Origin of the sequence: Azonexus hydrophilus (assembly GCF_905120355.1) — a bacterium.
Classification (GTDB): Bacteria; Pseudomonadota; Gammaproteobacteria; order Burkholderiales; family Rhodocyclaceae; genus Azonexus.
On record NZ_CAJHOB010000007.1, the window covers coordinates 1 to 53,798 of the forward strand.

At 61.9% G+C, this 53,798-nt stretch carries 62 protein-coding genes (1 of these 62 running past the window's edge); 26 read left to right on the forward strand and 36 right to left on the reverse strand.

Annotated features, from left to right (window positions below; genetic code table 11):
• Positions 1–11 precede the first annotated feature (11 nt).
• Entirely contained in the window at positions 12–365 is a 354-nt protein-coding gene (locus tag JYJ39_RS06700) for a hypothetical protein (protein ID WP_205203100.1), read from the reverse strand.
• Entirely contained in the window at positions 362–571 is a 210-nt protein-coding gene (locus JYJ39_RS06705; RefSeq protein ID WP_205203101.1) for a hypothetical protein, read from the reverse strand. The genes JYJ39_RS06700 and JYJ39_RS06705 overlap by 4 nt, the downstream gene beginning before the upstream one ends.
• Before the next feature lie 365 nt (positions 572–936).
• Between JYJ39_RS06705 and JYJ39_RS06710 the strand changes: the two genes are divergently transcribed.
• From JYJ39_RS06710 to JYJ39_RS06735, 6 genes are read left to right on the forward strand one after another with little or no spacing between them, the layout of a single operon-like run.
• Complete coding sequence (locus tag JYJ39_RS06710) at positions 937–1,236, forward strand: hypothetical protein (protein WP_205203102.1); 300 nt, start codon at positions 937–939, stop codon at positions 1,234–1,236.
• 1 nt (position 1,237) lies between these two features.
• On the forward strand, positions 1,238–1,534 hold the full coding sequence (locus JYJ39_RS06715; RefSeq protein ID WP_205203103.1) for a hypothetical protein: 297 nt from the start codon (positions 1,238–1,240) through the stop codon (positions 1,532–1,534).
• Positions 1,531–1,845 carry a hypothetical protein gene (locus tag JYJ39_RS06720; RefSeq protein ID WP_205203104.1) on the forward strand — a complete coding sequence of 105 codons (315 nt, stop codon included), beginning with the start codon at positions 1,531–1,533 and terminating at the stop codon, positions 1,843–1,845. Before JYJ39_RS06715 ends, JYJ39_RS06720 begins: the two co-directional genes overlap by 4 nt.
• On the forward strand, positions 1,842–2,123 hold the full coding sequence (locus JYJ39_RS06725) for a hypothetical protein (RefSeq protein ID WP_205203105.1): 282 nt from the start codon (positions 1,842–1,844) through the stop codon (positions 2,121–2,123). Before JYJ39_RS06720 ends, JYJ39_RS06725 begins: the two co-directional genes overlap by 4 nt.
• The gene (locus JYJ39_RS06730; protein WP_205203106.1) at positions 2,110–2,517 is read left to right on the forward strand and encodes a hypothetical protein; all 408 of its coding nucleotides are present in this window, start codon (positions 2,110–2,112) and stop codon (positions 2,515–2,517) included. The genes JYJ39_RS06725 and JYJ39_RS06730 overlap by 14 nt, the downstream gene beginning before the upstream one ends.
• On the forward strand, positions 2,514–2,990 hold the full coding sequence (locus JYJ39_RS06735; RefSeq protein WP_205203108.1) for a hypothetical protein: 477 nt from the start codon (positions 2,514–2,516) through the stop codon (positions 2,988–2,990). Before JYJ39_RS06730 ends, JYJ39_RS06735 begins: the two co-directional genes overlap by 4 nt.
• A gap of 135 nt (positions 2,991–3,125) precedes the next feature.
• On the opposite strand, the gene JYJ39_RS06740 is transcribed toward JYJ39_RS06735, so the two are convergent.
• The 19 genes from JYJ39_RS06740 to JYJ39_RS06830 all read right to left on the reverse strand — a co-directional run bounded on the left by JYJ39_RS06740 (position 3,126) and on the right by JYJ39_RS06830 (position 18,283).
• Complete coding sequence (locus JYJ39_RS06740; protein ID WP_205203110.1) at positions 3,126–3,467, reverse strand: FaeA/PapI family transcriptional regulator; 342 nt, start codon at positions 3,465–3,467, stop codon at positions 3,126–3,128.
• A gap of 57 nt (positions 3,468–3,524) precedes the next feature.
• Positions 3,525–3,752 (reverse strand): hypothetical protein, encoded by a 228-nt coding sequence (locus JYJ39_RS06745; RefSeq protein ID WP_205203111.1) that lies wholly within the window; start codon positions 3,750–3,752, stop codon positions 3,525–3,527.
• A complete protein-coding gene (locus JYJ39_RS06750) occupies positions 3,749–4,129 on the reverse strand; it encodes a hypothetical protein (protein WP_205203112.1) in 381 nt (126 codons plus the stop codon). The genes JYJ39_RS06745 and JYJ39_RS06750 overlap by 4 nt, the downstream gene beginning before the upstream one ends.
• The gene (locus JYJ39_RS06755; protein ID WP_205203113.1) at positions 4,126–4,560 is read right to left on the reverse strand and encodes a DUF5681 domain-containing protein; all 435 of its coding nucleotides are present in this window, start codon (positions 4,558–4,560) and stop codon (positions 4,126–4,128) included. Before JYJ39_RS06755 ends, JYJ39_RS06750 begins: the two co-directional genes overlap by 4 nt.
• A gap of 21 nt (positions 4,561–4,581) precedes the next feature.
• A complete protein-coding gene (locus tag JYJ39_RS06760; protein WP_205203114.1) occupies positions 4,582–5,037 on the reverse strand; it encodes a hypothetical protein in 456 nt (151 codons plus the stop codon).
• 23 nt (positions 5,038–5,060) lie between these two features.
• On the reverse strand, positions 5,061–7,145 hold the full coding sequence (locus tag JYJ39_RS06765) for a hypothetical protein (RefSeq protein WP_205203115.1): 2,085 nt from the start codon (positions 7,143–7,145) through the stop codon (positions 5,061–5,063).
• Complete coding sequence (locus tag JYJ39_RS06770) at positions 7,142–8,629, reverse strand: hypothetical protein (protein WP_205203116.1); 1,488 nt, start codon at positions 8,627–8,629, stop codon at positions 7,142–7,144. The genes JYJ39_RS06765 and JYJ39_RS06770 overlap by 4 nt, the downstream gene beginning before the upstream one ends.
• Before the next feature lie 339 nt (positions 8,630–8,968).
• Positions 8,969–9,334: a hypothetical protein gene (locus tag JYJ39_RS06775; RefSeq protein ID WP_205203118.1), complete on the reverse strand. Its 366-nt coding sequence runs from the start codon at positions 9,332–9,334 to the stop codon at positions 8,969–8,971.
• The gene (locus tag JYJ39_RS06780; RefSeq protein ID WP_205203120.1) at positions 9,331–10,263 is read right to left on the reverse strand and encodes a DUF7146 domain-containing protein; all 933 of its coding nucleotides are present in this window, start codon (positions 10,261–10,263) and stop codon (positions 9,331–9,333) included. Before JYJ39_RS06780 ends, JYJ39_RS06775 begins: the two co-directional genes overlap by 4 nt.
• A complete protein-coding gene (locus JYJ39_RS06785) occupies positions 10,250–11,776 on the reverse strand; it encodes a DEAD/DEAH box helicase (RefSeq protein WP_205203122.1) in 1,527 nt (508 codons plus the stop codon). The genes JYJ39_RS06780 and JYJ39_RS06785 overlap by 14 nt, the downstream gene beginning before the upstream one ends.
• Complete coding sequence (locus tag JYJ39_RS06790) at positions 11,766–12,287, reverse strand: hypothetical protein (protein WP_205203123.1); 522 nt, start codon at positions 12,285–12,287, stop codon at positions 11,766–11,768. The genes JYJ39_RS06785 and JYJ39_RS06790 overlap by 11 nt, the downstream gene beginning before the upstream one ends.
• Positions 12,288–12,396: 109 nt before the next feature.
• On the reverse strand, positions 12,397–12,747 hold the full coding sequence (locus JYJ39_RS06795) for a helix-turn-helix domain-containing protein (RefSeq protein WP_205203124.1): 351 nt from the start codon (positions 12,745–12,747) through the stop codon (positions 12,397–12,399).
• A gap of 2 nt (positions 12,748–12,749) precedes the next feature.
• Entirely contained in the window at positions 12,750–12,959 is a 210-nt protein-coding gene (locus JYJ39_RS06800; protein WP_205203125.1) for a DNA-binding protein, read from the reverse strand.
• A 95-nt stretch (positions 12,960–13,054) separates the two neighbouring features.
• Positions 13,055–13,663 carry a hypothetical protein gene (locus JYJ39_RS06805; RefSeq protein WP_205203126.1) on the reverse strand — a complete coding sequence of 203 codons (609 nt, stop codon included), beginning with the start codon at positions 13,661–13,663 and terminating at the stop codon, positions 13,055–13,057.
• A 95-nt stretch (positions 13,664–13,758) separates the two neighbouring features.
• Positions 13,759–14,073, reverse strand: coding sequence for a helix-turn-helix domain-containing protein (locus JYJ39_RS06810; RefSeq protein WP_205203127.1), 315 nt, complete (start codon positions 14,071–14,073; stop codon positions 13,759–13,761).
• The gene (locus tag JYJ39_RS06815) at positions 14,070–14,396 is read right to left on the reverse strand and encodes a type II toxin-antitoxin system RelE/ParE family toxin (RefSeq protein WP_205203128.1); all 327 of its coding nucleotides are present in this window, start codon (positions 14,394–14,396) and stop codon (positions 14,070–14,072) included. The genes JYJ39_RS06810 and JYJ39_RS06815 overlap by 4 nt, the downstream gene beginning before the upstream one ends.
• A 30-nt stretch (positions 14,397–14,426) precedes the next feature.
• Positions 14,427–15,830 carry a tyrosine-type recombinase/integrase gene (locus JYJ39_RS06820; protein WP_240189574.1) on the reverse strand — a complete coding sequence of 468 codons (1,404 nt, stop codon included), beginning with the start codon at positions 15,828–15,830 and terminating at the stop codon, positions 14,427–14,429.
• Positions 15,831–16,101: 271 nt separating this feature from the next.
• Positions 16,102–17,202, reverse strand: coding sequence for an alanine racemase (alr, locus tag JYJ39_RS06825; protein ID WP_205203129.1), 1,101 nt, complete (start codon positions 17,200–17,202; stop codon positions 16,102–16,104).
• Between the two features lie 178 nt (positions 17,203–17,380).
• The gene (locus tag JYJ39_RS06830; RefSeq protein WP_205203131.1) at positions 17,381–18,283 is read right to left on the reverse strand and encodes a LysR family transcriptional regulator; all 903 of its coding nucleotides are present in this window, start codon (positions 18,281–18,283) and stop codon (positions 17,381–17,383) included.
• A gap of 170 nt (positions 18,284–18,453) precedes the next feature.
• Between JYJ39_RS06830 and lplT the strand changes: the two genes are divergently transcribed.
• The 5 genes from lplT to JYJ39_RS06855 all read left to right on the forward strand — a co-directional run bounded on the left by lplT (position 18,454) and on the right by JYJ39_RS06855 (position 23,235).
• Positions 18,454–19,704 carry a lysophospholipid transporter LplT gene (gene lplT, locus JYJ39_RS06835; RefSeq protein WP_205203133.1) on the forward strand — a complete coding sequence of 417 codons (1,251 nt, stop codon included), beginning with the start codon at positions 18,454–18,456 and terminating at the stop codon, positions 19,702–19,704.
• A 26-nt stretch (positions 19,705–19,730) separates the two neighbouring features.
• Entirely contained in the window at positions 19,731–20,033 is a 303-nt protein-coding gene (locus JYJ39_RS06840; RefSeq protein ID WP_205203134.1) for a monooxygenase, read from the forward strand.
• Between the two features lie 72 nt (positions 20,034–20,105).
• Entirely contained in the window at positions 20,106–21,311 is a 1,206-nt protein-coding gene (locus tag JYJ39_RS06845) for an efflux RND transporter periplasmic adaptor subunit (RefSeq protein ID WP_240189575.1), read from the forward strand.
• Positions 21,312–21,320: 9 nt separating this feature from the next.
• The gene (locus JYJ39_RS06850) at positions 21,321–22,544 is read left to right on the forward strand and encodes an ABC transporter permease (RefSeq protein ID WP_240189576.1); all 1,224 of its coding nucleotides are present in this window, start codon (positions 21,321–21,323) and stop codon (positions 22,542–22,544) included.
• Positions 22,537–23,235, forward strand: a complete 699-nt coding sequence (locus JYJ39_RS06855; RefSeq protein ID WP_205203135.1) for an ABC transporter ATP-binding protein — start codon at positions 22,537–22,539, stop codon at positions 23,233–23,235. The genes JYJ39_RS06850 and JYJ39_RS06855 overlap by 8 nt, the downstream gene beginning before the upstream one ends.
• Here the strand turns inward: JYJ39_RS06855 and nagZ are convergent.
• The 5 genes from nagZ to ispD are packed head-to-tail and all read right to left on the reverse strand — an operon-like array spanning position 23,204 to position 26,589.
• Entirely contained in the window at positions 23,204–24,244 is a 1,041-nt protein-coding gene (gene nagZ, locus JYJ39_RS06860) for a beta-N-acetylhexosaminidase (protein WP_205203136.1), read from the reverse strand. The genes JYJ39_RS06855 and nagZ overlap by 32 nt on opposite strands.
• Positions 24,241–24,618, reverse strand: coding sequence for a holo-ACP synthase (acpS, locus tag JYJ39_RS06865; RefSeq protein ID WP_205203137.1), 378 nt, complete (start codon positions 24,616–24,618; stop codon positions 24,241–24,243). The genes nagZ and acpS overlap by 4 nt, the downstream gene beginning before the upstream one ends.
• The gene (locus tag JYJ39_RS06870) at positions 24,615–25,388 is read right to left on the reverse strand and encodes a pyridoxine 5'-phosphate synthase (protein WP_205203138.1); all 774 of its coding nucleotides are present in this window, start codon (positions 25,386–25,388) and stop codon (positions 24,615–24,617) included. The genes acpS and JYJ39_RS06870 overlap by 4 nt, the downstream gene beginning before the upstream one ends.
• Positions 25,389–25,408: 20 nt before the next feature.
• Positions 25,409–25,900, reverse strand: coding sequence for a 2-C-methyl-D-erythritol 2,4-cyclodiphosphate synthase (gene ispF / locus JYJ39_RS06875; protein ID WP_205203139.1), 492 nt, complete (start codon positions 25,898–25,900; stop codon positions 25,409–25,411).
• Entirely contained in the window at positions 25,897–26,589 is a 693-nt protein-coding gene (ispD, locus tag JYJ39_RS06880) for a 2-C-methyl-D-erythritol 4-phosphate cytidylyltransferase (protein ID WP_205203141.1), read from the reverse strand. Before ispD ends, ispF begins: the two co-directional genes overlap by 4 nt.
• A 72-nt stretch (positions 26,590–26,661) precedes the next feature.
• Here ispD and JYJ39_RS06885 point away from each other — a divergent pair, with 72 nt between their 5' ends.
• Positions 26,662–27,918, forward strand: coding sequence for an MgtC/SapB family protein (locus tag JYJ39_RS06885; RefSeq protein WP_205203143.1), 1,257 nt, complete (start codon positions 26,662–26,664; stop codon positions 27,916–27,918).
• A 16-nt stretch (positions 27,919–27,934) separates the two neighbouring features.
• Entirely contained in the window at positions 27,935–28,567 is a 633-nt protein-coding gene (locus JYJ39_RS06890) for a hypothetical protein (RefSeq protein WP_205203145.1), read from the forward strand.
• On the opposite strand, the gene JYJ39_RS06895 is transcribed toward JYJ39_RS06890, so the two are convergent.
• Positions 28,521–28,835 (reverse strand): hypothetical protein, encoded by a 315-nt coding sequence (locus tag JYJ39_RS06895; RefSeq protein ID WP_205203147.1) that lies wholly within the window; start codon positions 28,833–28,835, stop codon positions 28,521–28,523. The two genes, JYJ39_RS06890 and JYJ39_RS06895, sit on opposite strands and share 47 nt — an antisense overlap.
• Before the next feature lie 48 nt (positions 28,836–28,883).
• Here JYJ39_RS06895 and JYJ39_RS06900 point away from each other — a divergent pair, with 48 nt between their 5' ends.
• The 5 genes from JYJ39_RS06900 to JYJ39_RS06920 all read left to right on the forward strand — a co-directional run bounded on the left by JYJ39_RS06900 (position 28,884) and on the right by JYJ39_RS06920 (position 35,190).
• Positions 28,884–29,399, forward strand: a complete 516-nt coding sequence (locus JYJ39_RS06900) for a phasin family protein (RefSeq protein ID WP_205203149.1) — start codon at positions 28,884–28,886, stop codon at positions 29,397–29,399.
• 133 nt (positions 29,400–29,532) lie between these two features.
• Positions 29,533–30,846 carry a guanine deaminase gene (guaD, locus tag JYJ39_RS06905; RefSeq protein ID WP_205203151.1) on the forward strand — a complete coding sequence of 438 codons (1,314 nt, stop codon included), beginning with the start codon at positions 29,533–29,535 and terminating at the stop codon, positions 30,844–30,846.
• Positions 30,847–30,855: 9 nt separating this feature from the next.
• Entirely contained in the window at positions 30,856–31,698 is an 843-nt protein-coding gene (queF, locus tag JYJ39_RS06910) for an NADPH-dependent 7-cyano-7-deazaguanine reductase QueF (RefSeq protein ID WP_205203152.1), read from the forward strand.
• A gap of 98 nt (positions 31,699–31,796) precedes the next feature.
• On the forward strand, positions 31,797–32,909 hold the full coding sequence (locus JYJ39_RS06915; RefSeq protein WP_205203153.1) for an ABC transporter substrate-binding protein: 1,113 nt from the start codon (positions 31,797–31,799) through the stop codon (positions 32,907–32,909).
• Positions 32,910–32,919: 10 nt separating this feature from the next.
• Positions 32,920–35,190, forward strand: a complete 2,271-nt coding sequence (locus JYJ39_RS06920) for a hybrid sensor histidine kinase/response regulator (RefSeq protein ID WP_205203154.1) — start codon at positions 32,920–32,922, stop codon at positions 35,188–35,190.
• Between the two features lie 43 nt (positions 35,191–35,233).
• On the opposite strand, the gene rmuC is transcribed toward JYJ39_RS06920, so the two are convergent.
• The 3 genes from rmuC to JYJ39_RS06935 form a co-directional block, all read right to left on the reverse strand.
• Positions 35,234–36,874 (reverse strand): DNA recombination protein RmuC, encoded by a 1,641-nt coding sequence (rmuC, locus tag JYJ39_RS06925; protein ID WP_240189577.1) that lies wholly within the window; start codon positions 36,872–36,874, stop codon positions 35,234–35,236.
• Between the two features lie 118 nt (positions 36,875–36,992).
• Positions 36,993–37,355, reverse strand: coding sequence for a hypothetical protein (locus JYJ39_RS06930; RefSeq protein WP_205203155.1), 363 nt, complete (start codon positions 37,353–37,355; stop codon positions 36,993–36,995).
• A gap of 107 nt (positions 37,356–37,462) precedes the next feature.
• Positions 37,463–38,218 (reverse strand): c-type cytochrome, encoded by a 756-nt coding sequence (locus tag JYJ39_RS06935; protein WP_205203156.1) that lies wholly within the window; start codon positions 38,216–38,218, stop codon positions 37,463–37,465.
• A gap of 131 nt (positions 38,219–38,349) precedes the next feature.
• Here JYJ39_RS06935 and JYJ39_RS06940 point away from each other — a divergent pair, with 131 nt between their 5' ends.
• The 8 genes from JYJ39_RS06940 (at position 38,350) to JYJ39_RS06980 (ending at position 45,802) form a co-directional block, all read left to right on the forward strand.
• Positions 38,350–38,949, forward strand: a complete 600-nt coding sequence (locus JYJ39_RS06940; protein ID WP_205203157.1) for a thermostable hemolysin — start codon at positions 38,350–38,352, stop codon at positions 38,947–38,949.
• Complete coding sequence (locus tag JYJ39_RS06945) at positions 38,942–41,065, forward strand: AMP-binding protein (RefSeq protein WP_240189578.1); 2,124 nt, start codon at positions 38,942–38,944, stop codon at positions 41,063–41,065. The genes JYJ39_RS06940 and JYJ39_RS06945 overlap by 8 nt, the downstream gene beginning before the upstream one ends.
• Positions 41,056–41,841, forward strand: a complete 786-nt coding sequence (locus JYJ39_RS06955) for an SDR family oxidoreductase (protein ID WP_205203158.1) — start codon at positions 41,056–41,058, stop codon at positions 41,839–41,841. The genes JYJ39_RS06945 and JYJ39_RS06955 overlap by 10 nt, the downstream gene beginning before the upstream one ends.
• 34 nt (positions 41,842–41,875) lie before the next feature.
• Positions 41,876–42,520, forward strand: coding sequence for a TRAP transporter TatT component family protein (locus JYJ39_RS06960; RefSeq protein ID WP_205203160.1), 645 nt, complete (start codon positions 41,876–41,878; stop codon positions 42,518–42,520).
• On the forward strand, positions 42,521–43,186 hold the full coding sequence (locus JYJ39_RS06965; RefSeq protein WP_205203161.1) for a response regulator transcription factor: 666 nt from the start codon (positions 42,521–42,523) through the stop codon (positions 43,184–43,186). It abuts the gene before it with no gap.
• Complete coding sequence (locus JYJ39_RS06970; RefSeq protein WP_205203162.1) at positions 43,183–44,559, forward strand: ATP-binding protein; 1,377 nt, start codon at positions 43,183–43,185, stop codon at positions 44,557–44,559. Before JYJ39_RS06965 ends, JYJ39_RS06970 begins: the two co-directional genes overlap by 4 nt.
• Positions 44,560–44,814: 255 nt before the next feature.
• Positions 44,815–45,243: a hypothetical protein gene (locus JYJ39_RS06975; RefSeq protein WP_205203163.1), complete on the forward strand. Its 429-nt coding sequence runs from the start codon at positions 44,815–44,817 to the stop codon at positions 45,241–45,243.
• Positions 45,244–45,355: 112 nt separating this feature from the next.
• Complete coding sequence (locus tag JYJ39_RS06980) at positions 45,356–45,802, forward strand: hypothetical protein (RefSeq protein ID WP_205203164.1); 447 nt, start codon at positions 45,356–45,358, stop codon at positions 45,800–45,802.
• Here JYJ39_RS06980 and JYJ39_RS06985 read toward each other — a convergent pair.
• The 6 genes in view from JYJ39_RS06985 to JYJ39_RS07010 are tightly spaced (at most 10 nt apart) and all read right to left on the reverse strand, a layout consistent with a single transcriptional unit that may run on beyond the window.
• Positions 45,799–47,601, reverse strand: coding sequence for a hypothetical protein (locus tag JYJ39_RS06985; RefSeq protein WP_205203165.1), 1,803 nt, complete (start codon positions 47,599–47,601; stop codon positions 45,799–45,801). The genes JYJ39_RS06980 and JYJ39_RS06985 overlap by 4 nt on opposite strands.
• On the reverse strand, positions 47,598–48,071 hold the full coding sequence (locus JYJ39_RS06990; protein ID WP_205203166.1) for a hypothetical protein: 474 nt from the start codon (positions 48,069–48,071) through the stop codon (positions 47,598–47,600). Before JYJ39_RS06990 ends, JYJ39_RS06985 begins: the two co-directional genes overlap by 4 nt.
• Positions 48,068–48,337: a hypothetical protein gene (locus JYJ39_RS06995; protein ID WP_205203167.1), complete on the reverse strand. Its 270-nt coding sequence runs from the start codon at positions 48,335–48,337 to the stop codon at positions 48,068–48,070. Before JYJ39_RS06995 ends, JYJ39_RS06990 begins: the two co-directional genes overlap by 4 nt.
• Positions 48,338–48,347: 10 nt before the next feature.
• Positions 48,348–50,798: a hypothetical protein gene (locus JYJ39_RS07000; protein ID WP_205203168.1), complete on the reverse strand. Its 2,451-nt coding sequence runs from the start codon at positions 50,796–50,798 to the stop codon at positions 48,348–48,350.
• Positions 50,795–52,210 carry a hypothetical protein gene (locus tag JYJ39_RS07005; protein WP_205203170.1) on the reverse strand — a complete coding sequence of 472 codons (1,416 nt, stop codon included), beginning with the start codon at positions 52,208–52,210 and terminating at the stop codon, positions 50,795–50,797. Before JYJ39_RS07005 ends, JYJ39_RS07000 begins: the two co-directional genes overlap by 4 nt.
• On the reverse strand, positions 52,210–53,798 hold the 3' portion of the coding sequence (locus tag JYJ39_RS07010) for a hypothetical protein (protein WP_205203171.1). The gene runs 985 nt beyond the window's last position; only the last 1,589 of its 2,574 coding nucleotides appear in the window; its start codon lies off the right edge, out of view — the gene reads right to left on this strand; its stop codon occupies positions 52,210–52,212. Before JYJ39_RS07010 ends, JYJ39_RS07005 begins: the two co-directional genes overlap by 1 nt.

The following is a 53,798-nucleotide window of genomic DNA, read 5'->3' on the forward strand; positions in this document are numbered from 1 at the left end:
ACAATCTTCAGCTATTGAAACTTCGGCGAAAAGACGGTGGTGGCCGGACGGTTACTCATCACCGCCTGGCCAGTGGAAATGCACTCCCTCAACCACAACACGGCATCAATCTCGCCGTCGCCGGTCACCTTCTGCTGCTGCGGCAGCGTCGGCGCCGCCGGCAGGGTTTCGGCGCTGACACGGATCGGCGGCAGCGAACACATCGCCCGCAATCGCTCGTTGTCCCGAAACGCGCCGGACCTGCTGCAGATGGTTTTAACGGTACCCACTGGCAGGCCTGTCTGGTCGGCAACCTCACGAATCGAGTAGCGCCGCCGGAGATCCAGCACCTTGGCTTTCGCCTCGATTGAAACCCCCTGTTTCAAGACTGCCGATCCTTCAACACTTCACGGTTGATCTTCTCGGCCGGCACGACTGAGCCGCAGCATGGGCAGCTCGCCATATTACCCTTTGCCTCTTCCCGCTTGATGGCAGCGTAAAGCGCGGTTGGAGATAGACCGACTTCCTTCGCTGCGGCATACGGCGTATACCCGGCACGCCACAGCGCCAGGGCTTGTTGGGTTCTGCTCATTTCTCACATCCGTTTAATGCACATACTACACATTGTAGAACGTTGAATAAGTTATTGACACGTTTTATATAACGTTCTATAGTACATTCAACACAGCAACACCGCTCTTTCACAGAACCGAAATCATCAAGCGCGAGCATCGGCAACTGGCCGGATCGACGGGGATCATGACCCAGACATCACACAGTGCGCTTGACCGGAGACCAGGCTGCCGTGAGTGCCTGGGAGGGATAGGGAAACGCGCATGGTATGACGCCAAAGGCCGACAGCCCAGCTAGCGCCCGAGTCCCAGAAAAGCGAAGCCCGGCCGGTGCTACCAACACCGCCGGGCCTCTAATCACCAATCAACTGAATGAGGTCGAATCATGGCAACTGCTCAAATTGTACAGATCAGCACCCAAAAGCGCACCAGCATCATTAACCGTTACCTGTCCCTGGCTCAAGAGCTGGCCCGGATCAAAACCGAGATGGAAATGCTCAAGGTCGAGGCTATCGAAGTGCTTGGCGAAGGCACTCACGAAACCAAGACGGCCAGGGTAACTATCAACTGGCTAACCCGCAACAGCTTCGACGGAACGAAGGACAAAACCTTTTTGAGCCCGGAACAGGTGGCCCAGTGCAACAAGGCTTCCTCTTTCTTCGATGTTCGTGTGAAGGGGCTGTGACATGGAGCTCACCACAGATCAGATGAAAGATGCCTGCGAAAAGCTGTTTGGTGACCATCCGGAGGACGTTATTGAACCGATCAATAGCGCTGAAGATGCTCTGGGGCAACTGATGGAGATTTTTCACACCATTGTCAATGAAGCAAGCGGCAACATTGAATGCCTCCGCATCAAACGCCTGGCCGAAGTTGGAGCATATCTCGCGTTTGATTTTGCCAACTACACCGGGAGCCGGTACGAAACCATGCTTGAGCGCCTAGTTGAGCAGGGGATTGTTTCCAAGCGGGGGAAGGTATGAGCGCGCATGATTTCTTCATTCTCCCGGCCATCCTCACGGAACTGCTGAATTGCGCAATCAAGCACGACGAAGAAACGGTGAAACGGTGCGCTGGAATGTTGGACATGGGTTGCACCGTCATGGCCAGGGGCGCGGCCTATCTCATGAACGCCCTGGGCCAGGATGGTGATGTTGATGAAATGCAGCGGATGCTGGCCTCTGATGCCTTGGCGGAACTGGTGGGATCAGTGGCCGTGCTGCTAGAGCTTGAGTGCGCCGCCGAAAGCATCATCCTGAAAGAAAAACTGAACCATGGAGGTGTGCAGCCATGAGCAAGCGAACTTCAGTCTTTACCGCCGTCCCTGGTCTGTATGAAATCAAGGGAAAGCGCATGGCTATCAGGGACCAGATCAACTGCCGCATGGCCCAGCTTGAGGCCATGCTTGCTATGACCTATGGCGAGCCGGGTGAGGCGTTCCGGAACATCAACGACGACTTGCAAGACAACTTTATGTGGTCATGCGCAATGGCTATCAAGGAGATTCGCCAGCTTCTGGATCTTCTTGGGCAGGAAAACAGCAGCGATGCTCCAAGCCTTGATCCAGCTTGAATCACTGCGCGCGGAATTGCGCCGCCGGCTGGAAATGATCCGCCGGCAGCGTCCGTTCCCTGGCCGCAGCATTGGAACCTTCGGCGGGCCAGCAAGAGCCCCCGCCATTCCTATCGAGGAAGACGTCACCATGAACACCGAAGCACACGACACACCAGCCGAAAAGGCCATCACCAAGTCTGACATCGAATTGGCGAGAATCGACCTGGACAGCAAATGCGATGCGATCTTCGCCATCTGCAATGCAATTGCCGTTCTCACCAAAGCACCGTCGGTGCCTGAAGGGCTCTACGGCAACACCATCCACCTCCTGGCCGTTCATATGGCCTCCCTGGCAGGCATCATGCAGAACGACGTCGGCCTCTTCATTGAAAAAGTGGAGGAAGCACAATGATCGACAACATCACCCGCCGCATTCAACTGGTCGACGTCACCACCGCACGCCAGCACGGCGAGCAGGATGCACAAGCGCTGCTCAAGGCCGTGATCAACCCCACCACCGAAGCAGGCCTGCAGGATGACGCCAGCGCAATCCTGATGCTCAGCTTGCACCCGATCATCGAACTGGCCCAACAGCATCGCATCGAGGAATGCACAGCCAGGTTGGAAGGCTTCGCCAAGATCACTGGCCCGGTGCTGGAGCGTATTGCAACCCTGGCCGAACGGATCACCCCCGAAGAGCAGCGCGCGGTGAATGCCGCCATCTCGACCTGTTGCATGGTATCCGCCGGCCGGATCATCGCTGCCAGCCAGGACGACGACGATGCAACCGTGACGCTGTGCGAGTTGCAGCTTGCCGTTCGTGCGCTGGAGCCGCAATTCACCGAGAGCGAAGGGGGGAGCTGTGAGCGCCGATTCCCAGCTTGACCATTTCCAGACCGCGGCTGGGTAGCAATCCAATACGCCCCAATCACCCCGCCCCCGTGGCGGGGTTTTCCATTGAGGGAGTCCAGAAGTTGGACACCCCATCGGGATTTCGAATCTCGAAGGGGCGCTGCCACCTCAGCGGCAGAATGCTGCCATCAGTGCACCGAAATCAGCCGGTGCTTTCTCTTCCTTCACCCTATACAGCGCAGCCGGATAGGTTTCTCGATTGCCATGCTTTTTCCGTGCAGGCAGTGGGCGCTTTGCAATGCCAATCCGCTCAACGATACCGCGCCTGACCAGCCAGGATATTGCTGCGCGGACTTGGTATTCACCGGTGCCAAGGGACCGGGCGATATCGTACGTCGTCAAGCCACCCCGGCACCCCCTGACAGCTTGCAGCACCTTGTCGGATGTAACACGGGCCACAACCCCTCGGTCGAACGTGGAAACATTGGTGATGATCTTCTGCTGGCTCATGGCAAACCCCGTGCGTAGCGACGGGGGTGGATTCTGTGCTGCCAGCCAGTAATCTACTCATCCCGCAGTGATCGTTGCCGCTTTCAGCCGATCAACCAAAGCCCGCAGAAGATCCCGCGGCAATGCCCCGAGTCCGTTGCGTTGGAAAGCTTCAACCGTCACACCATGCGATGCCAGCATTTCGGCAAATGGTGGGCTCTGCATTAGGTGCTTCAGATAGGGGGGGGCCTTCGGGGCAATCTTGTCCTCAAGTGCACCAAGGCGACGCGCCAAAGCCTGACTCATTGGTTTTCCTCGCTTTCAACGGGATCAGTTACCACGCCATGCACAGTGCCATTCAGCGATGCCAGAACATCGGCCAGGCGATTGGCCCGGCCCTGCTGTGATTTCTGGCTGGCCATCACCGCCAACCAGGCGTGAATCTCATTGTCGAAATACTCGACGCCAACCTCTTGCTGATCCTGGTCAACGCTATCCGGCGAACGTACAACACCGATACGATCACCGCGCAACAGGGAAGTGCTGATTGCTTCCCGATGGGCCTGCCATTCGATGGCAGTCGCCTCATGTTCTGGTTCCACCAGGATCGTGAAAGCCTGTTCAGGCGCCGCTCTTAACGCGGCTTCGATTCTCTCCAGGCGGCGACGCAATACGCTGGTCATGCCCGCCCCCTTTCCTTCAACTGCTTTTCAAGAGCGGTCGTGCGGGCTGCCAGATCACTGGTTTCCAGACTGCGCCGCTGGTGCTCAATCAAGCCGGCAAGCGTCTCTCCCTCGCCAGGGAGAATCTCTCCAGTCGCAACTGCCGCCAGAACCTTCGCCTGTGCCGTAGCACAGTCATCCACTGAGGTGACATCAGGCAGTGCAATCGATAGTGGCCGCTCCCGAGTCGTGGGAATCAGCTTATCGACCACCAGTCGAGCCGCAGCCATATCGCCGCCCTTTGCGGCATCGATCACCACTTTGACGACATCGGTCAGCTCACCTTCCATCGCTGCTATGGCAAGCAGCGTGGCCTTGTTGCGGCTTCCCTTTGGGCGCCCCCTTGGGTTGCCGCTTTGCCCCTTCTTCCAGCCTGGTGCCTTGTCATTCACGCTGTTTTCCCCGGTGCAAGATCAGGACATTCCCAACTTCTGACGTGCCTCAAGAATTTCGCGCCGCTGGTGGCAGTCGTGGCTGGGAGGCTCTTGCGTGGCGATATTCCGCAATTCTGCCAGGCGTTCAATCTCCTTCCGGTTGGCTTCACGTCTGGCGGCCTGCTCCGGGGTTACCTCCGGCCGCTCCGGTTGCCATTCAGCAATCTCCGTGGGCTGCTCTCCCACAATCCATTCCAGACGCTGCTCCAGGTTGTTGAGGGAACGTGCATACACCTCAACCCTGCCCCAGCTCGGGAAGGTGACCAGAAGGCGCTTGGTACCTTCCAGGCGTTGCTGCCGGCGGAAGGTGATGGCGCAATCCTGAAGGCCGGACCAAAGGTCTGTGCGTAGCTGGAAGGCAATACTGGGTTCCATCACGGCCAAACCAGATGCTGCAATGCATTGATGGGCATACCAAGTTGAACGGTCGGTCATGTTCTGTTCCTTTCGAGGGAGGGTTATTGCTGGCTGCCGGCGATCACCCCGGCCTGGGTGGCGCGTTTTGCGCGGTCTTCAAGAATCTGCTCAACGATGCTGCGAATCTCGTTGATGTTTGCGGTGCCCTGCTGGCCCTTGCCCGTGAGCAAGCGGCCCATTTCATTCCGGACAGGCTCAGGGGTTGAAACCCGGTTCCATGCGTTGGCGGCGGTATTGAGCAACCCCGTCAGGTTGCCTGATGCAGCATTCCGGGCAGCACTCCCTGCTTCGCTGATGCCGCTCACATCCAGGTCACCTATACCGGCGGCGCGTGAGGCTGTCTGAGAACCACGGCCGACACTTTCCAGGCCCTTCAGGCGTGACTCTTTTGCAACGTTGGCAGCAAACTGACGGAAAGCCTTCTGGTCTCGGAACAACTCTTTCAGCTTCTCCGCTGTGGCCGGCTCCCGCCAAATTTTTAAAATCTGGGTCTGCCCGCCTTCCGTGCCCAGCTTCTTCCGCAGCGACTCGAAAGCTCCGATCTTGAAGGCCTGCAGCTCACCTCCTGATAGATCCTGGATCAGTTCCCTGATTTTCCATCCATCTTTACTCATGGCCTGATAGCCCATATTGGCAGCCTGGCGAAGCTCAGTCGGGCCGGCATAGGCATTCCGGGCCATTCGGTAGAGACTCTTGCCGGTCGCCGGGTCAGTGGTGGCCTTATCCAGAGCGCCCACCAGGTCACGGCGCAGGGTCTGGTAGGCGCGCCCCATTTCGTTCAGGCGCCCGGTTTCCGGATTGATATGGGCTTGCTCCAGGTCGTACAGAGTCCGCTTGAGGGTATCCAGTTGCTGAAGCTGAACTTTACCCTTGGGGCCCGTCAGTAGATCATTGAGGCCTTTGGCCTGCACTTCTCCCAGGTCGAACCGTTCCCCGGTCAATTCCGCCAGTTTCCGGGCTTCGCCAAATGCGGACTGGGCTCGGCCCAGGATGGCGGTCAGGTCGCTGTCCATGGTGATATTGGTCCGGCGCACGCGGTCATACAGGGGGGCGGAGCTTTGCCGCCGCACGGCATCCAGTGCCTGGAGAGTATCGGGCAGGCGTTTTCCGTCCGGGCTCAGCCCTTCAGCAGCGGCATCAATCAGCCGGCTTGCCCGGCCCGCCTGGCGGTCATGAATCAGGCGCTCGGTCATGTCCTTGGTTTTGCCGGGAAGCGTGCTCAGGGTGTCCAGCAGCTGCCGGGTGTTCTGCCCGCCAGCATCCGCAATCGTGGCCTCTGATCCCAGCTTTGCCTGCCGGGCGGCAATCACGTCCAGGGGATTGGTGAGAGCCCCTCGCCCGCCGGCATCCCGCTCGATCACCTGAAGAATCTTGGGAGCAGCCTGATTGAGCACCCCCTGATCAGCCGCATGAGTAATGCCCAGCCGGGAAACCACCTCGGCCAACCCCATCCCCTCTGCAGCTTTGGCAGCCGCACGGGTCAAGCCTTTGGCCGCAGCACTGGCGGCACTGATACCCCCAGCGACAACCGGCCCCATAACCGCGCCGCCAGCCGTACCTGCAGCTATGTCTTTGACCACGCCACCGGCATCCGTCGCCGTGGAATCCCCTGCCCCAGCAATAGCCCCAGCAGCTGCGCCAGTTCGCGCTGCCTGGGACACGAGCCCACCAGACCCGGCAACCGCCCGAGAAGCTGCAGCAAATGGGTTGAGCAACGCCAGAGGGGCGGCAGCAGCGGCCCTGTCCACCTGAGCCATGACAGGGTTGGCCTTTTCGTGTCCGGCCACAATGTTCCGCGTATCGTCCCGGTGCTTCTGGTAGGCCTCGGACATGCTCCGGCCCGTGCCCCATGGAGTCAGGTTGCCCACTCCTTCCACCAGAGCGCCCGTAGCGCCCACAGCTTCGTCATACCAACCCATCGCAGGCCCCTGCATGGCGCTGACAGCGCGCCCAACAATGGAGGTGCCATTACTTGCCGCATTCGGCTGCTCTGATGCCACGGGGGCGGCTTCCCGTACCTGTTGATTTCCACCACCCCACTCTTTTTCCCATGGCCTTTGCGGTGCGGGAGATGCGGTGGCCACCTGCGCCCCCTGGGTTGCCCAATCCTTTTCCCACGGCTTCATTTCCGAACCTCCATCCAGTTGGCCGGGTCATTGGGATTTCCCCCAAGGAATACGTGGCCGCCATCCACATAACCGGCGGACAAGGATCCAGAGCCCTGCGCTCCTTGCTGTGGTTGCTGGGCTACCTGGTCGGTCGGTGCCGGTGCGCTGCCGATATGCTTGGCGCCCGGACCCGCCGCAACGGAAAAGCCATTGATTGCGGTCTGCCGGTTACGGGCTTTTTGCTCAATCACAGCCCGGGAGTCGCCTGGCTGTGGGAAGTATTGCTTTTGCGCGTTGGCAAATTCGCTTTCGGCAATCGCCGCCCCCGATTCTTGGCGGAGGACAGCATTCACAAAATCACGTTGCCCCTGCTCAATTTGCTGCTGCTCAGGGCTGGAAAAAAGACCGTTTGCTGCCATGCCCAGGGCTTCCCCAACCAGAGGAACAGACTCTGCAAACTGTTTGATGCGGCTGGGCTGAATTTCCCCGTTTTTTCCAACCTCTTCGATGATCCTGGATGCTTCAGCAGCTCGCATACCGTAACCAGTAGCCTTGGCCTGGGTTTCGTTTAGGGCTTTGCTGGAGCCCACCGGCTTCCCGTCTGGACCCGTCACCGGGCGCATTTCCCCGGTAGCGGGATTGAAGGCCATGTAGCCGTTTTCGGTTTGAAGCGTTTGGAGCTTCGATGTCCCTTCCGGCTTGAGAATCCCGGCGGCGATAGCGCTCGTGCGTGCTTTATTGACGGCCGCCGGATCTGTTGAATTGGCGGTATCAATCAAACCCTGCCTGGCCAACCTGGCAAATCCTGCGTCTTCCATTCGGCCGGCGTGCTCTGTTTGCTCCATGCCGAAGCGCTGCTGGTCCAGACCGAAACGCTGCATATCTACGCCTTGGCGTGCCAGATCAATAAAGCCACGCTGCGCTGCCTCTGCAGCACGCTGATTGATTTCTGCCCGCTTCACAGATTCGCCCTGGGCGTCACTCATGATGCCGCGTGCAGCGTTCAATTGGGCAGCGGTCAGTTGCCCGTTCTGCGCGCCGGCATACGGCGTCATCGTCTTGCGCAGCAGTTCTTGCCGGTCAGCATTCATGCCACCAGATCCGCCGCCGATGATATGTACCTCGCCCCGCTGGCTATCGATCATCTGCTGCCGAACAGCGTTTTCCTTTGCAAGAACAGCAGTACTGCGCTGTGCTGCACTGATACTGAAAGGATCAACCGTCAGACCACGGGCGGCAAGGCTTCTGCCAGATTCCTGAACCGGATTTACCTGGGGCAATGTGCCTCCGGCGGGGGCGCTTCGAAAGGTTTCAGCCTGCTTTGTCGCAGCATCGAGCCGGGCTGTCAGATCGTTGCGGCCTCCTGTGCTATTGCCCGCATAGCCGGCCTGGGGCGCTTGTGTTGCGCCAGGGCGGACAGTCAGCCCCCCCGCAGGCCCGGAGATTGCTTTGAGTCGTTGTGCGTAGCTGGCGATGCCGGGCTTGTCTTCGTTATCCAACATGAATGCCTCCTGAAGTTGATGCGCACATGCTCCTGCCTATTGCGTCAGAAATGAGTCATAAATTAGCCCGTCGCCAAGCACTGCGAAAACTGGCCCAGGTGATCCGCTCGCCAGCAAGATCGGCACCGACATCGCGCCAAACTTCGTCGGCAGTTTCGGGGGTAACGGTGAGTGATAGTCCGTCGTCTGCAGCTTCCTCAAGCAGGCAGAGCCGGCGCCACGTCTCCGCTTGTCCGTATCCGGCGCGGCGCATCTCGCGGATCACGCCGCGAAGCCAGCGAGTCACCGGAGCCAGCGTGCCCGGGGGGCGACCTCGGCGTGGATTAGGCGTTACGCCGCTCAGTGAAGACTGCAACATTTTTCGCTATCCGGAAAAATCAGCTCCCAACTGAAACCAAGCCGGCGGCCAATGTCGCTGGCGACGAATTTTTCCACCTCGTTCGCCGCCGTCGAGGCCGGCACCCCAAGTGCGCGCGCAACCGATTCCAGCGAGCAGAGCCCCCCGATATCTGGGTTATACCGGTCTGGGCATGGCATAAACCCGGCCTCTCGAATGTCTCGCCATATTTGCTCCCGCTGCTCGCCTTGGCTGAGATTCAAAAGAAGCAAAACGCGCAGCCGGTGCCCCGGGTGCGTTGGGTCACCACCAGCTTCATTGTGCAAATGGCGGTTTGCCTCGGTGACCAACTCTTCGAATGGTGTCATGCTGCCCCTCTTTCATTGAGAACATCCAGCCAGTCGCCGACAAGCGGCGGAATCGCAACCTCGCATGACAACCCATTCCTGCTGAGCCGCCGCGCCGCCGCATAGGCCGCTGCCTGGCCTGTAAAATTGGCATCGTTGTCGCTGAAGATCGTCAGCACCCTGATGCCAGCTGGTGGCTCAAAGGTTTCGATTCCTGCTGCAGACACCACCGACCAGACTGGGCATCTGAATAGCTGCGCAGCGGCCAGAGCGGTTTCAATGCCTTCGGCTACACCAAGCCATTCATTGGCCGGCGCCAATCGAATAGCGCCCCCGGAAATTGGCTTGCCGGGCATGAGTTTCTTCGGCGAAGGCACAGGCGCCTTGCGAGCACCCTGCAGGTAAGTCCTGTGCAGAGTTATACCGGTGCCGTTCGGTGCAACAACACGGGCAAGCAATGCGGGAAATCTGCCGACCTTGGTACGGCCCTCGAAGTACGGCAGAGCTGGATGCAGGCGAAGACAGTCCGGGATTGAGCCAAGATCAAGTCCGCGCTCGGCCAGGTAACGCATTGCCTCGTCACCATTCATCAGCGGCCGAGCATCGTTCCAGACCTGACGCAACCTGCTGACTTTCTCGGCTTCGCCCTGCTCTGATTTCACGCTGCCCGGTTGCACCACCCCAGCCGCTTGCTCGATCTCCTTGGCTGCTGAACGGAAGTCCCAGCCCTTCGCCTGCAGTACCAGATCGACGCCATTGCCGGCACCACAGTGCGAGCAGAACCAGGTTCCGCGGCCGTCCTTGTTGTCGAAGCGGAACCGATCCTTTCCGCCACAAATCGGGCATGGGCAATGACGGCCGGTCAGTTGCCGCTCGTTGAGCACTTCAAGGGCCGAGAGAATGCCTGGCCAGCGTCCTGCGGCAACCTCATGTACGTTACGCTGCTGCATGGCTGCCCCCTTTCTGCCGTGCCTTGGCCGCGGCAATCTGCCGAGACTTGATCCAGCCGAGAATTTCCGGGGACGGCGTGGCTGGCACCTGGCGCAATCCGTTGGGGTGCTTACCGTCGAAAAATTCCGCGTACTTGTGATACGCCCACCCGGCCTTAAACCCCCGTGACACTGCGTAGCCGAGCAACTGCGAATAGACGTGCTGGCCGGCCTCTTTCTTGATCGGCTGCTGCTTCTTGCGCACAACCTTAACCAGCTCTCCGGCGATGGTCTCGACGTTTGATTGGCGTTCGGGGGCGAATCCGCATTTCGGGCAGGTATGAACACCGGCCGGGCGCATGAACTTGCACGCCGGGCACGGTTTGGGCAGCGACTCGCGGCGCTCGGCCTGCTGCTTGCCGGCTGAGGATTTCGGCTTGCCGTCGTCCAGCACGAGCGGCAAATCGTCGCAAGGGTGCCCCAGGCGTGCCGTACTCCCCGAGTGGTCGAGCAGCAGCGCCCGTTTCTTGCCGTTTGCCGGACGCAGGACACGGCCGACCATCTGGACGAAGCGGGTCAGCGAGCGTGTTGGCCTAGCCAGAATCATCACTTCCGTTGCCGGGCAGTCCCAGCCCTCGGCCAACAACCCAACATTCGACAACACGGTGGTTTCCTTGCGCTCGAAACGGCGCAGGATGGCGGTGCGTTCGTCGTCGTTCGCCCGGTAGTCGATGTGCTCGGCAGCGACACCAGCTGCCTGGAACTGCTCAACGATGTGCTTTGAATGGGCGATGCTGCAGGCGAAAACAACGGTCTGCTTGCCGGCTGCCAGCTTGCGCCAGTGGTCGACGATGTCGCCGATCAGTTCTGGTTTGTCGGTCGCCGTCTCCAGGTCGGATTGGTTGTAATCGAGTAGGCCGTCGATACCCTTGGCGCTGCGGACCTTCGCTAGGTCCGGCTCGCTGGGGGCGTAGATGTCGCAATCGACCAAGTAGCCATCGGCAATCAGATCCCGGATCGTTGCACCCACAACAAGCTCTTCGAAGAGCGGGCCGCCGATGTCCTGGTAACACTTCGCCATGCCGGCGGCGAACGGCGTAGCCGACAAGCCTACCACCGGCACAGCGTTGTACTTCGCCATTAGTTGCCGGCACTTCTGACTGCCGGCAACGCCGTGGGCTTCATCGATGATGAGCAGACCGACATCCAGCGGCAGGCCGCGTACATGCACCGTATCGATGGAGCCAATGATTACCTTGGCGTCAAGGCTGCGGGTATTCTCGGCCTGCAGGATGCCGTGGGCTATGCCATAGTGGGAAAACACGGCGCTGGTCTGCTGAACCAGCTGCTTGCGGTTCGCCAGGAACACTACCTTGCGGCCCTTGGCGACAGCCTTGGTGATAATCGAGGTTGCCGTCAGCGTTTTACCGCCACCGGTCGGCAGGTACAGGCATACGCGCCGCAGGCCCCGAGCCAGAGCAAGGCGCGCTTGCTGCTCGGCGTCGTGCTGATATGGGCGAAGTTCAAAAGTCATCGTCGCCCCCTTTGCCAGAATTTATGCCATAGGGATTTGCCCCGTGTACACCCTTAGTAGATAAATCTTCCCTGGCTTGGCTAGGCCGGGTCGCTTCCTCTCCTGTTCCTTTCCTTTCCTGGGGGAATCCGCTCCACGCCTCGTTACGCGTAGGCATCGCGTCGCCACGCGTTACGGTCGCGTTCGTTACGCGTTCAGGAATGGCGCTCTTGCGTTCCTTCGCGTTGATGCTCTGATGACGCTTGAAAGTCGGAATCTCGGCGAAGGTATTGCCGTCGACCACGTATGGGATGACGAGGCCGGATTCGACCAGTTCATTGCAAAGTTCGTGAATGTCGCAGAGGTCGCCAGGGAGAAAACGAAGCTTGAAATTGCCAGGTCGCCAAGTGAATCGCCCCTCGCGGTCAGCCTCAGTCCAAAGGGCGATATAGAGCAGGCGAGCCAACGGCGACAGTGAAACGATGTCATCTGACGTAAAGAATGACGCCTTGATGGTGCGGATATAGGCCATGATCACGCCCCCTGCAGGCCAAGGGCATTGATCAACCACTGCGCGAAGCTGGCCGGCAGCAGCCCCCAAATCGCCAGGCGAACAATTACGGCTTTGACGGTTGCGCGGTTCATTTCGTCACCTCAGCGAAGTGTCCCGGCGCCGGCCATTCCGGCGTGCCGAGCGAATACGTGGCTACGTTGCGGCGCTCAACACCACGGAACATCACAACCGGTCGGATCGTGGTCAGGATGTTCCAGCCGGCCGCGCGAAGGTTATGCACACGAGCTGCCGCCTCGGGAATGGCGTGGTCAGCGGTCAGGACAAGGGAGAGCAGCGGCTGGTGCTGCCGGATCAGGTTCAGCACTTGGGCGCATTGGCCAGTGGTAACTGGCGGGGTAAGATCGCGGCGCTGTTTTTTTTGTTGTTCGACCTCGCCGGGTGCCCGCCCGGCGGCGTCAATTAGGGATAGCTGATTCATGTTCAGCACCCCGCCGTGCCACTGATCAGCGCATCAACCTGATCGGCAGGCCAAAGCAAGCGACCATTGGGCAGCTTGGCCAAGGGCTTGATACCCATAAAGTGACCATTGACGCACAGATTGCGCCGCCAAGTTGCCGGCTTATTGCGTACCTTTCCGGCAGCTTCCTCGGTGGTATATGCACGGGTTTGCGCGGCCTGATTGTTTTTCATTGCTATCACTCCTTATCAACGAGTGATGCAATATTCCGTCCGCTATTTTTTCTGGTTTTTTCCCGGAAAATCAGGGAAAAATTTATGCCAAAAAATTATTCTTTTATCTGGCTCAACACTTGTTCGAACGTTGCCTTCGAGCACGGGCGATGACAGTTTTTCAGCCTCAAATCCTCTCCCCGCTTATGTGCTGTAAACGGTGAAAATTCACTGCCAGCCTCTTTTTCCGCTTCTGAGTGCAATAGTTTCCCTGTCAGCTTCGGGAATCTCTTCTTCAGTTCAGCAACATAAGGCTTAATCGATTCTTTTACCGTGGGGCCGCGGGTGCTACGTTTCCTTTTCGTTCTTGACTGATCGCTGTCCGCTCTCCCGGTTTTGCCTGTGTCCAGGCGCTCAACTTCCGCCCTGAACGCATCCGGCACCTCGATATCAACAAGCCGATCGACGAAGCGCAGCAATTCCAGCGGGAGGCACGGAAAACGGAGCGGCTCAATAACGCTCACCTCGCCAATCTCGAACGCCTCTTCTGCCGTCAATAACGCAAGCTCGCGATCGTCGTATTGCTCGGGGAAAATGCCACTTTGATTACAAATAACATAATCGCCTTCACCTCCCGTCACGCCAGTAAGCAGGCGCCAGTGATGCAGCCGCAATTCATCCAGTCTCGCAAACTCGATGCACTGTTCTTTGGTGATAGATGACATGCGCGCCCCTTCTGCGCCCTTCGTCAGGTACCGCCCCCAGGCGGGAGAAGGAATCCCGCTTTTCGGTTCGCGGGCCTAGGGGGCGGCTTACTCGGTCAGACGTGCGCTTCTTCGGGCACGATCTTCTTGACTTTCGGCTTCTTGATAGTCACCGAAGGCGCAAGTCCTGCCGTGGCAGCCATATCAATCAGGGTATCGAGCGAGAAAAGATTGATTCTCCCCCGCACCAAATCAGAAACTCGGGGCTGTGTCACGCCGAACAAGCCGGCAGCGGTCGCTTGGGTCAGCCCTTTGTTTTTCAGCCACTTCTGCAAGGCCATCATCAGCTCAGAGCGGACGCGCATGCTCGCCGCCTGCTGCGGTGTGTCCTCGATCGCGTCCCAGACGCTTGCAAATCGCTGCTCGCTCATTTCCTTGCCTCCGTTAATTCCTTGAATCGTTTCCGTGCCAGCCGGATATCGCGCTCGCTTGTTTGCTGGGTTTTCTTCTGGAAGCAATGCAGCACATACACGGCATCCGCCAGCTTGGCCAAGTAGATGACCCGGAATGCCCCTGCCTCGTCCCAGATGCGGATTTCCTTGACTCCGCCCCCGATAGTTGCCATAGGTTTCCAGTCGTCTGGTTCTTCGCCGTGCTGAACCTTATCGATCTGGTAACCGGCTTCACGCTTGGCCCCTTCAGGAAAGGATCGCAGGGCATCTATCGAATCGCCGCAAAATTCTACAGGCTTCATGGTCTGATTATATAAATAATTGTATAAACATCAAGCATTGATTGCCCGCAGTCCGGGCTTCACATCTTCCTTGGGTTGCTCGATTCCCGCCTGTTCCAACATCCAGCCCTCGATCTTGGTGTGCCACATGCGCAGCAGGTCGAGAGGACGGACGCGGTAATGTTTCTCTGCCGTTGCGCTCGGCTTGTGTCCTTGGATTTGCGCGACGATGCCGACAGGAACTTCGCACCATTCTGAGAGGCTGCCGAAGCTGCGGCGCAGTCCGTGCAGCGTCACATTGGTAATGCCTAGATTGCGCAGCATTTCCCGATGAATGGTGCCAGCATTTTCGATTTGACCGGACATGGAGCGGCTGCTGGAAAATACAAACTCAGACGGCTTCCACTTCTCCAAATTGTTCGCCACCTTACGCCCGTGCAATATTCGGTAGGCTGGCGGTGGAGTCTGGTTCCATGCTTTCAACTCACGCAACAGGCTTTCAAGGTATGGCGTCAATGGGATGACGCGCTCGCCTTCTACCTTGTCGCGGATCATCAGGCTGTGCCACTGAAAATCCACGTCAGACCACTTCAACCCAGCCAGTTCGTTTGGCCGGGCGCCAGTGATCAACATCCCCTGCAGGTATGTGGCGGTCCGCCGATTCCTAATTGTGCGCACGCCTTCGAACCACAGGCGCAACTGCTCACGCTGCAGGCAATCATCCTTGGCCTTTGCCTTAGGCACATTCTCTCGGACTGCCTTGCTGCCACAAATTCCTGGCTGAACAATGTCCCGGTATTCCGCATGGTCGGCGCACCAGTTGAAGAAGGCACGAAGCAAGCGAAAACCCAAAGCAGCCTGTGTTGGGCGCTGGGCACACTCCATCTCAAGCCAATCTCTGACTATCACACTATCGATACTGGCGAGCGGCCTTGGTGCCAACGAGGCAAGCACGCCGGCCTTGAGCACCTTTCCGGCCTTGGTACGTTCCGGCAGGATCAGCTGTTCGTGATCGCGTAAATTACGCTCACCCCACTTTACGCGGCGCGCACCAATATATGCACCCCAGGCCTTCCCGAATGTGACTTGCTGACGCTGTTTCTCGCGTTGCTCAGATTCTTTTGTGCGAACGGCTGCCTCACGGGCAGCCTCATCGGCTGCGGCGATCTCGGCTTTAACCTGGCGCGGATCGCGGCCTGAATCGACAAGCGTCTGTAGGCGACGCGCCTCAGCCCTAGCTTCGTCCAAGTTCCAAGTATCAACGCTGCCGATAGTAATGCGCAACGGCACTTTATTCAGCTTGCCAGCATAAACAAACGTTTTTGCCCCGGCGGGAGTAACCCGTACAGACAGATGCCTTGGGTCATCGTCGAAGACGTAAATTGCATGCTTCCCATCGGGCAGGGACAGCTTCCGGATTCGCTCAAGTGTCAGGTGGACTCGAATCGTAGCCACGGACGTTACTCCTGCAGGATGAATTCAGGAGCAACAGCACCACTATTGCTCCCCTGTTGCTCCCAATTCTATCAACGAACATCACTGTCAATCAACGCATGAAAAGCAGTTTACCTATTTAAATCAAGGAAAAGGTAATTTTTCATCATTGCGGATCAACATAGGAAAACGCCAATTTTTGCGGACTTAAAATCCGGAGCCGAAAGGCGTGCGGGTTCGATTCCCGCTCCGGGCACCAGCTGTCTTACGGCAGAAAAAAGCACCGCCCCCTTCAGCTGGCGACGCTGACCGTTTCTACCGGCACCCGCGGTGACAGGGCGCAGAAAAGTTCATAGGCGATGGTGCCGGCGGCGGCGGCGACGGCTTCGGCCGGAACGTTACCGGCTTCGCCCGGTCCCCACAGGGTCACCGGGCTGCCCAGGCCGGCTTCCGGGATGTGGCTGAGGTCACAGGCGAGCATGTCCATCGACACCCGCCCCAGCGTGCGGCTCATGCGGCCGGCGACAGCAATCGGGGTGCCGGTAGGAGCGGAGCGCGGGTAACCGTCGGCGTAGCCGCAGGCGACGATACCAATCCGCATCGCCTGTTCGGCAACGAACAGGCCACCGTAGCCGACGCGCTCGCCCGGAGCAATCTGTTGCACGGCGATGATGCGGCTTTCCAGCGCCATGGCTGCCTGCAGGCCAAATTTGTCAGCCAGTGTGTCGGCAAAGGGGCTGCCGCCGTAGAGTATGATGCCCGGCCGCACCCAGTCGCCATGGCCTTCGGGGTGACGCAGGATGGCGGCAGAATTGCCCAGGCTGACCGGTCCACGCCAGACCCCGGCCAACAAACGAAAACGCGCCAGTTGCCAGTTCACGCCCAGCGCATCGTCGGCGTTGGCAAAGTGGGTCATCAGGCTGAGATTGAGGCTGGGGATTTTTTCCAGACTGGCCCATGCCTGCGGCAGGGTGCGCTCATCAAAGCCCAGGCGGTTCATGCCGCTGTTGATTTTCAGGTGTAGATTGAGTGTGTGTTCGGCCGTGCAATGCGCTGCCAGCATGTCGATTTGTTCGACGCAATGCACTGCGGCATGCAGATCATGCGCCACCACCTGGCGGGCATCGGCTTCGCTGAAGATCCCTTCGAGCAGAAGAATGGGATGACGGAATCCTGCAGCCCGCAGAGCCACGGCATTTTCACATTCGAGCAGCGCAAAGCCGTCGGCCTCACTGCGTAGCGCCTCGGCAGCCCGCATCTGGCCATGGCCGTAGGCGTCGGCCTTGATCACGGCCCAGGCGCGCGAATCAGGGGCCTTGGCTTTCGCCACGCGGTAATTGTGCTGGATGGCCGCAGGGAAAATGCGGGCACGGATGGGGCGGGAAACATTCATCCTGGAAAATCCGGTGATCGACGGAAAAGGCCTGCGCCAGAGTGCGCCGGGCGAAAGCATGGCAGAGTCGGGGCGGCGAGAAAAGAGGCATTTGCCTGGACAAGGCTGGCCCGGCTGGCCCTGCGCGCTGGATTGGCACGGTGCTGCATGCAGAAACAGTGCACTGTGGTGGGCACGGTCACGCGACCTGCTCCTTCAATTTGCGCCGGGCGAAACTGATGAAGGTCGTCAGCAGCTTGGACTGAAACCGGTCACGTGGGTGAATCAGGTGCAAATCGCGCTGCAGGATGGGGTTGAGCGGGATGCCGACCAGGGTGCCATGCAGGATTTCTTTCTCCGCCACGGCGCGCGACACGATGCTGAAGCCCAGCCCGGTGGCCACCACGCCTTTCAGGGCTTCCGGGCTGCCGAGTTCCATCTGGGTTTTCAGGCGTTCCGGCGCAATGCCCTGGGCAGAGAAGTAGGCATCGGTGATTTCACGGGTGCCGGAGCCGGGTTCGCGGGAGATGAATTCGTAGTCCACCAACTCGCTGGCACTCAGCTGCCGGGAGTGCGCCAGGGGATGATCGGGAGCGCAAATCACCTGCAATTCGTCTACACAGCAAACCTGGCTGGCGAGCGTGGCCAGTTTCCCCGGCGCCTCGATCAAGCCGACATCGAGACTGTTGGCGGCCACCTGGTTTTCGATGGTTTCGGAGTTGCCCACAATCAGACGCGCCCGCACCTGTGGATACAGGGCGTTGAACTCTCCCAGCACGCGTGGCAGCAGGAATTCGGCAATCGTGGTGCTGGCGCCGACCAGCAGTGCCCCGCGCATTTCACCGGTCAGTTCGCCCAGTCGCTGATCCATTTCATCGTTGAGGGCGAGAATCCTGCCGGCGTATTCATACGCCAGCTCCCCCGCCGGCGTCAGTGCGATGCTGCCATGCCGGCGCTCGAACAGACGGGTGGCATACTGCTCCTCCAGTTGCTTGATCTGGAAGGTCACGGCGGGTTGGGTCATGAACAAGGCATCGGCGGCCTTGGTGAAACTCAGATGCCGGGCTACGGCATGAAAAATCTGCAGGCGCCGGTCTGCCATGGCGCGCACTCCGCGGGTTGGGAAGGTCGTTATTCAACCACACTCTGCAACACTATCCGGCAACCCCCTGTTTTTTATTCGCTTTCAAAACTGCAGAAGACGGCATTTCCTGTGCCGTGCTGCAGTCGTGGTATAAACCACGCCGCAAGCAACAAACCGGGGTCTGATCCGTGCCGTTCGGCTTTTACATCATCATGGCCGCGCAGTTTTTTTCCGCGCTGGCTGACAACGCATTGCTCATCGTCGCCATTGCCGCCCTGCGTGACATGCAGGCGCCAACCGAGTACGAGCCGCTGCTGAAAACTTTCTTCACCGTCTCCTACGTGGCCCTGGCGGCGTTCGTCGGCCCCTTCGCCGACTCCATGCCGAAGGGACGGGTGATGCTGATCAGCAACACGATCAAGATTTTCGGCTGTGCCCTGATGTTTTTCCACGTCCATCCCCTGCTCGCCTATGCCGTCGTCGGGCTGGGCGCAGCGGCCTACTCGCCGGCCAAATACGGCATCCTGACCGAATACCTGCCGCACCGCCTGCTGGTGGTCGCCAATGGCTGGATCGAAGGCTTGACGGTTGGCGCCATCATCCTCGGCGTGGTGATCGGCGGTACCCTCATTCGCCCTGGCGTGACGGATCAGTTGCTGGCGCTTGAAATACCATTTGTCGACTCGCCGGCGGAAGTCGCCATCGTCGTCATTGCCCTGCTCTACCTGATCGCCGCCGCATTCAATCTCTACGTACCGCACACCGGCGTGCCGGACAAGCCGCTGCGGAAAAACCCCTTCTTCCTCATTCACGAATTCAAGTATTGCCTGGCCTTGCTCTGGCGTGACCCACTCGGCCAGATTTCCCTCGCCGTCACCACCCTGTTCTGGGGCGCGGGCGCCACCTTGCAGTTCATCGTCATCAAATGGGCCGATACCGCGCTGGGCATGGGGCTCACTCAGTCGTCCATGCTGCAGGGGGCAGTCGCCATCGGTGTCGCCGCCGGGGCCATCCTCGCTGCCCGAATGATCACTTTGCGCACCTCGGTCAAGGTGATTCCGCTGGGCATTGCCATGGGCCTCATCGTGCTGGCGATGAATTTCGTGCACAACACCTATCTGGCCGTGGCGCTGCTGATCCTGATCGGCGCGCTGTCCGGTTTTTTTGTGGTGCCGATGAATGCGCTACTGCAGCACCGTGGTCATATCCTGATGGGCGCCGGACACTCGATTGCCGTGCAGAACTTCAACGAGAACCTCTCCATCCTGGTCATGACCGGCCTGTATTTCCTGATGGTACGTGCCGATCTGTCGATCTACTGGGTGGTCAGTCTGTTCGGTCTGTTCGTCAGCGGCCTGATGATCCTCATTCGCCGCCGTCATTTCGCCAATCAGCGTCGGCATGACGACGTGCAGTACCTGGATGACAGCGGCCACTGATTTCAGCCCCTACGGAAAGAATCTGCATGCCTTACCTGCTTCAAGTCGACTTCCCCTACTCGGGCCCCTGGGGCGATGAAATGAGCGCCGCCATGCGCGATCTGGCACAGTCGATTGCTCAGGAACCTGGCTTGCTGTGGAAAATCTGGACAGAAAGTCAGGCTACGGGTGAAGCCGGTGGTGTGTACCTGTTCGCGGACCGCGCCAGTGCTGAAAATTACCTCGCCATGCACAGTGCGCGCCTGGCTGGATTTGGCATAGCCCCCGTACGTGCCCGGATTTTCTCGATCAATAGCGAACTTTCTGCACGCAACCGGGCTCCGCTCTGACCTGTTGCCGCCCGCGCAAAAACCTGCGCGAGCGGGTAACATGGCGCACCTGCATATAAGTACACTCTGATCATGCCGCTCCGCCGTCCCCATCGCCTTCTGCTGATCACTCTGCTGCTCGTGCTGTTGGCGCTGCTGGCGTTCGGCATGACGCGCCTGTTCGGACCCCAGGTGCGTACGCTGACCGTTGTTGAAGGGGCGATTCGTCAGGCGGTGGTCGCCAGTGGCAAGGTCCGTTCGCCGCAACGCAGCGAACTGGCGGCACAGATCAGTGGCCAGGTCCGGACGGTGAATGTCGTGGAAGGTCAGGCGATCACCCCCGGCGAACTTCTGCTCACTCTGGACGACCGCGAACTGCAGGCAGCGCAAGCCCAGGCTGCGGCCCAGCTAGCGCAGGCTGAATTGCGTCTGCAGCAGCTGCAGCAGCTGGTGGAGCCGCTCAATCAGGAAAGCCGGCGCCAGGCTGAAGCCACCCTGACCCAGGCGAAACTGCAGTACCAGCGGGTCGAGGCGCTGGTGGCGCGCGGTTTCTACAGCCCGAATCAGCTCGACGATGCGCGTCGAGCGCTGACGGTGGCGGAAAGCCAGTTTGCCGCTTCGCGCCTGCAAGCGGGCAGCAATGCCCGCGGTGGCAGCGATTATCGTCTGGCGCAGAATGCGGTGACGCAAGCGCGAGCCAATCTTGCCCTGGCCGAAGCCCGGCTGGCCTACGCCACCCTGGTCGCACTACGTGCCGGCACGATCCTGAACCGGCTGGTGGAACCCGGCGACAGCGTGCAACCCGGCAAGGTACTGCTCACCCTGTCGCCTGCCGGCAACACCGAACTGGTGGTGCAGATCGACGAAAAAAACCTGCGCTGGCTGGCGCTTGGGCAGTCGGCGCAGGTTTCTGCCGACGCCTGGCCGGACCGGAATTTTCCGGCGCAGATCAACTACATCGGGCCAGCGGTTGACCCACTACGTGGCTCGGTCGAAGTCCGTCTTCTCGTGCCGCAACCTCCTGCCTACCTGAAGGAGGACATGACGGTTTCCATTGACATCACCACCGGCACCAACGACAAGGCGCTCCTGCTGCCGCTGGAAGGCGTGCGCGGCACACCGGGCGATTATTGGGTGTTGGTGATCCGCGATGGCGTCGCCATGCGCCAGTCCGTGCAACTGGGGCTGCGTAATGCGGCGCAACAGGAAATCCTGGACGGCCTTGCCACAGGTGAATTGGTCGTTGCCAGCAGTGAAACCAGCGTTGCGGCGGGTGATCGCGTCCGTGCCCGCCACTGAGCCTGCGCCATGCCTGCCCTGTCCTCCTGGCTGCCTTTTGAATGGATTGCTGCCACCCGTTTTTTGCGCGAAGGGCGGGCGCAAACGCTGCTGATCATTGTTGCGGTAGGTGTCGGGGTGGCGGTGATCGTTTTCATGTCGGCGCTGCTGTCGGGGCTGCAGGGCAATCTCGTCAAACGTACCTTGAGTTCGCAGGCGCATGTGGTGCTGCTGCCCACGGAGGAAATCGCCCGTCCGCAGCAAGACGATGCGGGCGCTGTGATCCAGCGGCAAGCGCAGCGCCTGCGTTCCATTGACCAATGGCAGGCCTTGCGCGCCCGCCTGGAATCCTTGCCGGAAATCAGCGCGGTCTCCCCCGTCGCCTCCGGCCCTGCCTTCGCAGTGCGCAATGAAGCGAACAAGGCCATCAGCCTGTATGGCATCGTGCCGGAGCACTACATCCAGGTCATCGATCTGCACGAAAAAATCGTCGCCGGTGAGTTGCGCGTCAACGCCGGGGAAGCGGTGATCGGTATCGAACTGGCGCGCGAGCTGGGCGCTGGTCTGGGCGACAAGCTGCGCGTCAATGCCAGCAACGGTGCCACCGACACCCTGACCATCGTCGGCCTGTTCGATCTGGGCAACAAGATCGCCAATGGTCGCAACGTCTATGTCGGGCTGCGCAGTGCGCAGAACCTGCTCGACCTGATCGGCGGGGTATCGAACATCGATCTTGCCCTGCGCGACATGTATGCGGCAGAAACCCTCGCCCAGCGTCTGGCCGGTGAAACCGGTCTGGTTGCCGACAGCTGGATCAAGACCAACAGCCAGTTTTTCACGGCGCTGAACTCGCAGCGCATGTCGAGCAACCTGATCCGCTTTTTCATCGCCCTGTCGGTGGCCTTCGGCATTGCCAGCGTGCTGGTGGTGTCGGTTGTCCAGCGGGCCAAGGAAATCGGCATTCTGCGCGCCATGGGGACCCGTCAGGGACAGATCCTGCGTATTTTCCTGCTGCAAGGGGGCATTGTCGGCCTGCTCGGCTCTCTGCTCGGCTCAGCGCTGGCGCTGCTCTGCCTGACGTTGTGGCGCCTGCTGGCCACCAATCCGGATGGGACACCGCTGTTCCCGATCGAATTGCCGCCGGCTCTGGTCCTGATCACTGCCGCCGGCGCCAGTCTGGTGGGTGTGATCGCTGCCCTTCTGCCGGCCCGCCGTGCAGCACGTCTCGATCCCGTGGTGGCGATCCGTGGCTGAAGTCCTGCGCCTGTCCCAGCTGCGTAAAAGTTACCTCAGCGGCGAAGAGGAAACGGAAATCCTGCACGGCATCGATCTCAGCCTGCAGTCCGGCGAATTTGCCGCGCTGATCGGCCCTTCCGGCTCCGGTAAAAGTACCCTGCTCAACCTGATTGGCCTGCTCGACCGCCCCAGCAGCGGCGAACTGCAGATCAGCGGCAGCGCCACCAGTCATCTGCCCGAGGCCGCCATCACCCGCCTGCGCGGGCAGCACATTGGCTTCGTGTTTCAGCAGCACCTGCTCATCCCGGCATTTACCGCGCTGGAAAACGTCATGATGCCGCTCCTGGTCGAACGGGGCCGCCCCGACCCGCAGATGCGCCAGCGTGCGGCCGAACTGCTGGCCGCCGTCGGTCTGAGTGATCGCGCCGATTATCTGGCGGGCAAGCTTTCGGGGGGCCAGCAACAACGGGTAGCCATTGCTCGCGCACTGGCCATGCGACCGGCGCTGGTGCTGGCCGACGAACCGACCGGCAACCTCGACACGCAGACAGCGGACAGCATTTTTTCACTCCTGCGCCGGATCAATCAGGAAGATGGCACGACCTTCCTGATCGTCACCCATGATCCGCGTCTGGCCGCGCGCTGCGACCGCATCATCGAACTGGTCGACGGACGGATTACGGCTGACCGGGAGAACCACCCAGCGTAGCCAGCACGTTCAAGGCTTCGCGGTAGGCGTGCGGATTAGGATAGCAGCAGGGTTGTTCCGGCACCAGACGCGCCACCCGCTGTGCCCGCGCTGCATCCAGCTGCGGTTGCCAGTGTGCCAGCACCTCGCCCACGGCCTCCGGCGCATTGCACAGTAGCAGCATGTCGCATCCCGCCGTCCAGGCCGCCTCGACCCGTGCCAGCATGTCGCCGACGACACCGGCGCCGGCCATCGACAAATCGTCGGTAAAAATGACACCGTCGAAGCCCAGGTCCTGGCGCAGGAAATCCAGCCAGCGGCGGGAGAACACTGCCGTGTGGCAATCAACGCAGGAATAGATGACATGCGCCGCCATCACTGCATCCAGCGGCAGTTCGCGGTAGGGGCGCAAATCTTCCGCCATGGCGGCAAGGCTGCGATCGTCCACCGGCAATTCGACGTGTGAGTCCGGAATCACATAGCCATGACCGGGGAAATGCTTGCCGCAGCTGCCCATACCCGCAGCGTGCAGGCCTTCGCCCAGTGCCGCAGCCAGCGCGATCACCACGGCAGGATCGCGATGCAGCGCACGATCACCGATGACCCGCGACGGTCCGTAATCGAGATCAAGTACCGGAGTGAAGGAAAAATCGACGCCGCAGGCGCGCAATTCGGCGGCCAGCACGAAGCCGGCAGCGCGCGCCGCCGCCAGCCCGGCGGTGGGCTCCTGATCGTAGCGCTCACCGAGGCGGCGCATGGCAGGCAGATGGGTAAATCCGGCACGGAAACGTTGCACCCGCCCGCCCTCATGGTCCACCGCGATGAGCAGACGGGGACTCCGCAAGGCGTGGATTTCCGCACACAACGCGGTGAGCTGCGCGCGGTCACGATAGTTGCGGGAGAACAGGATGATGCCCCCCACCAGCGGATGGCACAGACGTTGCCGGTCGAGCGCCGTCAGTTCATGGCCGGCGATGTCGATCATCAGGGGGCCGTAAGGGATCGACGCCAGGTTCGAAAAATCGTTCATCGCTGTTCCAGTATCACGTAAGCCACGGCGTAGTCCGCTTCGTCGCTGATGGAAAGGTGCGCGGTCAGGCCACGCTCGCTCAGTAGTTGCGCCAGGGCGCCATGAAAAACGAAGTACGGTTTGCCCAGGTCGTCGTGGCTGACCGCCAGCGCCGGCAGCAGTACCGGCGCGCGTACCCCGCTGCCATACGCTTTGGCGAACGCTTCCTTGGCGGCAAAGCGCTTGGCCAGGAAACGGCCCTTGTCGGCCGCCGCAGCGAAGTCGCTGTACTCATCCGCAGCCAGCAGCCGCGCCAGGGCGTGCTCGCCGTGCCGCTGCCACATGTCACGCAGACGGCTCACTGCCACGATGTCGGTACCGATGCCAAAAATCATGCGCGGGTCGCTACCTGTTCCGGCATGCTCGCTGCTGCCCGCATCAACGCCTTCATTTCGCGCACGGCTTCGCGCAAACCGACAAATACAGCCCGGCTGACGATGGCGTGGCCGATATGCAATTCACGGATGCCCGGCAAGCGGGCCACGGGTTGCACGTTGTAGTAATTGAGCGCGTGGCCGGCGTTGAAACGCATGCCAAGCTGGCGGATCGCCTCGCCCGCAGCGCGGATTTTCTGCAGTTCCACCTGCACGGCCGGCGCTTCGATATCCCGCCCCTGAGCGTAGAAAGCATGCGCATAGGGGCCGGTGTGGATTTCGCATACTCGTGCGCCGATTCGCGCCGCAGCTTCGATCTGTTCGATTTCGGCATCGATGAACACGCTGGTCATGATGCCGGCGTCGCGCAGGCGGGAGATGATCTCGCGCAGTCGCGGCTCCTGACCGAGCACGTCGAGTCCCCCTTCGGTGGTGATCTCGTGCCGTCCTTCCGGTACCAGCATGGCCATCTCCGGCCGCAAGGCGCAGGCGATACCGACCATTTCCTCGGTGGCGGCCATCTCCAGATTGAGCTTGATCTGGGTCGATTCGCGCAGCCGCTGCACATCGGCATCCTGAATGTGGCGCCGATCTTCGCGCAGGTGCACGGTGATGCCGTCGGCGCCGCCCAGATGCGCTTCGACTGCCGCCCATGCCGGGTCTGGCTCATAGGTGCGGCGCGCCTGGCGCAGCGTGGCGACGTGGTCAATATTGACGCCGAGTTCGATCATCTTGTCATCCTTCGCAAAATTCAGGCGGGCGCCCGGGTAAGCAGAACCACCGCCTGTGCTTCAATCGCCTCGGCCCGGCCGAGGTACCCCAGTTTTTCGTTGGTCTTGCCCTTGACGTTGACACACGCTGCGGCAACACCCAGATCGGCGGCGATATTGGCCACCATGGCCGGAGCATGCGGCGCCAGCTTGGGCTGCTGAGCAATCAGGGTGGCATCGACATTCACCACCTGCCAGCCTGCGCTGGCTACGAGGGAGACAGCGGCGCGCAGCAGCACACGGCTGTCGGCCCCCTGGTAGCGCGGGTCAGTATCGGGAAAATGCCGCCCGATATCGCCCAGGCCCGCCGCACCGAGCAAGGCATCGGTGATGGCATGCAGCAAGGCGTCGGCATCGGAGTGGCCGAGCAGGCCCAACGGGTGATCAATCTCCACCCCGCCCAGGATCAGTTTGCGCCCGGCCACCAGACGGTGGACGTCATAGCCTTGCCCGACCCGGAAATCGATGCTCATGAGTTTGCCTGCTCCCGCAAAATGAGTGCTGCCAACGCAAGGTCGGCAGGATAGGTAACCTTCAGGTTGCTGGTCGAACTGGCCACCAGCTTGGGTTGCAGACCCGCGGCCTCGATGGCGCCCGCTTCGTCGGTCACGTCCCGCTGTGCCGCCAGGGCCCGGGTCAGCAGCCCGTGGCGGAACATCTGCGGCGTTTGCGCCTGCCACAAACTGGCACGCGGTTCAGTGGCGGCGACTCGTTGCTCGGCATTGGCGCGCTTCAGGGTATCCGCTACCGGCACGGCCAGCAGGCCACCCACCGGATCATCGGCCAGTTCCTGGCACAAGGTGGTCAGTAGCGCCGGTGTCAGGCAGGGCCGCGCCGCGTCGTGCACCAACACCCAGTCATCCTCGGCGGCCACCATGGCGGCGGCCTGCAGGCCGTTGAGCACACTTTCGGCGCGGGTGGCGCCGCCACAGCGAACGCTATCGACCTTGGGCCCCAGGCCGGACCAGTCATATTGCGCCCAACAGGGATCGTCCGGTGCCAGCACTACCCACACCCGCTCGATCAGCGGACAAGCAGCCAGTGCCGCCAGGGTGTGATAGATGAGAGGACGACCGTTGAGATCGAGATACTGCTTCGGCCGGCTGGCCCCGAAACGGGCGCCAGTGCCGGCGGCAGGAATGATTGCGAAATATCTGGGCATGGCTTAATTTTAGCGAAGAACGCTGTTTTCAGGTTCGTTGCCCGCTTTCCCACCTTTTGCAAAGGCCCTGCCATGAGCTTTCTTGCCCCCGAACTCGCTGCGCCGGTTGAAGCCTTTGCCACGGCCCTGGGTATTGGTCTGCTCATTGGCATGGAACGGGAACGGCGCAGCGATTCCGCCGCCGGACTGCGTACCTTTGCCCTGGTATCGATGCTCGGCTGCCTGTTCGCGCTCCTTGCCGAACACAGCGGCGGCCCGTGGCTGCTGGCGGTGGGTCTGATCGTGCTGGCACTGTCGATGATTGCCTCCAATTTCTCGGCGCAGCAGGAAGAGCAGTATCGCGGCTTCACTTCCGAAGCCGCGATCATCGTCACCTACGGCCTGGGTGCCGCCGTCTGGCTGGGCTATGCCCAGGTGGCGGTGATGCTGGCGCTGACCACCACCATGCTGCTTTATTTCAAGACCGAACTGAAAGCATTCAGCGAAAGCATGACTGCCAAGGACATCAACTCCATGCTGCAGTTCGGCGTGCTGGCCCTGGTGATCCTGCCCATCCTGCCCGACGGTAATCTGGGGCCCTATGGCGCCATCAATCCGCGTCAGGTCTGGTGGCTGGTGGTACTGATTTCCGGGCTGGCGCTGGCGGGTTATCTTGCCCTGCGCATCGTCGGCACCCAGCACGGCGCAGCCTTGCTGGGCATTTTTGGCGGACTCGCCTCGTCTACCGCCACCACCATGATGTTCTCCCGCCATGCCAATGAACACCCGCACCTGGTGCGCATGTCGGCCCTGGTCATCCTGATCGCCAACGTGATGGTGATGCTGCGTCTGGCCGTCATAGCCGGCCTGCTGGCCCCGGCCTTGCTGCCATCGATCGCCACCGTCTTCATCTGCGGCATTGCCCCGGGCATTCTGATGGCTGCTCATGGCTGGAAAATCCTGCAGACAGCGGGCGAACTGCCGGTGCCGGAGGTCAAGAATCCGACCGAGCTGAAAACCGCCCTCACCTTCGGCGCCCTCTATGCGCTCATCCTGCTCGCTGCTGCCTGGCTGCAGGATATTGCCGGCAGTAGCGGGCTCTATATCGTGGCGCTGGCTTCCGGCCTGACCGATGCTGACGCCAGCGTGCTGTCCACGCTGCGCATGTTCAATCTGGAACGCATTGGCGGCCAGGATGCCGTGATCGCCGCGACGCTGGCTCTGCTCGCCAATCTGGTCTTCAAGATCGGTCTGCTGATCAGCATCGGTGGTAAACCGCTGGCGCGTTACGCCCTCCCCGGCCTGCTATCCATAGGCTGCGGCATGGTCGGCGGGCTTTTCCTTGTCTGAACCACGGGATTCCTCGATGCTACCCCGCCTGTTCTCTCTACCGCTCGCGCATGCCAGCCTGCACGGCCAGCTGCTGCGGCCAGCGGCGGCCTGCAACCTGCTCGTCATTGCCAAGCCACACCGTATCGCCATCAACGATCCGCTGGCCCACTATTTTGTGCAGGCCGGCTATGCCGTTCTGGCCACCGAGTTGCTGACCGAACGTGAAGCCGCCTATGCTGAAGCAGCGCAGGATACGGCCCGCCTCACCTCGCGCTTGCTGCAACTTCTGGCTTTGATTCAGGAAGATGCCGACACCCGCGACCTCAACCTGATCCTGCTGGCCAGTGACGACGTCAGTCCCGCCGCGCTGCGTGCGGCAGCCCGGCGCGACACGCAGGTGGCTGCTGTGGTGGCCTGTGGCGGCCTGATCGACCGCGCGGGCCTGGAAGCCTTGAATCTCCTGCGCGCCCCGCTCCTGTTCCTGTACTCCGGCGAGAACGTCTATGCTGACAAGGCCTGGCAGCGGGCGCAGCGACATCTGTCATGTCCGCACGACAGCCAGGGCTTGCCAGCGGGTGCGGATGCCGCGCCACTGATTGTCGGCTGGCTGGAAGAACGGCTTACTTGCGCCGTTTGTACATCGCGAAATAACGCGCCCATTCTGTGAATGAAATTTCCCGCATGACCATCTGCCGCCGGCGCCGGCGACGGCGCTCAACAACTTCTCCTGCATCGCGCGTGTCTTCACTCGCGGTGCGGCGATCATGGCCAATACGTTTCTCATCGAACATGGCGTGCCATCCAGCGGAAGAAAGTTCGGCATCATAAATTGCCGCTATCGATTTATCCAGCCTGATCCAAAACCGCCCGCCGAAAATTTCAGAATCATCAATGTTGCGGCGCACAAATAATGCAATAATCGTGATACGATTCAAGACACAATTTTCCACGACCCGAACCACCCCCTATTTGAGGAGTTTTCCATGAGCATCAACGTCGAACAATTCGCCGCCGCCAACAAGGCCACCGTCGATTCCCTGCTGGCGGTTGCCAACACCGCCCTGGCTTCGGCTGAACGCGTTGCCGCCCTCAACCTGAGCACTGCCCGCAGCGCTCTGGAAGATGTCGCCAGCAATACCCGTCACGTGATGGAAGCCAAGACCCCGCAAGCCGCTCTGGAAGCCCAGAAAGCCATGGCCCAGCCGGTGATGGAAAAGGCTGCCGCCTACTCCCGTTCGATCTACGAAATCTCCACCCAGACCCAGCAGGAACTGGCCAAGATGGCGGAGACCCAGTTCAGCGAATTCCAGAAATCGGTCGCCAACATGGTCGAACTGGCTGCGAAGTCTGCTCCGGCCGGCTCCGAAGGCGCTGTTGCTGCTGTGCAGAGCGCCATTGCCGCTGCCAATTCGGCTTTCGGCAACATGAACAGCATCGCCAAGCAATTTGCCGATGCCGCACAGAAGAATATGTCTGCCGCCTTCAAGCAAGGCAAGTAAGTCAGTTCGGGCGCCCATCGCGGCGCCGTGCATCAACCCTGCTCTGGCAGGGTTTTTTTACGCCTGCTGCCGGACCAAGGGAGGCAACATGGCGCAGTGGGCAGGTTCAGCGCAAATCGCCTAAACTTGTCGCATGACACGCTCTGTTCTGCTCTTCGGGCAACTTCTCGATTTCCTCTCCGACCCCGGGGTAGACGGTCCGGCTGCGGCCTGCCGGCATGTGTCGGACGGCGCCTTGTGGATCGTCGATGGTCATATCGTCGAGCATGGTCCACGGCAGGCGGTGCTTGACCGCATGCCGACCGCCCTGCTGGCCAATTCCACGCGCCACGATTACGGACAGCGCTTCATTCTGCCCGGCTTGGTCGACACCCACTGCCACTACCCGCAGGCCACCGCACTAGCCTCTCCGGGCAAAACATTGCTCGACTGGCTGGAGCATTCCATCTACCCCGCGGAAGCGGCTCTTGCCGATCCGGCCATCGCAGCGCAGCGCGCTGATTTTTTTCTCGACCGGCTGCTCGCCCACGGCACCACCACCGCCTCGGTCTTTGCCACGGTGCACGCACATTCCGTAGATGCCTTCATGAGCGCTGCCGCTGCCCGCAAGCTGCGCATGCTGTGCGGCAAGGTGATGATGGATCGCTGCGCCCATGCCGCACTGCGCGACGACATGCGCCATTGCGAGCGTGACTGCCTGAATCTGATCGAGCGCTGGCACGGTCGGGAGCGGCTGCGTTACAGCGTCACACCACGCTTCGCCCCCACATCGAGCCCACAGCAACTGGCGCTGGCAGCAGATTTGCTGCGCAGCCGGCCGGACCTGCATCTGCAATCGCATCTGGCAGAAAACCAGGATGAACTGGCTGCTGTCGCCCGTCTCTATCCCGGACACCACGATTATCTCGATGTGTATGCGCAGCACGGTCTGCTCGGCCCTCGCTGCATTTACGCTCATGGCATCCATCTGACGCAGCGTGAAGTGGATGAACTGGCACACACCGGCACAGCGCTTGCACACTGTCCGAGTTCCAACCTCTTCCTTGGCAGTGGCGCCTTTCCGCTACAGCAGCGCAGCAGCGCCGGCATCGCTATCGGGCTGGGCAGCGATGTTGGTGCCGGTACTTCATTCAGCATGTTGCGCACCCTGCATGCTGCCTACTTGGTCGGACAACTGCTGGCGGCACCACCATCCCCTCTGCAGGCCTGGTATCTCGCCACGCTGGGTGGCGCGCGGGCACTGGGACTGGAGGCATTCATCGGTAACTTCCTGCCGGGCAAGGAAGCCGACTGCGTCGTGCTTGATCCGTTCGCCCTGCCCGAGCTGGCCGCCCGCCTGGAACATGCGGAGGATCTGGCGGACACCTTGTTCGCGCTGATGCTGCTGGGGGACGAACGCTGTGTGCACGCCGTACATATTCTCGGCGAAGTGCAGCACCGGGCTTAAAATCGACCCATGCACACACATTCTTCCACCGCCCATGCTTCGCCACTGGGCAAGACCACGGCGTATTGCGCCAGCTACGCCCCCGACCTCCTTTTCCCCATTCCGCGTCAGGAAAAGCGCGTGGAACTGGCGATCCAGCCAACAGCCCTGCCCTTTGTCGGCGCAGACCTGTGGAATGCCTACGAAATTTCCTGGCTCAATCCCAAAGGCAAGCCAGTGGTGGCGATAGGGGAATTCCGCGTACCGGCTGACAGCCCCTGCCTGATCGAGTCAAAGTCCTTCAAGCTGTACCTGAACTCGTTCAACCAGAGCCAGTTTGCCGATCTGGTCAGTGTCGAACAGATTCTGACGCGCGACCTGTCGGCGGCCGCCCAGGCCACGGTGCAGGTCCGTCTGCAGGCGCTGACGCAGCAGCCACAGGCCCGCATTGCCTATCCTCCGGGTGAGTTGCTTGATGATCTCGACATCAGCTGCAACGTGTATGCGCCAGCACCGGAACTATTGGCCTGTACCGACGAAACGCCGCGCGAAGAATGCCTCTATTCACACCTGCTGAAATCGAACTGCCTGGTCACCGGGCAGCCGGACTGGGCGATGCTGGTCATCCGCTACCGTGGCCGGCCGATTGATCGGGCCGGACTGCTGCGCTACATCGTGTCGTTTCGCAACCACAACGAATTTCACGAACAATGCGTCGAGCGCATTTACTGCGACCTCATGCGTCGGTGCGCGCCGCAGGAGCTGCTTGTTTATGCGCGCTACACCCGGCGCGGCGGCCTCGACATCAACCCCTACCGCAGCAGTAGCGCCGCCTTTCTGTGCATCGGCAACGACCGGGAAATCCGTCAATAACGAATGCGTAAATCGGTTTCATAAAATACGCTCAGGCGACTCGCAACGCGCTAAACTGGCGCCAGACGTCGAAATACAAGGAAGCGCGAGGGGTTTCCATGCCTGTCACTGGTTCCGGGAAACTGATCCATACCCTGCTGATCTGCCTGTTTCTGGCCGCTTGCAGCGAGTCAGAGCCGGTCCGCATAGGTTTCATCGCTGATCTTTCCGACCCCGGCTCCGATTTTGGCCTGGGTGTGCGCAACAGCGTCATCCTCGCCATCGAACAACAAAATGCCGGTGGCGGCATTCGCGGCCGACCGATCGAACTCATCGTCCGTGACGATGGGCAAAACCCCGAACAGGCGCGCATCGCGGCGCAGGAGTTGATCGAACTGCGCCCGGAGGTGGTGATCGGTCCTGCCACCAGTGCCATGGCCCGGATCATTGTCCCCATGATGAATGCAGCCCGCCTGACCATGATCAGCCCGACAGTCGCCGCTAACGAGTTTCGTGGCCAGGATGATCACTTCCTACACGTCAGCCGTGCCAGCAGCGAGGCGGGAAAGGAACAGGCCGAGGTGCTTTACTCGCTTGGTGCGCGTCGCGTCGGACTGGCCTACGACACCTCCAACTTGGCCTACACGGAAGGCTGGTCCCACCATTTCATCAACCGCTTCACCTACCTGGGAGGTGAAATCACCGGCAAGGTTGCCTTTGCTTCGGCCGAACGACCGGCCTTTGCACCACTGATCACTACGCTGCGCGACGACACACCGGATACGTTGGTGTTTGTGGCCAATTCCATCGATACCGCCCGGCTGTGCCAGCAAGCCCGGCGCCTGGGACTGGATTTGCGCCTGAGCACGACGGAATGGGCTTCCTCCAGCGAGTCGATGGTGGAACTGGGGGGCAGCGCGGTGGACGGCCTGATTTTTGCGCACACCGATAACCGCAATGGCAGACAGCTGGTCTATCAAGCCTTCCTGGCGGCTTATGAGGCGCGCTTTCACGGTTTGAGCGGCTACTCGACCGTCGCCTACGATACCGCCAGGGCAGTGATCAGCGCGCTGGAAAGGCGCCGTCCCGGCGAAGACATGAAAACGGCGCTGCTCAGTTATGGCCCTTATCCTGGCCTACAGAACGAGGTGGCGTTCGACGAATTCGGCGACGCGTCGCAGATTGTCTATTTCAGCCAGATCCGCCACGGCGAAGCGCAGCAGCTGCCATGAGGTCGCCACCATGAAACTCCCCGGCACCTGGCCGCTGCGCCTTTATCTGATCATCCTGCTGTCCGCTGCGTGCAGCATCAGCATTGCCGTCGTTTCAGCCTTTTTTTTCTACGTCCGCATCCCGCAGCTAGCGGAAGAAATCCGCCAGCGCACCGAACATGAAGCCTTGTACCAGGCACAGACAGCGGAATTGCTGCTCGGCACCCTGCGCGATCAAATGACACAGCTGGCCGCTGCCATTGACCACGGCGCAGCGGCTGAGCCCATGCTGCGGCAGAGCCTGAGCGGAATCAGCAACGTTCATGCCCTCTACCTGATCTCGAGCGATGGACGTGTGCAGCAGGCGGAATTCACGCCTACCCTGCACCACCTGCAGGCAGAAAGCCTGGGCAGCGACCTCTCCGCAACGCCGCTGCTGCGCAAGATGCGGGAAAAAAATGTCGTCACTTGGAGCGACCGCTATCTTTCCCCCCTGACGGGCAAGCTGTCGGTCGGACTGGCGGTTCCCCTTGCCGACCGGCGTATCGTGCTCGCGGAATTACCGCTCTCCTACCTGCTCGACATCGGCAACAGGAACACGTCACATCATGTCGCCACGTGGATCATTGACCAGCGTGGCGAAATTCTCAGCGATTCCAGTCAGGATTCCCTGAATCACCTGCCCAATCTCTATACCTCGCCACTCTTCCAGGCGGTCACCTCCGGCCAGGAACTGGCGGAGCAGGTCGCCATCCAGGGCAGGAATTACTATGTCGGCGGCGCGTTTTCGCGGGCGCTGGGCTGGTCCTTCATCGCCCGCCAGCCGGCCGGCTTCGACAACCCTGAATTGCGCAGTTCTCTGACCATCGCTGGCGGCGGCTTTCTGGTTTCTGTGCTGCTGGCTTTCCTGCTCGCCTTCTACGGTGCCACCCGCCTGCTGGCAGCGGTCAAATCCCTGATGCAGCTAAGCGACAGCATCATGCGCTACCAGCTGCCCACCGTCTGGTTCAATAGTCACATCATCGAGCTCAATCAACTGGCGGCCCATATCCAGCACATGGCCGCCACCATCCTCGAGCGCGAACAGCTGCTGCGGGAAACGAACCGCAGTCTGGAACAGCGGGTATTGAAACGCACTGCCGAACTCTCGCTGGCGCGCGATGCGGCAGAAGCCGCCAACCGTGCCAAGAGCGCATTTCTCGCCAACATGAGTCATGAAATCCGCACGCCGTTGAACGCCATCAGCGGTATGGCGCACCTCATCCGACGTGCCGGCCTGCCACCGCAACAGGACGAACGCCTGGGCAAACTGGAAGTTGCCGCCCAGCATCTGCTCGAGATCATCAACATGGTGCTCGATCTGTCCAAGATCGAAGCTGGCAAGCTGGAACTGGAAAATACGGTTTTCTCCACGTACAGCCTGTTCACCAACGTCATGTCGATGATCCAGGCCAGGGCTGCCGCCAAAAACCTGCACCTATCGGTCGATACCGGTGATTTGCCCACAGAACTCAGCGGCGATCCGATTCGTTTGCAGCAGGCCTTTCTCAATTTCGCCAGCAACGCGGTGAAATTTACCGAACAGGGCCAGATCGAACTGCGTGGCTGTGTCGTTGAAGAAACCGACACGCAGGTTCTGATCCGTCTCAGCGTCAGGGATACCGGCATCGGCATCACGCCCGAGTCGCAACAAAGGCTATTCACTGCCTTTGAGCAGGCCGACAATTCGATCACTCGAAAATACGGCGGCACCGGTCTGGGCCTGGCCATCACCGCACATCTGGCGCATGCCATGGGTGGCGAAGTTGGCGTGGACAGCACCCCGGGGTGCGGCAGCACATTCTGGTTCACGGCCCGTCTGCACAAAACTACGGCGCCCGCACTACCCGGGACCCATGTGCTGGAAGAGGACGAAGCCCGCTTGTGCGCTGAACATGCCGGCCAGCGCGTTCTGCTGGTTGAAGACGAACCGATCAACCGGGAAATTGCCCACATGCTGCTCAGCGACCTGCAGCTCGATGTGCAGACAGCGGGCGACGGCAAGGAGGCGGTCGAACTCGCGACGCAAACAAACTTCGACCTGATCATCATGGATCTGCAGATGCCGGAAATGGACGGTCTGGAAGCCACCCGGCGCCTGCGCGATGCCGGCTGCCAGATCCCCATCATTGCCCTCACCGCCAATGCTTTTGCCGAAGACCGTCAGCGCTGCCTGGCGGCCGGCATGAACGACTTTCTCAGCAAGCCGCTCGACCCGCCCCACCTCTACGCCGTGCTGCGTCGGCATCTGCCGCGAAAATGAATCGGGCGCTATGGGGTTGTTACCAGAGTGACGCAGTCGCCGTTCAGGCCGGCGGTTCGGCCAGCACTTCGCTGTCAGGACCATCTGCCAGTAGCTGTTCTGCTTCCACTGCCGGCAGCGCCTCGACCTGACGCAACTGCCGCTGGATCGCCCGGGTGCGCACATCGACCTGATCGAACTGCTTGCTGGCAGCTTCCAGTTTCTTGCGGGTCGCATCGACGATGTCACCAAATTTGCCGAATTCGGTTTTGACCGCCCCCAGCACCTTCCAGACATCGGACGCCCGGCGGCTGATCGCCAGGGTACGAAAACCCATCTGCAAGCTGTTGAGAATGGCGGTCAGGGTCGTGGGGCCCGCGACATTCACCCGGTAGGTGCGCTGCAGGGAATCGACCAGCCCCGGACGGCGCAGGACTTCCGCGTACAAGCCCTCGATGGGCAGATAGAGCAGCGCGAAATCGGTCGTATGCGGCGGGTTGATGTACTTGCTGCATACCGTCCGCGCCTCAAGCCGGATGCGCGCTTCGATCGCCTTGGCAGCCTCTTCCACCGCAGCGCCATCCGCCCGCTCCTGGGCATCGAGCAGGCGCTGGTAATCCTCGATCGGAAATTTGGCGTCGATCGGCAGCAGCACGCATTCGCCCTCCTCCCTGCCCGGCAGACGTACGGCGAATTCGACATGATCGCTGCTACCAGGCCGGGTAGGTGTATTGGCGACGTACTGCTCGGCCGTCAGCATCTGTTCGAGCAGCTGGTGCAGCTGCATCTCGCCCCAGGTGCCGCGGGTCTTCACATTGCTCAACACGCGCTTCAGATCACCGACACCATGCGCCAGGCTCTGCATCTCGCCCAAGCCACGATGCACCTGCTCCAGACGGTCGCTGACCAGCTTGAACGATTCGCCCAAGCGTTGTTCAAGGCTGGCATGCAGTTTTTCATCGACCGTGCGCCGCATTTCCTCCAGCTTGGCGGCATTGTCTGTCTGCAGGCTCTGCAGCCGCTGCTCAACCAGCGCCCGCAGTTTCTCGCCGCTGCTGTTGTTGTCGGCGGTCAGCCGGGCCAGTTTGTCCTCCAGGGAAGCCAGCGCTGCCGTCGTCAGGGCATTGACCTCGTGACGATGCCGCAGCGACTCCTCACGTATTTCCGTAAATTGCCGGCCGATGCCTTGTTGCTGGCGGGTAGATTCCAGCGCGGTACGCTCGGCAAATTCACGCTGCGCTGCCAGCATGCCTTCTTTCAGATCGGCGAAGCGCTGCTCCAGGGCGACCCGTTCCTGCGCCATGGCCTGCTGTCCCGCTTCGAGCAATGGCAACACCTGCGTCCGGAGCAACTCCTGCAGCGCCGCCGAAGCCTGCTGCATTCCCTGCGCTACCTCACCCGGCAGTGCCGTTTTCAGGGCAGCCACAGCTTCCCCGGCCTGGCGCTGCTGGTGGGCGAAATCGGACAACTGCCCCTGCATGCCACTGAACCCGGCAAACAATTGCCGGATCACGGCACTCATTTCCGTGACTTGTACCGCGAGGCGAACTGCACCATCGCGCTCCGCCTCGCGCTGGCTTTCCAGCCGGGCAAGACGGTCGGCAAGCTCGCGGAAAAAGAACGCCTGTTGTTTCTGCCGGCTGACAAGCAGAATGCTGACGCCCAGGCTGCTGACAGCCAGTGCAATGATGATGATGAGTTCCATGCCACCTCGTGAGGAAATCTGCTGAACCGTCGAACGGCATCAATGAAAAACTGCCTGCTGCGGTTGTACACCGCAGCAGGCAGCCATGACACCTACTCCGTGTCGGCGGGCGCTGACGTTACGGGCGACCGCGTCCCGCGCCCTGGCCTTGCCCCCGCCCCTGGCCACCGGCGTTCATACCGGGCCCCATGCCACCACGCGGCCCCGCCATGGGACGCTGTTCGGGTGGTGTGGCAGGCAGGGTCACGCCGCGCTCCTGCGCACGCTGCAGCATCTGTTCATGATGCTGCGCCCGCACCGCCGCACGCTCCTCGTCGCTGCGCGCCGAGCGCATGGCGTTACGGTGTTCGACACGCTCCTGCTCGGTCATCAACTGACTACCGAAAATCGGCTCGGCGGCAGGTTCAACCGCCAAAGCACCGGTAGAGGTCAGTAACAGGCCAGCCGTGGCAATACTCAGCAGCAAATTACGTTGAGACATGATGGACTCCTTCGCAAAATAGGAAATAACGCAGGCTTGCTGAATTCCCGATGCTGATTCTACGCCGCTATGGATGAACGCAGCCTGAACCCGTCTGCACGGCTCTGTTATTTCGCCAGTTGCCGCTCGCGTTTGCCAATTTCGGCACGAATGCGGCGCATCAGGCGCGCATCGACGCTTGGGTCACGCCAGTCTCCCCCCGAAGCTTGGGCCATGTCGGCAACGGCCCGGGAGAATTCTTCCAGCGACAAATCGTCATGCCCGCCACGCGGGGGCATCGCCCGCACCCCCAGCCAGGCATGCGCCGTGAGAGTGGCCTGCCCTTCCCGCAGCAGCGGTCGCCACGCTTTGCCATCCCCCTTGGCTGGTGCACCGGCAACCCCGGTTTCGTGGCAGTGGCGGCAGATTGCCTCATACACGGCTGCGCCGGAGCGGCCTTGATCAGCAACTGTGTGTGCCTGCGCCTGCAGGGCCTGGCGCCGTGCCTTCTCTTCCGCCCGGATTGCCTGCAGCAAAGACGCCGACAGCTCCGGGTCCTGCCAGTCAGCCCCCGCAGCACGCGCCATGTAGGCCACGGCGCGGCCAAAGGCTTCCAGGCTCAAATCCGGTACCCCTCCACGCGGGGGCATCTCACGTACGCCCACCCAACCGTGCGCCGTAACGACAGCCTGCCCCTCGGCAATCAGCTCTGCCCATGCCGCGTGGTCGCCAAATTTCGGCGCTTCGACCGGCCCGACACCATGGCAGGCAGCACAGGCTTTCTGGTACAGAGCTTCCCCCGTCAAAGGCGGTTTCGCCAGCGCGGCCAGCGGCAATCCGACGCACAGGCAGGCCATACCCAGTCGAAAAAAATGGCGCGTCATGCGAGGCAACATAGGCAACAACTCCCGATGGCTGAAAACAGGGCTGACATTGTAGGTCAGGCGCCGGATTAAGTTTCCTTTAATCCGGCTGCCGCATTCTTGCTCACGTACCGTGACCCAGGGAGGCCAAATTGGCTGCCATCCAGAAAATCCTCACCCCCCGCCGACCGCCACCGACGGTTCGCCACACTATTGCCGGCGCACCCAGGCGGATTACGGCAGAGCGCTTCATTGCCGACATTTTTTACCGCCATTACGGTGCCCGTGTCAGCAGTTTTGCGCCCAACCTGATGCTGCTGGAAGACGCCGGCCGCACCGTGGCAGCCGCCGGCTGGCGCTGCGCCGGCGAGGACCGGCTGTTCCTCGAAACCTACCTCGACGAGCCGATCGAAACCGCCGTCGCCCGCCTCGCCGGCCAGCCGGTCAAGCGCGAGGCGATCGTCGAAGTCGGCAACCTGGCGGCTGACCGTGCCGGCGGCAGCGTTGATGTCATCCTCAACCTGGCCCGCCACCTCGACCGGCTCGGCTACGAATGGGTCGCCTTCACCGCCACCCGCGAGCTGATCGGCATCTTCCGCCGCCTCGGGCTGCCGCCGCTGGCTCTGGCGCCGGCCGATCCGGACCGCCTCGGCGCCGATGCTGCCGACTGGGGCAGCTACTACGACAGCCGGCCGATCGTCGTTGCCGGCCGCATCGCCCTGGCACTGGAAATGGTGAAGCGCCATGGCTGATTTCTCCTGGCAAGCCGAACTCGCCACCCGTCCGGCCGACGCCCCGCTGCTGCGCGACAGCCAGCGCAGCTGGAATGCCGGCGAGATCGTCGTCGAACTGCTCACCCTGTGCGAACGCCTGGCCGGCAGCCGCGTCGTCGGCGTGCTCGCCGACAACAGTCCGGCCTGGATCATTGCCGATCTCGCCTGCCAGGACGCCGGCCGCGTGCACCTGCCGCTGCCCGCCTTCTTCCACGGCGAACAACTGCGCAACGCGCTCGAACAGGCCGGCGCTGACACCGTGCTCACCGACCAGCCGGAACGCATCGGTGCACTCGACCTCGGCTTCGCCATCACCGGTCGCTGGCAGGGCCTGACCTGGATGCGCCGGGTGGTCGAACCGGTCGCGCTGCCGCCGGGCAGCGCCAAGATTTCCTTCACCTCGGGCAGCACCGGCGCGCCCAAAGGCGTCTGCCTGAGCCGCGACGGCCTGCTCGACACCGCCCGCGCAGTGCATGAGCGCCTCGCCGACCTGCCGCTCGAACGCCACCTGGCGGTGCTGCCGCTGGCCCTGCTGCTGGAAAACGTCGCTGGCGTCTATGCGCCGCTGCTGCGCGGCATGCCGGTATACCTGCCGCCGCTGGCCGAACTCGGCTGGGCCGGCAGGCAGGGTTTCGACCCGGCAGCGCTCGACCGCAAGGTCAAGGAAACCGGCGCCGGCAGCGTGATCCTGGTGCCCGAACTGCTCAAGGCCTGGGCAACTTACCTCGGTTTCACGCGCAACCAGCCGTCGGCCACGCTGCAATTCGTTGCCGTCGGCGGCGCCCGCGTCGCCCCGGAACTGCTGGCCGGTGCGCGCGCCCTCGGCATTCCCGCCTACCAGGGCTACGGCCTGACCGAAGGCGGCTCGGTGCTGGCGATCAACCGCCCCGGCGACGACGCCGACGGCGTTGGTCGTCCGCTCGGCCACGCCAAACTGCTCATCGAAAACGGCGAACTGACCGTGCGCACTCGCGCCTTCCTCGGCTACACCGGGCAGGCCGCGACCAGCGACGATGCTTTCCCGACCGGCGACCTCGCCAGCATCGACAGCAACGGTCACCTGCACCTGCAGGGCCGGCGCAAGAACCTGCTGATCACCTCGTTCGGCCGCAACGTCTCGCCGGAGTGGGTCGAAGCGGCGCTGCTCGCCCAGCCGCAGATCATCCAGGCCGTCGTCACCGGCGACGGCCAGCCGGCGCTCACCGCCATCGTCGTGCCGCTGCCCGGCATCCCGGATGGCGCACTCGGCGAGGCCATCGCCCGCGCCAACGCCGCCCTGCCGGATTACGCGCGGATCGCCCACTTCATTACCAGCCCCGCCTTCACCCCCGGCAACGGGCTGGCCACCGGCAACGGCCGGCCGCGCCGGCAAGCCGTCATCGACCATCACCGTGCCGCCCTGGCGGCTCTTCATTCCTCCAAGGAGTCCCCGATGTCCTTCTACGACACGCTCAAGTTCGAAACCGCAAACGACCGTGCCTACCTGCTCTCCGCACCGATCATCAGCGAATGCCTGCAAGGCCGCGCCAGCCTCGACAGCTATCTCGCCTTCCTGACCCAGGCCTACCACCACGTGCGCCACACGACGCCGCTGCTGATGACCCTGGGCGGCCGCCTGCCCGAGCGCCTGGCGTGGATGCGTGCCGGCGTCGCCGAGTACATCGAGGAGGAAATCGGCCACGAGGAATGGATCCTCAACGACATCGCCGCTGCCGGTGGCAATGCCGACGCAGTGCGCAACAGTCGCCCCGACCTGCCGGCCGAACTGATGGTCGCCTACGCCTACGACCTGATCAACCGCGGCAACCCGGCCGGTTTCTTCGGCATGGTCTTCGTTCTCGAAGGCACCAGCGTCGACCTCGCGCTGAACGCCGCCGACCGCATTCAAGCCGCCCTCGGCCTACCCGACAACGCCTTCTCCTACCTGCGTTCGCACGGCACGCTCGACCAGGAACACACGCAACATCTGGCCGGTCTCCTTGATCGCATGACCCCCTCCGATCAGGCAGACGTGCTACACGCCGCCAAGGTCTTCTTCAAGCTCTACGGCGACATCTTCCACGCCCTGCCGGTCGAGGTGGCCACATGCAACTGAAGGCCGCCCGCATCCTTCTCACCGGCGCCAGCGGCGGTCTTGGCAACGCGCTTGCCCGCGAACTGGCCGAAGCCGGCGCCGCCCTGCTGCTCACTGGCCGCGATCCCGGCGCACTGTCGCGAATCGATCTGCCTACTGGCTGCAATTACCAGATGCTGCAAGCGGATCTGACCCACGCGGGCGATATCGCCAGTACAGTCACTGCAGCGCGCGATTTCGGCGTGAATATCCTGATCAACAATGCCGGCGTCGCGCACTTCGGGCTACTCTCCGAGCAGGACTGGTGCGACGTTGAACGCATTCTGAACACCAATCTTGCAGCGCCGATCCGCCTGACCCAGGCCCTGCTGCCCTGGCTGACACAACAGCCGGAAGCGGCCGTGGTAAACATCGGCTCGGCTTTCGGCAGCATTCCCTTCGCCGGCTTTACCGCCTACTCGGCGGCAAAAGCTGGGCTGCGCGGTTTTTCCCAGGCGCTGCGGCGCGAACTGGCCGACAGTACGGTGCGCGTCATTCACGTCGCACCGCGCGCTATCGATACGCCGATCAACCCGCCGGCAGTACGGGCCTTGAACCACGCTCTGGGCAGCGCCACCGACGCCCCGCAAATCGTCGCCCGCCGCATCGCCGCTACGCTTGCCGCCGATGTCGACGAAATCCACATCGGCTTTCCCGAACGCCTCTTCGCCTGGCTCAACGGCACCGCGCCCGGCCTCGTTGACCGTGGCCTGCGCGGCAAGCTCGCCACAATCAGGCAACACGCTGGCAAGGCGTGAGGCACACCCGAATCCGCACCTTAGGAGACGCACCATGTTTCACCTGAAATCCCTGTTGTTCGTTATCGCCCTTGGCGGCGCGACACTGCTCCACGCAGCCCCCGAGGACGACCTGATCCGTCCGGTCCAGGACCGCTGGGCGGAAATCAAGTACAAGACACCGGAAAAACAACAGGCCGAGCTCTATCGCGAACTTGCCGCCCAGGCCCATCAAATCAGCAAGAACAATCCCAATCTGGCGGCCGCACTGGTCTGGGAAGCCATCGTTGTTTCCAGTGAGGCTGGCGTCCGTGGCGGGCTGGGAGGCCTGTCACTGGCCAAGGACGCCAGGACACTGCTGGAAGAAAGCCTGAAACTCGACGAAAAATCGCTCAAAGGCTCGGCTTACACCAGCCTGGCCACGCTCTACGCCAAGGTGCCGCGCTGGCCGGTCGGGTTTGGCGACAAAGAAAAGGCGGAAGCGCTGTTCAGAAAATCGCTGGCCATCAATCCCGACGGGATTGACCCGAATTTCTTTTACGGCGAGTATCTGATTGCTCAGGACAGGGTGGCCGAAGGTCGCCGCTACCTGGAGAAAGCACTTGCCGCGCCCCCACGCCCCGGGCGGGAATTGGCCGATCAAGGACGGCGCCAGGAGATCCGGGCGTTGCTTGCAAAGACTGCCGGAGAAGCACGCTAAGTGAGACTTTTGCTGGTTGAAGATGACGCCATGCTTGGCGACGGCATCCGTGCCGGGCTGATGCTCGCCTCCTATGCGGTTGACTGGGTACAGGACGGCAAGATGGCCTTGCTGGCGCTGGCAGATCACAGCTACGCCGCCTGTATTCTCGATCTCGGTTTGCCCGGCAAGGACGGGCTGAGCGTCCTGCGCGAAATGCGCGCAGGTGGCGACCAGACCCCGGTCCTGCTGCTGACCGCCCGCGACACGGCGGCAGACAAGATCACCGGCCTCGACCACGGCGCCGACGATTACTTGAGCAAACCTTTCGACCTGGGCGAACTGCAGGCACGTATCCGCGCCCTGCTCCGCCGCGCCGGCGGCAAGGCACAGCCGGTACTCGAACACCGGGGCGTGCAACTTGACCCGGCCAGCAAGCGGGTCAGTTTTCTCGGCCAGGAAGTTCCGCTCTCGGCCCGCGAATACGCCCTCCTGCATGCCTTCATGCGCCAGCCCGGACACATCAGAAGCCGCAGCCAGCTGGAAGAAAGCCTGTACGCCTGGGGCGATGAAACCGGCAGCAATACGGTCGAAGTCTACATCCACCACCTGCGCCGGAAATTCGGCAGCGATTTCATCCGAACGGTGCGCGGCCTGGGCTACCAGCTGGCGGATCGCGACGCATGAAAGCGTCTGCCGGAGTGCGGATCGAATCGCTGCGCTGGCGCCTGCTCGTCGCCATCTGTGCCGCCGTCCTCCTGCTCTGGCTGCTCACCGGCTGGTTCAGTTACACCAAGGCGCAGCACGAAGCGGAAGAATTGATGGATGGCAGTCTGGCGCAAACTGCCCGCCTGTTGCTGGCGATCACCCAGGACAACGAGGGCGACCTTGCTGAACTAGCCCCCCGGCTGGCGACCGTGCGCGGTGCCGACAACATCTACGAGCCGCCACTTGAGTTCCAGCTCGGCCATGCTGACGGCACCGTTCTCGCCCGCTCGCCCGACGCACCGGAACTACCGATTCTCGGCATTACCGGCTACAGCGACATCATCCGCCACAATGCCGCCTGGCGCGTCCTCAATACCCTCTCCGACGACGGCCGCTACCGCATCCAGGTGGCCCAGGCCATCAGCCTGCGCGACCGTGCGGCGCTGGAAGTTGCCGTACAGACGGTACTGCCTTTGCTGTCGATCATTCCGGTGCTGATTCTTTTGATTTATCTGTCGATCAGCCGCGCCTTACGGCCGCTCGAGCAGCTGGCCGACGAAGTGGCCGCCCGTTCGCCGGACAACCTGGCAGCCCTGCCCGCACGCCAGGTGCCCTCGGAAGCCCGCCCTCTGGTGGTGGCGATCAACCGACTGTTTGCCCGGGTTGCCCGCACACTGGACAACGAACGCCAATTCACTGCCGACGCGGCGCACGAACTGCGCACACCGCTCGCCGCGCTCAAGGTACAGGCACAGGTGGCCCTGTTGAGCCACGATCAGGCCATGCGCGAGCACGCATTGCAGCAGATTGCCGGCGGCGTCGACCGTGCCGGGCACCTGATCGAACAACTGCTACGCCTGGCCCGCCTCGACCCCCTGCATAGCCCACCGGAAACGCACGCGATCCGCTCCGAGGACTTGTTCAATGCGTGCCTGAATGCCATCCGCCAGTCACACCCAAACGCCTCCCAGCGCTTCCTGACACACATTCCCCCAAACGCGCAACCGATCAGCGGTGATGGCGACCTGCTCGACATCGCACTGCGTAATCTGATCGACAACGCGGTGCGCTACACCCCGGCCAGCAGCACGATCCAGATCAGTCTGAACCAGACTGACGCCGGCAGCGACCTGTGCGTCAGCGATGACGGCCCCGGAGTCCCCCCCGCGGCACTGCCCCGCCTGGGTGAGCGGTTTTTCCGTGCCGGCCAGGCTGCAGGCAATGGCAATGGTCTGGGCCTGGCCATCGTCGCCCGAATTGCTGAATTACACGGCGCCCACCTGGTTGCTGAATCCCCGCCCGGCGGCGGTTTCAGTGTCACCCTCAAAGGGTTGTGCACGGTACGGCCCTAGCTGCACGCACACCCCAGCCGCCATCCGCACCTCCGGGCGGCGTTCAGTCAGCGTTCAGCCTAGCGGCATTAAAGTAACGCCCATCCTGCTACCGGACCAGCGCCATGATCGCAACCGCCGACCCGCACATATTGGCGCACGGTAACAAATCTAAAGTTATCGTGCCGAACACAGTTATAAAACGTGGCCACGGTCCAGCCCAATGCTCGATTCCGTTATTAGAGAATTTGACCAAGAAGACACGGAGCGACCGAAATGGCACGACTGGGCATCCAGAGTGAACGGATCAAACATTTGGTGGACACCCAAGTCCTGCCGTTGCTTTTGGCTGCCGGCAACGTCGCGGCACTGACCAATCTACTGAATGCGGAGTTTCCGTTGGCAACCGATAGCTGCCGAAGGGCTTGGGATCATTCCCACTCAATTGTCAATGAGGAAGTAAAAAGCGTTGCTACGCAAGGCTTCCGATGGTGTTTGTACGACACGTTTAACCCCTCCTATACCGTCAAATTGTCGGGGCCAAAAAGGCGGCTCGTATCCTGCCCCACCGAGGCGTGCATTGTACTTTGCATTGTTCCGCACGCTCAAGGCTCGCCAGGAGGCACGCAGACGGTAAAAAGCCCGAGGCTTCGCCAATATGGCGACGGTAACGAGCGCCCGCCTGACGGTATTGGACTTGCGTAGCGTGGCAGCCTATGATCGCCCAAGCGGCGGCCGGGCGAGTTTGCCATCCCGGCCCGCAAGGCGGTTTCAATGTCTATCCTCGTGGCCGCGCCGCTTCACCCTGGCTATCACCTTGTTGAACGAACTCAAAGAACTCGCCTCGGCATTCCGGGCGGCACTGGAAAGCGCCGACCGCTCGCGCTTTCCGGTCACGCTCCAAGCCTTTCCGCACGGTGCGTGCGGTGATACAGCCCTACTACTCGCCAAGTTCCTGGAAGAACATGGTCACGGCCAATTCGACTACATGCTCGGCCGGCGCGGCGATGGCTCACACGCCTGGCTGCAACGTGGCTCACTCGTTGTGGACATCACAGCGGATCAGTTCGACGAGATAGAAGAGCCGGTAATTGTCTGCAATGGCTCGCCGTGGCATTCAGCCCTCGCAGGCGAAGCCGAGCACGTGGCCGATTTCACCCTCTACGATCCAAACACGCGGGCTACGCTGGCACGGGCCTACTTGCTTGCCTGCAACCAGCTTCCAGGCCATCTAAGGCCAGCACCCCAATCGAGCGAAGTCTAGATTCGCTGGGACAAGGAAACGGGGTCGTGGCCCCGGTTCAATGCGGCATAGGGGTCGTATTCTGCCTGTTGACGCCGATTATCCCTTTGCATGCCGTCGCGCACACCCACCGGCACAGGCACGGCAAAGGTAATTGCCAAAGCATCAGCAGAGTCCGGTGAAGCCAGGCCGCGAGCCTTCATGCTCTCCTTCTTTTCCAAGAGAATTGCGTCGGCGGCGTTATAGCCATATTCCACGCTGGTGAGGTCAGTAGCCAGGATCTCGTCCTTCGGAATGGCACCGCCCGCGAGCCATTCCCGCAGGGCGCCCCAAATCTCCGCACGGCGATTCGCCCATTTGCGTGGGTCGATGGCGCGGCCGCCGAACTGCACTTCATTCACGTCATAGCCCACCGAGCGCAGCCGGTCGATGACTCCGCCCCCTACCCCGCCACCATCCACATTGATGATGACTGGCCGCCCCGAGATACGCAGGCTATTGACGTGCTCGGCAACTCTGGCCGCCAGCGTCATGGTGTCGGCGCCTCTCAATCGAACTGGTGCAAAACTGCGAGCATCGCGCCCGATGCGCGTCCAGATGACGCTGCTATCGTCACCAAAGCGCGCAGGATCAACCCCCACCACGGCCACCTCCAAGCCTTGGTCAGCTACTTCGCGGGCCTGGGCATCATTGACCAGTTCGCGGCTGATGAACTGCAAACTGGAAGCGCTCGGGAACTCGCCCAGGACGCGCACTTTGACGAAATCCGAGGCGATGCCGTAGTCGGCTATCCACTCATCGATTTGTTTTTTGTTGGTGATCTGACACGAGCGGCTGTCAATCTGGCGGGTACTCCAACGATGCCGCTGTCCGTTGAAGCACTCGAAGAACTTGGTGCCGGTTCGCGTCGGGTTTCCGAAAGCGAACCACATGGGCGAGCCGTCCGTCATGCCACCCTCGGCAACCTCCCAAATCTTGGCAGGAATCGCGCTCGCCTCGTCGAAGATATAGAAGGCGGTCGAGTCGGCCGCGTGCAGGCCGGCAAACGATTCGCTATTCTCTTCCCGGCAGGTCTGGGCATCGCAGCGCCACGCTTCCGGGTACTCGCGCATGGTCATACGCATCGAGCCTTTTCCCGTGGTCACGTCGAACCATGCGCCGAAGATGCAGCGTTTTGTCCACTTGCCAATTTCCGCCCAGGTCTTGGACTCCAACTGCGGCGCCGTGTTGGCCGTCACCACGCCGCGAGCGTTCGGCCGGGTGCTCATGATCCAATTCACGAGCCATGCCGTAATTGCGCTCTTGCCGATGCCATGGCCTGAACTGATGGCGGCGCGGATAGCATCCACCGCGTTGCGGCCGTCAAACCCTCGCCCCGTCACCTGCGCCCCAATGTCCGCCATCAGTTCGCATGCCCAAGCATCGGGGCCGTTTTCGCTCTCGTAGGTAAGCCGGTATTCCTGGGGTAGTTTCACGACATGCAGTGAGCGGTCTTCATCCCATTCATAGGCAAACAAGACGAAGGCCAGCGGCTTGTCGTAGAAGTACCCGGCCATCCCCTGCAACACGGTATCGGGGTTGATTTCGGGGGCTGCCTTCACCCCGTCGCGTTGATCGAGAGCAAAGCCGATGCGCAACCAGCCCCGCGCGATACGCCCAATCATGCCGGGAGTATCGGCCAACACCTTCAACTCGGCGCGCGTGTGGCTTGGCTTCGGTTGCTGTTGCCTGGCTGCAAGGATGTCATGGCGAATGTCACCGGCAACCGCTTGCGCCGCCTCGATCTTCTCAAGTCGGCGTGCAAAAGCGCTGATCGTCATAGTAAGTCCTCAACGTCGGTACATAGTAGGGGGGCCGGCCGCGCTTTTCCTTCAATTGCCAGCAGGCGGCGCTCGTGCTCGTCGAGTACCACGCACTTGCCATAGGTATCGAGCATTCGCAGCAGCTTGTCACCTGCGGCAGCGCTGATCTGCCCATGTGCCACCGCTGCTAAGATCGCCGTGGCCTTGGCTTGAAGCGTTGGGGCCTCGGTCAGTCCCGGCACCACCACCTTTTCGTCTTCGGGCCGAGGGACTGGCGCCAAACGTTCAAGGCACAGCTTGATGCTGGCGGCGTCGCCCAGCTTCGCGAGTTCCACCGCCTTGGCGATGATTTCAGCCTTGTGCGGTTCAATGAGCGTGCGCACTTGTTCGGCTGCACTCGGGCCTTTTGGCCGCCCTGGCGATTTCACCGAATGGCCGGATACAAAGCGGCCGCTGTCTTCGCGGTCGGGGGGTAGAACTTCGGTCATGTTCTTTTCTTCTCCTTCTGTCGGCGTGCCGTGATGCGTACCGCCGGTACGTTACGGCGCTGGTTGCCGCTCTTGCCAACCCATGATTGGATGGTGGGCCAGGGGATGCCCAGCGCTTTGCCTACAGCCTTGTAGCTGAGGCCATCGGCGTAAAGCTCGCGTGCCTTCGCCACTACCTCGTCGCCATGTCGCGCCATCGTGTTTGACAGGCCGACCGGGTGGCCGTGAGCGTTGCAGTGCAAAATTTCGATTTTGGTTAGGGTCATGCCTCGCCCATCATCGTCCGGCAGCGTTTGCCAAATCCGGCGCCCTGTCCGGCAAACCTTCGCCGGGTCGCCACCAGAAGTCTTGCCCCCAATCCTTGTGGGCGCGCTCGCGCATCCGTTGCAGGTAGCCCGGTGAGAGGTATTCCTGCAAGTCTTGCAGCCCGGCGTGATCCAGTGCGCCCTTGGCGTACCAGAGATTGACGAAGGGGGCGTGCGAGCGCGCGAAGCGCAGGGCCTCGGCGCCGACGTGCGTATCCTCGCCGCGCGCAGCCTGGCCGATGTTGCCGAAGGTCAGGTCAGCGGCCTCGAAGGCGCTGCCAATGACCGGGCCGGCTAGGTTCATCCAGTTCGGAAGCCCTGCCCGGTTCTGGCCGCCCATGCCGGTGTAGAGAACATCGCCGAAGATACCGACGCCACCGCCCTGGGCGAATGCTGCGCCCCAAAACTTGGCCGTGGTCATGTCGCGGGGGTCTTTGCCGTTAATCAGGTCTTTCAGTTGTATCGCAATCGCGCCAAAGGTTGTGAGCCCGGTTGCCAGGGCGGCGCCATAGGCTACCGACGAGGCTTTGTCGCCGCGTCGCCACTGCTCGGCAGCGCGGCCCCAATGCCGGGAAATCATCGCCAGCGGAAAGCCCTTGAAGAGCGCCAGGGAGCGCAGGAACTCGCCCGTAATGGTGCCTTTCTGTGTTCCTCGGGAAATCGCCGCGCGGGTGTTCAGGTCTTGCCCCACCGAAGCGAATTCGGATTCGTCGGCGATTGCGCCCAGCAGGCGGGCCACCGCCCGGTTCTGGTCGCGCACGGTCAGCCCTGCCGCCTGCAGCTTCGCCTCGTCGATTCCGCGCACCGCTTGCAGCGTCAGCATCTGGCTACCGCGCCAGTTTTCCGGGGAGGCGAGTTGCCACACCTTGAAGTCTGTCTCGCTCACACCCTTGCGTTCCAGGCGCAGCCGGTCGCCAGCATCGAGTGCGCCCCAACCGGCGCGGGTGATCTTGCCCAAGGCGCCCATCATCGTGACGGAGAAGCCGCGCCGCATGGCGTCCGTCCAGGCTTCCAGCAAGCTGGCCTTCATGGTGGCGTTGGCGAGCTTGGCCGTCCAGCCTTTCCCGATGTTGCCCTCGGCCCATCGGTTCATGTCGCTGATGATGGATTCCGCCACCAGGCCGGCGCGGTTGGCGTAGTCCGTGGTGTCCTTGCCGAAAGAGCGCACGAGGTTGAGGGTGGCGTCGATCATCCCCAGCCGGTTGAAGCCAGTCGTCACAAAGTAGGTCGGCACATCGGTAATGCTGGAAATGAAGGCGCTGCCCAGCTTGCCGAAAACCTCGATATTCCGGGCACCCTGGGCAATTTCGGCGAGGCGCACGTTCACCGCCTGCCCGGCCTTGCCGGTCAGCACGTCCCACATTTCAGTGGTGCGCACCAGGTACGGGCCGACAAGATCGGCCTCGCCGGTCTTGCGCGCCGTGTCGTGAAGGAAACGGAATTGCACCTCGGGATTGGGGCCGAATTCCTCAACCAGGGCAATGTCGTTGGCGAGGCGGGACACGTGGCCCTGCATGGCCGACAGCACCCCGCCCCGGTTGTAGTTCTTCGCGTATTCCAGATAACTGGCCGCGTCTTTGAAGTGAATCACGCGGTGCTCGCCGCCCCGGTTGGCGCGCATACCGTGGCCCTGCGACTTGCCGGGCTCCAACTTGTTCAAGCCCCCGGTGGCAATGGTTTCCCATGCCTTGCCCAGCATGTCGGCCAGTTGGGCGTCGTCCAGGCGCGCGCCGTTCTCATCGACGTAGCGGGCGCGATCCAGCAGGGGCAGGATGTCCTCCACCCACTTGGACTGCCCCGCACGGGCAACGCGCACGTCGTCGTGCGGCTGGGGCAAGTAGCCGTAGTCCAGCTTTGCCACGTCACCGCCGGAAGCGTTGAAGCGCTGGCGCATGGTTTCGACGGTATCCAGCCAGGAGCGTGCGCCCTTGGCGGCCATGGCGTTGCCGGTGGCCTCGCCGAAAATCTCCCGCACCAGGTCGGCCGCCTGCCGTGCGTCCTCCACCATGCCGAGAAAGCGCGGGGACACGGCGTTGAAGGTGTCCATCAGCCCGGGAAAATACTCGTTGGAAACCCCACGGGCAAAGCGGCCGGCATCGTCCAGGATGCGGGCCACCGCGTTGAACGGCTTGTGGCCCTCGGCACGCAAGGCCGCGTAGCGATTCATCACGCGGTCGTGGGCAATGATCGTCAGGGCGACGCGCTGCTTCTGCTTCGAGGCGGTCGCCAGGACGCTCTTGCCAGCTTCGGCGGCCGCTGCGCGCAGCCGGGCCTCTCGGCTCATCTGTTGCCATGCCTGGGGGTCTTTCCGGGCCAGTTGCTTCATCTGGTCCAGGATGCGCGCCTCGATGCCTTGCGCTTCGGCCTGGGTGATACTGCGGCCGATAGCTTGGGCAACGGCCTGGATGCATTCGTCTCTCATCGGGGGAACCTCACAGCACAGTCAACGGCGGCGTCAAACGCCTTGGAATCGGTACGGGCGCGGGCTTCCAGGTCATCCACGGAAGCCAGCAGGTCAGCCACGCGCACGTCGACGCCCTCGTCGTTGCGCACCACGGTCTCGGGGTCGCGCGTGGCAATCTCGAAGGCGCGCGCCTGCTCGGGCGTTTCGGCTTTTCGCCCTTGGTCGGCCGGCGCATCGTCCGAAGAGAACATGCGCGTCACAGTCTCGACCAGGCGCTCCACTGGATTGGTGGTGGCCTTCGGCGCGGTGTCGGCTTGTTGAACCGCCTGCAGCGGCACCTCGGGCGCCAGGGGGCCGACTTCCGGCGCCTTGTTTGGCATGCCCTCGGCCAGCACTTCATTGACCGGTCCATCTGCCACGCGCCGAAGCGCGCCGGTAATCTGTTCAGGATCAGCAGGGACACGATGCGCCACGCTCACCGGCTCGCCTGCATCAAGCTGATTTCGCGCGGTGATCTGCGCCTCGCGTGCAGCATTGGCCGCCTCGATGTCGCCAGGGCGTACCAGTGCGTCGGCATCACGGACGCGCGCCTCGTGCATGGTCAGTGCGGCCGCGTGCTCGTCAGGGGTCAGCCGTGGCGCGGTGGCAGGCTTGCCACGGTGGAAGGCGGCACCGAAGGCGGCGCCAGTCACGGTGGCCACGGCCAGATTCACCGGGTCGAACGGTTGATACTGCGCCGCGATGCCCTCGTAGTCGGCAGCTTCCAGCAGGGTGTGAATCCCGCCAATCTCGACCACGTTCAACGCCGGATTCACGGCGGCGCCGATTGCAGCGCTTTGCAGCCGGGTGGAACCCATCGCCGCCGGCAGGCGCATGCCCACGGCACCGGTTACACCGGTCACGGCGCCAGCTAGGGCGGCGGTGCCACCGTCGACGCCCTTGTCGCTCAACTCCTGGGCACGGTTGATACCCAAGTCCGCACCGAAGAGCACAGGCGCTGCCGGGCCACCAGCCACCGCATAGGCGCCGGCCTTGGTCAGGGAAGAAAGCACCCCGTGGGTAATCTGGCCGGCCATGCCCACCGATGCCGGGTCGGGCAGATAGTCCTGGGCACGCTCGCGGAATTGGCGCGCCACCTCGCTGTTGCCCATCTGGTCGATGGTTTCCCGCTTGAGTTTGTCCATGTCAGGCATTGGTTGCCCGTGGATCATCGCCACCGTGGGGGCATCCCGATACGCTGCCGCCTTGCCGTAGGCATCGAGAACGGCGGCCCAGGCGCTCCCGGCGGTGTAGGCCGCGTGGGGAAAGGCGTCAGCAATCGCACCGCCCACCCCGCTGAATGTACCGGGGGCTTCGGGCGCTTGATAAGGGCGCTGCACCGATTGGGACAGCGATGTTGCCCGCTCCTTGGGGAAGAGTTCGTCGAACATTATTCGCCCACCTTGAGAATGAACGGCGCGCCGTCATGGGTGCGCACCACGTCGTTGCCGGCCATGACCAGGTAAGAGCCCTGCCCGTAGGTTTGCAGACGGGCGCCGGGCAGCATCTTGCTGAAATCGGCCGCACTCACGCGGTTGCCGCCGACCAGGTATTCGCCGCCTTGCGCTGCCAGCGCGACAGAAACCCGATTGCGCAAGGCGTCGCGGAACTGGCTGTCCTGCCAGCCGTATGGCTTGGCGATCTTGCTACCGTTGTGTTCCATGATGCCGCCGGTAGCAATGCGCACAGCCTGGGCAATATCGCCGCCACCATCGGCTTTGAACTTGGCATAGATGCCGAAGGCGGCCTCGGCGGCTGCATCGCGCCCCTGCGGGGTCTGATACACGCCGTCAATGGCTTTGTATATCTCGGCCTTGGTGCCGATCTCGGCGGTTTCGTCGATCTTCGCGCGCTTCTGCTCGATAGCTTCCCGGCCTTGCAGGTACAGCAGTGCCGCGCTATTGCCGGCCGTCGTGTTGAAACTCGTCAGCATCCCGGCGATGGCAACACTTTGGTGTTTGTCCTTCAACTGCGTGGAAATGGACTGAATGCCGGCGGCGCCTGTTGCGGTGAATACCTGCCCCAGCACGCGCGCCTTGTCGGGCGCTTGCAGGCTTGAAATGTATTCGGCGAAGGCGTCGGCCTCGGGCTTGGTCATGACCTGCAACGGTGTGCTGTAATCGGTCGCCATTTGGCGCGCCACCCCCGCCCGGCGGCTCAGTTCGGGAACAAAGCCTTTCGGGTCGTTGAAGCGCTCAATCGGGCGCACGCCATAACTGCCGGTCTGGATGGCATAGGCCACCGGGTCATCAGCGCGCACCTTCTGCACCTGGCCAATTGCCTCGACCAGCTTTTCGTAGTTCTGCTGGCGCACGGCGAAACCATCGCCCGGCGTGGGCTTGGCGGTTTTCACCATATCGACCAGGGCCGCCGTGGGCAGCGTCTTGACCTGTTGCAGGGTTTGGCCCAGCTTGGCGACGCCCTGGAACTCGCCGTAGCGCTTGACGCCCTCGGCCTGCCCGTAGGCCTGGATAAATTCGCCCTCGTTCGGCGCATCCGGCGCGAATCCGTTGGACAGGTAGGCCGCCGTTGCGTCCTGCACCCGGCCGCGCAGCGATTCGCGCGCCTCGCTCATCTGCTGGTGGGCTTGCGAGCGGGCAAGCTGCAACACATGCAGGCGCCAGTCGGCCGGCAGCGTATCGAGGTCGGGGTAGCCGGTCGGGGCCGTGGGGTCGCCCTGGGCACTGGCCGACGCCTTGGGCAGCGGGGAGCCCTTGGTCGCTGCGGCCAGGCCCGCGGCGATCTGCTGGTCGGAGTACGGCTGATTGCCGTTCTCGACGCGAATCATGGCGCGGGTCAGTTTGGCGAGCGTGTCGCCGTCGCGCAGGTTGAGCGCGGCGTCGGGCTTCACGCCCATTTCCTTCGCCACGGTGGCGACATAGGCCGCCGTGTTGTTCTCGGTGGCCGGCGCCCACCGGGCAATGATGGCCTCCACGCTGTTGAGGCCGTGCTTCTCCTGATAGGTCAGCAAGGTTTTGC

What these genes read in the sequence shown, in the direction of transcription:
- JYJ39_RS06705 (WP_205203101.1), bottom strand. Translation starts at nt 571, where the DNA reads ATGAGCAGAACCCAACAAGCCCTGGCGCTGTGGCGTGCCGGGTATACG.
- JYJ39_RS06710 (WP_205203102.1), top strand. Translation starts at nt 937, where the DNA reads ATGGCAACTGCTCAAATTGTACAGATCAGCACCCAAAAGCGCACCAGC.
- JYJ39_RS06715 (WP_205203103.1), top strand. Translation starts at nt 1,238, where the DNA reads ATGGAGCTCACCACAGATCAGATGAAAGATGCCTGCGAAAAGCTGTTT.
- JYJ39_RS06720 (WP_205203104.1), top strand. Translation starts at nt 1,531, where the DNA reads ATGAGCGCGCATGATTTCTTCATTCTCCCGGCCATCCTCACGGAACTG.
- JYJ39_RS06725 (WP_205203105.1), top strand. Translation starts at nt 1,842, where the DNA reads ATGAGCAAGCGAACTTCAGTCTTTACCGCCGTCCCTGGTCTGTATGAA.
- JYJ39_RS06735 (WP_205203108.1), top strand. Translation starts at nt 2,514, where the DNA reads ATGATCGACAACATCACCCGCCGCATTCAACTGGTCGACGTCACCACC.
- JYJ39_RS06740 (WP_205203110.1), bottom strand. Translation starts at nt 3,467, where the DNA reads ATGAGCCAGCAGAAGATCATCACCAATGTTTCCACGTTCGACCGAGGG.
- JYJ39_RS06745 (WP_205203111.1), bottom strand. Translation starts at nt 3,752, where the DNA reads ATGAGTCAGGCTTTGGCGCGTCGCCTTGGTGCACTTGAGGACAAGATT.
- JYJ39_RS06750 (WP_205203112.1), bottom strand. Translation starts at nt 4,129, where the DNA reads ATGACCAGCGTATTGCGTCGCCGCCTGGAGAGAATCGAAGCCGCGTTA.
- JYJ39_RS06760 (WP_205203114.1), bottom strand. Translation starts at nt 5,037, where the DNA reads ATGACCGACCGTTCAACTTGGTATGCCCATCAATGCATTGCAGCATCT.
- JYJ39_RS06765 (WP_205203115.1), bottom strand. Translation starts at nt 7,145, where the DNA reads ATGAAGCCGTGGGAAAAGGATTGGGCAACCCAGGGGGCGCAGGTGGCC.
- JYJ39_RS06770 (WP_205203116.1), bottom strand. Translation starts at nt 8,629, where the DNA reads ATGTTGGATAACGAAGACAAGCCCGGCATCGCCAGCTACGCACAACGA.
- JYJ39_RS06775 (WP_205203118.1), bottom strand. Translation starts at nt 9,334, where the DNA reads ATGACACCATTCGAAGAGTTGGTCACCGAGGCAAACCGCCATTTGCAC.
- JYJ39_RS06780 (WP_205203120.1), bottom strand. Translation starts at nt 10,263, where the DNA reads ATGCAGCAGCGTAACGTACATGAGGTTGCCGCAGGACGCTGGCCAGGC.
- JYJ39_RS06785 (WP_205203122.1), bottom strand. Translation starts at nt 11,776, where the DNA reads ATGACTTTTGAACTTCGCCCATATCAGCACGACGCCGAGCAGCAAGCG.
- JYJ39_RS06790 (WP_205203123.1), bottom strand. Translation starts at nt 12,287, where the DNA reads ATGGCCTATATCCGCACCATCAAGGCGTCATTCTTTACGTCAGATGAC.
- JYJ39_RS06795 (WP_205203124.1), bottom strand. Translation starts at nt 12,747, where the DNA reads ATGAATCAGCTATCCCTAATTGACGCCGCCGGGCGGGCACCCGGCGAG.
- JYJ39_RS06800 (WP_205203125.1), bottom strand. Translation starts at nt 12,959, where the DNA reads ATGAAAAACAATCAGGCCGCGCAAACCCGTGCATATACCACCGAGGAA.
- JYJ39_RS06805 (WP_205203126.1), bottom strand. Translation starts at nt 13,663, where the DNA reads ATGTCATCTATCACCAAAGAACAGTGCATCGAGTTTGCGAGACTGGAT.
- JYJ39_RS06810 (WP_205203127.1), bottom strand. Translation starts at nt 14,073, where the DNA reads ATGAGCGAGCAGCGATTTGCAAGCGTCTGGGACGCGATCGAGGACACA.
- JYJ39_RS06815 (WP_205203128.1), bottom strand. Translation starts at nt 14,396, where the DNA reads ATGAAGCCTGTAGAATTTTGCGGCGATTCGATAGATGCCCTGCGATCC.
- alr (WP_205203129.1), bottom strand. Translation starts at nt 17,202, where the DNA reads ATGAATGTTTCCCGCCCCATCCGTGCCCGCATTTTCCCTGCGGCCATC.
- JYJ39_RS06830 (WP_205203131.1), bottom strand. Translation starts at nt 18,283, where the DNA reads ATGGCAGACCGGCGCCTGCAGATTTTTCATGCCGTAGCCCGGCATCTG.
- JYJ39_RS06840 (WP_205203134.1), top strand. Translation starts at nt 19,731, where the DNA reads ATGCCTTACCTGCTTCAAGTCGACTTCCCCTACTCGGGCCCCTGGGGC.
- JYJ39_RS06845 (WP_240189575.1), top strand. Translation starts at nt 20,106, where the DNA reads ATGCCGCTCCGCCGTCCCCATCGCCTTCTGCTGATCACTCTGCTGCTC.
- JYJ39_RS06850 (WP_240189576.1), top strand. Translation starts at nt 21,321, where the DNA reads ATGCCTGCCCTGTCCTCCTGGCTGCCTTTTGAATGGATTGCTGCCACC.
- nagZ (WP_205203136.1), bottom strand. Translation starts at nt 24,244, where the DNA reads ATGAACGATTTTTCGAACCTGGCGTCGATCCCTTACGGCCCCCTGATG.
- acpS (WP_205203137.1), bottom strand. Translation starts at nt 24,618, where the DNA reads ATGATTTTTGGCATCGGTACCGACATCGTGGCAGTGAGCCGTCTGCGT.
- JYJ39_RS06870 (WP_205203138.1), bottom strand. Translation starts at nt 25,388, where the DNA reads ATGATCGAACTCGGCGTCAATATTGACCACGTCGCCACGCTGCGCCAG.
- ispF (WP_205203139.1), bottom strand. Translation starts at nt 25,900, where the DNA reads ATGAGCATCGATTTCCGGGTCGGGCAAGGCTATGACGTCCACCGTCTG.
- ispD (WP_205203141.1), bottom strand. Translation starts at nt 26,589, where the DNA reads ATGCCCAGATATTTCGCAATCATTCCTGCCGCCGGCACTGGCGCCCGT.
- JYJ39_RS06885 (WP_205203143.1), top strand. Translation starts at nt 26,662, where the DNA reads ATGAGCTTTCTTGCCCCCGAACTCGCTGCGCCGGTTGAAGCCTTTGCC.
- JYJ39_RS06890 (WP_205203145.1), top strand. Translation starts at nt 27,935, where the DNA reads ATGCTACCCCGCCTGTTCTCTCTACCGCTCGCGCATGCCAGCCTGCAC.
- JYJ39_RS06900 (WP_205203149.1), top strand. Translation starts at nt 28,884, where the DNA reads ATGAGCATCAACGTCGAACAATTCGCCGCCGCCAACAAGGCCACCGTC.
- guaD (WP_205203151.1), top strand. Translation starts at nt 29,533, where the DNA reads ATGACACGCTCTGTTCTGCTCTTCGGGCAACTTCTCGATTTCCTCTCC.
- queF (WP_205203152.1), top strand. Translation starts at nt 30,856, where the DNA reads ATGCACACACATTCTTCCACCGCCCATGCTTCGCCACTGGGCAAGACC.
- JYJ39_RS06915 (WP_205203153.1), top strand. Translation starts at nt 31,797, where the DNA reads ATGCCTGTCACTGGTTCCGGGAAACTGATCCATACCCTGCTGATCTGC.
- JYJ39_RS06920 (WP_205203154.1), top strand. Translation starts at nt 32,920, where the DNA reads ATGAAACTCCCCGGCACCTGGCCGCTGCGCCTTTATCTGATCATCCTG.
- rmuC (WP_240189577.1), bottom strand. Translation starts at nt 36,874, where the DNA reads ATGGAACTCATCATCATCATTGCACTGGCTGTCAGCAGCCTGGGCGTC.
- JYJ39_RS06930 (WP_205203155.1), bottom strand. Translation starts at nt 37,355, where the DNA reads ATGTCTCAACGTAATTTGCTGCTGAGTATTGCCACGGCTGGCCTGTTA.
- JYJ39_RS06935 (WP_205203156.1), bottom strand. Translation starts at nt 38,218, where the DNA reads ATGACGCGCCATTTTTTTCGACTGGGTATGGCCTGCCTGTGCGTCGGA.
- JYJ39_RS06945 (WP_240189578.1), top strand. Translation starts at nt 38,942, where the DNA reads ATGGCTGATTTCTCCTGGCAAGCCGAACTCGCCACCCGTCCGGCCGAC.
- JYJ39_RS06955 (WP_205203158.1), top strand. Translation starts at nt 41,056, where the DNA reads ATGCAACTGAAGGCCGCCCGCATCCTTCTCACCGGCGCCAGCGGCGGT.
- JYJ39_RS06960 (WP_205203160.1), top strand. Translation starts at nt 41,876, where the DNA reads ATGTTTCACCTGAAATCCCTGTTGTTCGTTATCGCCCTTGGCGGCGCG.
- JYJ39_RS06970 (WP_205203162.1), top strand. Translation starts at nt 43,183, where the DNA reads ATGAAAGCGTCTGCCGGAGTGCGGATCGAATCGCTGCGCTGGCGCCTG.
- JYJ39_RS06975 (WP_205203163.1), top strand. Translation starts at nt 44,815, where the DNA reads ATGGCACGACTGGGCATCCAGAGTGAACGGATCAAACATTTGGTGGAC.
- JYJ39_RS06985 (WP_205203165.1), bottom strand. Translation starts at nt 47,601, where the DNA reads ATGACGATCAGCGCTTTTGCACGCCGACTTGAGAAGATCGAGGCGGCG.
- JYJ39_RS06990 (WP_205203166.1), bottom strand. Translation starts at nt 48,071, where the DNA reads ATGACCGAAGTTCTACCCCCCGACCGCGAAGACAGCGGCCGCTTTGTA.
- JYJ39_RS06995 (WP_205203167.1), bottom strand. Translation starts at nt 48,337, where the DNA reads ATGACCCTAACCAAAATCGAAATTTTGCACTGCAACGCTCACGGCCAC.
- JYJ39_RS07000 (WP_205203168.1), bottom strand. Translation starts at nt 50,798, where the DNA reads ATGAGAGACGAATGCATCCAGGCCGTTGCCCAAGCTATCGGCCGCAGT.
- JYJ39_RS07005 (WP_205203170.1), bottom strand. Translation starts at nt 52,210, where the DNA reads ATGTTCGACGAACTCTTCCCCAAGGAGCGGGCAACATCGCTGTCCCAA.